Source organism: Lacicoccus alkaliphilus DSM 16010 (assembly GCF_900142805.1).
Classification (GTDB): Bacteria; Bacillota; Bacilli; order Staphylococcales; family Salinicoccaceae; genus Lacicoccus; species Lacicoccus alkaliphilus.
This window is the reverse complement of sequence record NZ_FRCF01000007.1, coordinates 1-57,671: the sequence shown is the minus strand read 5'-3', so window position 1 is coordinate 57,671 and position 57,671 is coordinate 1. Positions and strand designations below refer to the sequence as shown.

The 57,671-nt window shown below is 46.6% G+C and carries 59 protein-coding genes, 2 rRNA genes and 1 riboswitch (1 of these 62 running past the window's edge); of the genes, 12 read left to right on the top strand and 49 right to left on the bottom strand.

Annotated features, from left to right (window positions below):
- Positions 1–346, bottom strand: the beginning of a protein-coding gene (locus BUA12_RS08790; RefSeq protein ID WP_072710228.1) for a glycerophosphodiester phosphodiesterase family protein. It extends 398 nt beyond the left edge of the window; 346 of the gene's 744 nt are visible here — the first part of the coding sequence; it begins with the start codon at positions 344–346; its stop codon lies beyond the left edge, outside the window.
- Between the two features lie 159 nt (positions 347–505).
- Here BUA12_RS08790 and BUA12_RS08785 point away from each other — a divergent pair, with 159 nt between their 5' ends.
- Positions 506–976, top strand: a complete 471-nt coding sequence (locus BUA12_RS08785) for an S-ribosylhomocysteine lyase (RefSeq protein WP_072710227.1) — start codon at positions 506–508, stop codon at positions 974–976.
- Between the two features lie 136 nt (positions 977–1,112).
- Here BUA12_RS08785 and BUA12_RS08780 read toward each other — a convergent pair whose 3' ends face one another.
- Complete coding sequence (locus BUA12_RS08780) at positions 1,113–1,613, bottom strand: GNAT family N-acetyltransferase (RefSeq protein WP_072710226.1); 501 nt, start codon at positions 1,611–1,613, stop codon at positions 1,113–1,115.
- Positions 1,614–2,349: 736 nt separating this feature from the next.
- Between BUA12_RS08780 and BUA12_RS08775 the strand changes: the two genes are divergently transcribed.
- Both BUA12_RS08775 and BUA12_RS08770 read left to right on the top strand, forming a co-directional pair.
- The gene (locus BUA12_RS08775; RefSeq protein WP_072710225.1) at positions 2,350–3,246 is read left to right on the top strand and encodes a fructose bisphosphate aldolase; all 897 of its coding nucleotides are present in this window, start codon (positions 2,350–2,352) and stop codon (positions 3,244–3,246) included.
- A gap of 131 nt (positions 3,247–3,377) precedes the next feature.
- A complete protein-coding gene (locus BUA12_RS08770) occupies positions 3,378–4,145 on the top strand; it encodes an NRDE family protein (protein ID WP_072710224.1) in 768 nt (255 codons plus the stop codon).
- Between the two features lie 254 nt (positions 4,146–4,399).
- Here BUA12_RS08770 and BUA12_RS08765 read toward each other — a convergent pair whose 3' ends face one another.
- The 16 genes from BUA12_RS08765 to BUA12_RS08700 all read right to left on the bottom strand — a co-directional run bounded on the left by BUA12_RS08765 (position 4,400) and on the right by BUA12_RS08700 (position 19,464).
- Entirely contained in the window at positions 4,400–5,845 is a 1,446-nt protein-coding gene (locus tag BUA12_RS08765; RefSeq protein ID WP_072710223.1) for a phospholipase D family protein, read from the bottom strand.
- Positions 5,835–5,981 (bottom strand): hypothetical protein, encoded by a 147-nt coding sequence (locus BUA12_RS13075; RefSeq protein WP_178138255.1) that lies wholly within the window; start codon positions 5,979–5,981, stop codon positions 5,835–5,837. The genes BUA12_RS08765 and BUA12_RS13075 overlap by 11 nt, the downstream gene beginning before the upstream one ends.
- A 44-nt stretch (positions 5,982–6,025) precedes the next feature.
- Positions 6,026–6,952 (bottom strand): prenyltransferase, encoded by a 927-nt coding sequence (locus BUA12_RS08760; RefSeq protein ID WP_245772791.1) that lies wholly within the window; start codon positions 6,950–6,952, stop codon positions 6,026–6,028.
- A 179-nt stretch (positions 6,953–7,131) separates the two neighbouring features.
- Entirely contained in the window at positions 7,132–7,893 is a 762-nt protein-coding gene (locus BUA12_RS08755; protein WP_072710222.1) for a LamB/YcsF family protein, read from the bottom strand.
- A 20-nt stretch (positions 7,894–7,913) separates the two neighbouring features.
- Entirely contained in the window at positions 7,914–9,254 is a 1,341-nt protein-coding gene (locus BUA12_RS08750) for an acetyl-CoA carboxylase biotin carboxylase subunit (protein ID WP_245772790.1), read from the bottom strand.
- Between the two features lie 27 nt (positions 9,255–9,281).
- A complete protein-coding gene (locus tag BUA12_RS08745) occupies positions 9,282–9,530 on the bottom strand; it encodes an acetyl-CoA carboxylase (protein WP_072710220.1) in 249 nt (82 codons plus the stop codon).
- Between the two features lie 21 nt (positions 9,531–9,551).
- Entirely contained in the window at positions 9,552–10,523 is a 972-nt protein-coding gene (locus tag BUA12_RS08740; RefSeq protein ID WP_072710219.1) for a 5-oxoprolinase subunit C family protein, read from the bottom strand.
- Positions 10,520–11,389 (bottom strand): 5-oxoprolinase subunit B family protein, encoded by an 870-nt coding sequence (locus BUA12_RS08735; RefSeq protein WP_072710218.1) that lies wholly within the window; start codon positions 11,387–11,389, stop codon positions 10,520–10,522. Before BUA12_RS08735 ends, BUA12_RS08740 begins: the two co-directional genes overlap by 4 nt.
- A gap of 157 nt (positions 11,390–11,546) precedes the next feature.
- A complete protein-coding gene (locus BUA12_RS08730) occupies positions 11,547–12,167 on the bottom strand; it encodes a nucleotidyltransferase family protein (RefSeq protein WP_072710217.1) in 621 nt (206 codons plus the stop codon).
- Between the two features lie 11 nt (positions 12,168–12,178).
- Positions 12,179–13,006 carry an XdhC family protein gene (locus tag BUA12_RS08725; protein ID WP_178138254.1) on the bottom strand — a complete coding sequence of 276 codons (828 nt, stop codon included), beginning with the start codon at positions 13,004–13,006 and terminating at the stop codon, positions 12,179–12,181.
- 25 nt (positions 13,007–13,031) lie between these two features.
- Positions 13,032–13,352, bottom strand: coding sequence for an XdhC family protein (locus tag BUA12_RS12880; protein ID WP_178138253.1), 321 nt, complete (start codon positions 13,350–13,352; stop codon positions 13,032–13,034).
- Positions 13,353–13,416: 64 nt separating this feature from the next.
- Positions 13,417–14,274: an FAD binding domain-containing protein gene (locus BUA12_RS08720; protein ID WP_072710216.1), complete on the bottom strand. Its 858-nt coding sequence runs from the start codon at positions 14,272–14,274 to the stop codon at positions 13,417–13,419.
- Positions 14,271–16,619, bottom strand: coding sequence for a xanthine dehydrogenase family protein molybdopterin-binding subunit (locus tag BUA12_RS08715; RefSeq protein ID WP_072710215.1), 2,349 nt, complete (start codon positions 16,617–16,619; stop codon positions 14,271–14,273). The genes BUA12_RS08720 and BUA12_RS08715 overlap by 4 nt, the downstream gene beginning before the upstream one ends.
- Before the next feature lie 3 nt (positions 16,620–16,622).
- Entirely contained in the window at positions 16,623–17,126 is a 504-nt protein-coding gene (locus BUA12_RS08710) for a (2Fe-2S)-binding protein (protein WP_072710214.1), read from the bottom strand.
- A 43-nt stretch (positions 17,127–17,169) separates the two neighbouring features.
- On the bottom strand, positions 17,170–17,622 hold the full coding sequence (locus tag BUA12_RS08705) for an SRPBCC family protein (RefSeq protein ID WP_072710277.1): 453 nt from the start codon (positions 17,620–17,622) through the stop codon (positions 17,170–17,172).
- A gap of 453 nt (positions 17,623–18,075) precedes the next feature.
- Positions 18,076–19,464, bottom strand: a complete 1,389-nt coding sequence (locus tag BUA12_RS08700) for a purine-cytosine permease family protein (protein WP_072710213.1) — start codon at positions 19,462–19,464, stop codon at positions 18,076–18,078.
- 295 nt (positions 19,465–19,759) lie between these two features.
- Between BUA12_RS08700 and BUA12_RS08695 the strand changes: the two genes are divergently transcribed.
- Entirely contained in the window at positions 19,760–20,530 is a 771-nt protein-coding gene (locus BUA12_RS08695; RefSeq protein ID WP_072710212.1) for a coiled-coil domain-containing protein, read from the top strand.
- Positions 20,531–20,677: 147 nt separating this feature from the next.
- On the opposite strand, the gene groL is transcribed toward BUA12_RS08695, so the two are convergent.
- Positions 20,678–22,309, bottom strand: a complete 1,632-nt coding sequence (gene groL, locus BUA12_RS08690; RefSeq protein ID WP_072710211.1) for a chaperonin GroEL — start codon at positions 22,307–22,309, stop codon at positions 20,678–20,680.
- Between the two features lie 41 nt (positions 22,310–22,350).
- The gene (groES, locus tag BUA12_RS08685) at positions 22,351–22,635 is read right to left on the bottom strand and encodes a co-chaperone GroES (RefSeq protein ID WP_072710210.1); all 285 of its coding nucleotides are present in this window, start codon (positions 22,633–22,635) and stop codon (positions 22,351–22,353) included.
- 173 nt (positions 22,636–22,808) lie between these two features.
- Between groES and BUA12_RS08680 the strand changes: the two genes are divergently transcribed.
- The gene (locus BUA12_RS08680) at positions 22,809–23,603 is read left to right on the top strand and encodes a CPBP family intramembrane glutamic endopeptidase (RefSeq protein ID WP_245772789.1); all 795 of its coding nucleotides are present in this window, start codon (positions 22,809–22,811) and stop codon (positions 23,601–23,603) included.
- A gap of 112 nt (positions 23,604–23,715) precedes the next feature.
- Here the strand turns inward: BUA12_RS08680 and fdxA are convergent, their stop codons facing one another.
- From fdxA to BUA12_RS08645, 7 genes are all read right to left on the bottom strand, one after another.
- Positions 23,716–23,949 (bottom strand): 4Fe-4S ferredoxin, encoded by a 234-nt coding sequence (gene fdxA / locus BUA12_RS08675; protein WP_072710209.1) that lies wholly within the window; start codon positions 23,947–23,949, stop codon positions 23,716–23,718.
- Between the two features lie 76 nt (positions 23,950–24,025).
- Positions 24,026–25,042, bottom strand: coding sequence for an amidohydrolase family protein (locus BUA12_RS08670; protein WP_072710208.1), 1,017 nt, complete (start codon positions 25,040–25,042; stop codon positions 24,026–24,028).
- Positions 25,043–25,109: 67 nt separating this feature from the next.
- On the bottom strand, positions 25,110–26,120 hold the full coding sequence (locus tag BUA12_RS08665) for a VOC family protein (protein ID WP_084670073.1): 1,011 nt from the start codon (positions 26,118–26,120) through the stop codon (positions 25,110–25,112).
- A gap of 56 nt (positions 26,121–26,176) precedes the next feature.
- The gene (locus tag BUA12_RS08660) at positions 26,177–27,205 is read right to left on the bottom strand and encodes an NAD(P)/FAD-dependent oxidoreductase (protein WP_072710207.1); all 1,029 of its coding nucleotides are present in this window, start codon (positions 27,203–27,205) and stop codon (positions 26,177–26,179) included.
- Between the two features lie 35 nt (positions 27,206–27,240).
- Entirely contained in the window at positions 27,241–27,729 is a 489-nt protein-coding gene (locus BUA12_RS08655) for an aromatic-ring-hydroxylating dioxygenase subunit beta (protein ID WP_072710206.1), read from the bottom strand.
- Positions 27,726–29,003, bottom strand: a complete 1,278-nt coding sequence (locus BUA12_RS08650; RefSeq protein ID WP_072710205.1) for an aromatic ring-hydroxylating oxygenase subunit alpha — start codon at positions 29,001–29,003, stop codon at positions 27,726–27,728. The genes BUA12_RS08655 and BUA12_RS08650 overlap by 4 nt, the downstream gene beginning before the upstream one ends.
- A 28-nt stretch (positions 29,004–29,031) precedes the next feature.
- Complete coding sequence (locus BUA12_RS08645) at positions 29,032–29,817, bottom strand: SDR family NAD(P)-dependent oxidoreductase (RefSeq protein ID WP_084670071.1); 786 nt, start codon at positions 29,815–29,817, stop codon at positions 29,032–29,034.
- A gap of 459 nt (positions 29,818–30,276) precedes the next feature.
- On the opposite strand from BUA12_RS08645, the gene BUA12_RS08640 reads away from it, so the two are divergent.
- The gene (locus BUA12_RS08640) at positions 30,277–31,167 is read left to right on the top strand and encodes a LysR family transcriptional regulator (RefSeq protein ID WP_072710204.1); all 891 of its coding nucleotides are present in this window, start codon (positions 30,277–30,279) and stop codon (positions 31,165–31,167) included.
- A 55-nt stretch (positions 31,168–31,222) separates the two neighbouring features.
- Here BUA12_RS08640 and BUA12_RS08635 read toward each other — a convergent pair whose 3' ends face one another.
- Genes BUA12_RS08635 through BUA12_RS08620 form a run of 4 tightly spaced genes read right to left on the bottom strand, consistent with a single transcriptional unit; the run spans position 31,223 to position 34,514 of the window.
- Positions 31,223–31,414, bottom strand: coding sequence for a 4-oxalocrotonate tautomerase (locus tag BUA12_RS08635; RefSeq protein ID WP_072710203.1), 192 nt, complete (start codon positions 31,412–31,414; stop codon positions 31,223–31,225).
- Positions 31,415–31,447: 33 nt separating this feature from the next.
- Positions 31,448–32,236, bottom strand: coding sequence for a 2-keto-4-pentenoate hydratase (locus tag BUA12_RS08630; RefSeq protein ID WP_072710202.1), 789 nt, complete (start codon positions 32,234–32,236; stop codon positions 31,448–31,450).
- A 2-nt stretch (positions 32,237–32,238) separates the two neighbouring features.
- Entirely contained in the window at positions 32,239–33,045 is an 807-nt protein-coding gene (locus BUA12_RS08625; RefSeq protein WP_072710201.1) for a 2-keto-4-pentenoate hydratase, read from the bottom strand.
- A gap of 11 nt (positions 33,046–33,056) precedes the next feature.
- Positions 33,057–34,514 (bottom strand): aldehyde dehydrogenase, encoded by a 1,458-nt coding sequence (locus tag BUA12_RS08620; RefSeq protein WP_072710200.1) that lies wholly within the window; start codon positions 34,512–34,514, stop codon positions 33,057–33,059.
- 291 nt (positions 34,515–34,805) lie between these two features.
- On the opposite strand from BUA12_RS08620, the gene BUA12_RS08615 reads away from it, so the two are divergent.
- On the top strand, positions 34,806–35,594 hold the full coding sequence (locus BUA12_RS08615) for an IclR family transcriptional regulator (RefSeq protein WP_072710199.1): 789 nt from the start codon (positions 34,806–34,808) through the stop codon (positions 35,592–35,594).
- Between the two features lie 73 nt (positions 35,595–35,667).
- On the opposite strand, the gene BUA12_RS13245 is transcribed toward BUA12_RS08615, so the two are convergent.
- The 3 genes from BUA12_RS13245 to BUA12_RS08600 are packed head-to-tail and all read right to left on the bottom strand — an operon-like array spanning position 35,668 to position 38,619.
- Positions 35,668–36,540 carry a TPM domain-containing protein gene (locus BUA12_RS13245; protein WP_072710198.1) on the bottom strand — a complete coding sequence of 291 codons (873 nt, stop codon included), beginning with the start codon at positions 36,538–36,540 and terminating at the stop codon, positions 35,668–35,670.
- Entirely contained in the window at positions 36,540–37,133 is a 594-nt protein-coding gene (locus BUA12_RS08605; protein ID WP_072710197.1) for a LemA family protein, read from the bottom strand. Before BUA12_RS08605 ends, BUA12_RS13245 begins: the two co-directional genes overlap by 1 nt.
- 58 nt (positions 37,134–37,191) lie before the next feature.
- Entirely contained in the window at positions 37,192–38,619 is a 1,428-nt protein-coding gene (locus BUA12_RS08600; protein ID WP_415735786.1) for a phosphate--AMP phosphotransferase, read from the bottom strand.
- A gap of 143 nt (positions 38,620–38,762) precedes the next feature.
- Here BUA12_RS08600 and BUA12_RS08595 point away from each other — a divergent pair, with 143 nt between their 5' ends.
- Positions 38,763–40,460: a M3 family oligoendopeptidase gene (locus BUA12_RS08595; protein ID WP_072710195.1), complete on the top strand. Its 1,698-nt coding sequence runs from the start codon at positions 38,763–38,765 to the stop codon at positions 40,458–40,460.
- Positions 40,461–40,611: 151 nt separating this feature from the next.
- Here the strand turns inward: BUA12_RS08595 and BUA12_RS08590 are convergent, their stop codons facing one another.
- The 6 genes from BUA12_RS08590 to BUA12_RS08565 all read right to left on the bottom strand — a co-directional run bounded on the left by BUA12_RS08590 (position 40,612) and on the right by BUA12_RS08565 (position 46,228).
- Positions 40,612–41,862, bottom strand: coding sequence for an LPXTG cell wall anchor domain-containing protein (locus BUA12_RS08590; protein WP_072710194.1), 1,251 nt, complete (start codon positions 41,860–41,862; stop codon positions 40,612–40,614).
- A 202-nt stretch (positions 41,863–42,064) separates the two neighbouring features.
- Positions 42,065–42,901: a MurR/RpiR family transcriptional regulator gene (locus tag BUA12_RS08585; protein WP_072710193.1), complete on the bottom strand. Its 837-nt coding sequence runs from the start codon at positions 42,899–42,901 to the stop codon at positions 42,065–42,067.
- 123 nt (positions 42,902–43,024) lie between these two features.
- Complete coding sequence (locus tag BUA12_RS08580) at positions 43,025–44,524, bottom strand: GH32 C-terminal domain-containing protein (RefSeq protein WP_072710192.1); 1,500 nt, start codon at positions 44,522–44,524, stop codon at positions 43,025–43,027.
- An 11-nt stretch (positions 44,525–44,535) separates the two neighbouring features.
- Positions 44,536–45,297, bottom strand: a complete 762-nt coding sequence (gene tatC / locus BUA12_RS08575; RefSeq protein WP_072710191.1) for a twin-arginine translocase subunit TatC — start codon at positions 45,295–45,297, stop codon at positions 44,536–44,538.
- A 47-nt stretch (positions 45,298–45,344) separates the two neighbouring features.
- On the bottom strand, positions 45,345–45,548 hold the full coding sequence (locus tag BUA12_RS08570) for a twin-arginine translocase TatA/TatE family subunit (protein ID WP_072710273.1): 204 nt from the start codon (positions 45,546–45,548) through the stop codon (positions 45,345–45,347).
- 44 nt (positions 45,549–45,592) lie between these two features.
- Complete coding sequence (locus tag BUA12_RS08565; RefSeq protein ID WP_072710272.1) at positions 45,593–46,228, bottom strand: redox-sensing transcriptional repressor Rex; 636 nt, start codon at positions 46,226–46,228, stop codon at positions 45,593–45,595.
- 132 nt (positions 46,229–46,360) lie between these two features.
- On the opposite strand from BUA12_RS08565, the gene BUA12_RS08560 reads away from it, so the two are divergent.
- The 3 genes from BUA12_RS08560 (at position 46,361) to BUA12_RS08550 (ending at position 49,573) form a co-directional block, all read left to right on the top strand.
- The gene (locus BUA12_RS08560) at positions 46,361–48,280 is read left to right on the top strand and encodes an ABC-F family ATP-binding cassette domain-containing protein (RefSeq protein ID WP_072710190.1); all 1,920 of its coding nucleotides are present in this window, start codon (positions 46,361–46,363) and stop codon (positions 48,278–48,280) included.
- Between the two features lie 397 nt (positions 48,281–48,677).
- The gene (locus tag BUA12_RS08555; protein ID WP_072710189.1) at positions 48,678–48,917 is read left to right on the top strand and encodes a hypothetical protein; all 240 of its coding nucleotides are present in this window, start codon (positions 48,678–48,680) and stop codon (positions 48,915–48,917) included.
- A gap of 86 nt (positions 48,918–49,003) precedes the next feature.
- Positions 49,004–49,573, top strand: a complete 570-nt coding sequence (locus BUA12_RS08550) for a GNAT family N-acetyltransferase (RefSeq protein WP_072710188.1) — start codon at positions 49,004–49,006, stop codon at positions 49,571–49,573.
- Between the two features lie 19 nt (positions 49,574–49,592).
- Here the strand turns inward: BUA12_RS08550 and BUA12_RS08545 are convergent, their stop codons facing one another.
- From BUA12_RS08545 to BUA12_RS08515, 7 genes are all read right to left on the bottom strand, one after another.
- Entirely contained in the window at positions 49,593–50,975 is a 1,383-nt protein-coding gene (locus BUA12_RS08545) for an LLM class flavin-dependent oxidoreductase (RefSeq protein WP_072710187.1), read from the bottom strand.
- 100 nt (positions 50,976–51,075) lie between these two features.
- A riboswitch (SAM riboswitch) is annotated at positions 51,076–51,186 on the bottom strand.
- 142 nt (positions 51,187–51,328) lie between these two features.
- On the bottom strand, positions 51,329–52,348 hold the full coding sequence (gene tsaD, locus BUA12_RS08540) for a tRNA (adenosine(37)-N6)-threonylcarbamoyltransferase complex transferase subunit TsaD (protein WP_072710186.1): 1,020 nt from the start codon (positions 52,346–52,348) through the stop codon (positions 51,329–51,331).
- On the bottom strand, positions 52,341–52,799 hold the full coding sequence (gene rimI / locus BUA12_RS08535) for a ribosomal protein S18-alanine N-acetyltransferase (RefSeq protein WP_245772788.1): 459 nt from the start codon (positions 52,797–52,799) through the stop codon (positions 52,341–52,343). The genes tsaD and rimI overlap by 8 nt, the downstream gene beginning before the upstream one ends.
- Positions 52,778–53,416: a tRNA (adenosine(37)-N6)-threonylcarbamoyltransferase complex dimerization subunit type 1 TsaB gene (tsaB, locus tag BUA12_RS08530; protein WP_072710185.1), complete on the bottom strand. Its 639-nt coding sequence runs from the start codon at positions 53,414–53,416 to the stop codon at positions 52,778–52,780. Before tsaB ends, rimI begins: the two co-directional genes overlap by 22 nt.
- On the bottom strand, positions 53,397–53,822 hold the full coding sequence (gene tsaE, locus BUA12_RS08525; RefSeq protein WP_245772792.1) for a tRNA (adenosine(37)-N6)-threonylcarbamoyltransferase complex ATPase subunit type 1 TsaE: 426 nt from the start codon (positions 53,820–53,822) through the stop codon (positions 53,397–53,399). Before tsaE ends, tsaB begins: the two co-directional genes overlap by 20 nt.
- A 155-nt stretch (positions 53,823–53,977) precedes the next feature.
- Positions 53,978–54,703 carry an HAD-IIB family hydrolase gene (locus BUA12_RS08520; protein ID WP_072710183.1) on the bottom strand — a complete coding sequence of 242 codons (726 nt, stop codon included), beginning with the start codon at positions 54,701–54,703 and terminating at the stop codon, positions 53,978–53,980.
- Positions 54,666–55,886: a glycosyltransferase gene (locus BUA12_RS08515; protein ID WP_072710182.1), complete on the bottom strand. Its 1,221-nt coding sequence runs from the start codon at positions 55,884–55,886 to the stop codon at positions 54,666–54,668. Before BUA12_RS08515 ends, BUA12_RS08520 begins: the two co-directional genes overlap by 38 nt.
- A gap of 181 nt (positions 55,887–56,067) precedes the next feature.
- Between BUA12_RS08515 and BUA12_RS08510 the strand changes: the two genes are divergently transcribed.
- Complete coding sequence (locus tag BUA12_RS08510; protein WP_072710181.1) at positions 56,068–57,246, top strand: CDP-glycerol glycerophosphotransferase family protein; 1,179 nt, start codon at positions 56,068–56,070, stop codon at positions 57,244–57,246.
- Between the two features lie 137 nt (positions 57,247–57,383).
- On the opposite strand, the gene rrf is transcribed toward BUA12_RS08510, so the two are convergent.
- Together rrf and BUA12_RS08500 are read right to left on the bottom strand one after the other, a co-directional pair.
- A 5S ribosomal RNA gene (gene rrf, locus BUA12_RS08505) occupies positions 57,384–57,498 on the bottom strand.
- An 81-nt stretch (positions 57,499–57,579) separates the two neighbouring features.
- Positions 57,580–57,671, bottom strand: a 23S ribosomal RNA gene (locus BUA12_RS08500); the annotation flags it as partial.

The window sequence follows — 57,671 nt, the reverse complement described above, 5'->3', positions numbered from 1 at the left end:
CGTTGAGGACTGTGTTTTCCTTGGCGAAAAGCGCGAGGACTTCAAATAATTCAGGAACCCTCTCCCTATGCCATGTATGGTTATACTTGGACATATTCCTGAATTTTATGCCGGTCTTCACTTTTTTCAGGTCAAAAATTTTCCAGTCTTTGATGATGCCTCGGTCGGTCGTCGTACGATCCAGGCTTTCATCATGCATGACGACCAATTTTTTATCATTCGACATATGGACATCAAACTCGATGCCGTCCGCCCCCATTTCGACGGCTTTGGTGAAGCCGAGCATAGTGTTTTCGGGATAATGGCCCTTGGCGCCCCGATGGCCGATTATTTTAGTCTTTGACATCATTTCATCCTCCAGTTTTGTGGAACCACGTGAGTTTTCATTCATCCATTATAGGCTATAATATAATAAAAGGCACTTCGTGACCACTCTTCATACGTTGTATTATTCAGATTTTTCATATATCATTATTTTAACAAATCTTTTAAGGGAGTGAGTATCATGCCCAAGATGAACGTGGAAAGCTTCAACCTGGATCACAGGAAAGTGGTGGCACCCTATATCAGACTTGCAAGTAAAAGCGAAGGCACACACGGTGATGTGATTTATAAATATGATCTGCGCTTCTGCCAGCCCAACAAAGAGCATATGGAAATGCCGGGCCTCCACTCCATCGAACACCTGATGGCCGAAAATATCCGCAACCATCATCCTGATGTCGTGGACCTGAGCCCGATGGGATGCCAGACCGGGTTCTATCTGTCCGTATTGAATGACAATGACTATAATAACATCCAAGATGTCATGGAAAAGACATTGAACGATGTACTGGAGGCCGACGAAGTGCCTGCCTGCAACGAAGTGCAGTGCGGCTGGGCGGCAAGCCACAGTCTCGAAGGTGCAAAAGACATCGCTGGTAAGATGCTTGCCGGCCGCGACCAGTGGGATGAAGTGTTCGGCGCAATCCGATGATCATTAGAGTTGAAAGCTGCCGGTGCGGAGGTCATCTCCCGCCGGTGTTTTTTTATGGACGTATTAAAGTATGGGCATCGGACTGACCGGCTCTCATTTGGCCGATAGAACCATTATCCATGAAGTCAGTCTGCCGCTATCGTCCGAGCGCCTTCATCATCCTTAATGATCTCTGGACTTCCCCGGTGCCGGCCCGTGTCTCTTTCATACTTTGGAATTCAAAACCTTTCGCTTCATAAAATGGCAGCCCGAGGGCGTTCCCTTCCTGCACGGAAGCCCACTGCTCTTTTGCACCCTTCTTCCTGAAATGCGCCGTGAAGGTATTGAGCAGCTGCCCGCCGATGCCCATATAGCGGAAATCCCGGTCCACATAAAATACGAATATTTCATTTATGCGGGCACCTGTCATACCTCCGCCAATCACTCCGGCCACTTCCCCGTCGACTTCTGCGACATATGAATAGTGCCCTTTTTTAATATCCTGCTCCACTTTCTTGAGAGAATACCAGAAGTCCACAGTCTCCTGTTTATAAGTATCCGATAATCTGTCATCCACCGTATCCAGCCAACCGGCCCTGCATATTTCTGCAACCCTCTCTGCGTCTTCCACAGTCACCCTTCTGATTGTTGAGCCCATATGATCACCCGTTATTTGTAATAAACTCTCCCGATGAGCGATAGAGCACCCCCAGCGCTCACAAAATTCTCCGAACGAGCGATAGAGCACCCCTCGCGCTCACATAACTTTCCCAATGAGCAGCAGAGCACCCCCAGCGCTCACATAATTCTCCGAATGAGCGATAGAACACCTCCAGCGCTCACATAATTCTCCCAATGAGCGACAGAACACCTCCAGCGCTCACAAAATTCTCCGAACGAGCGATAGAGCACCCCCAGCGCTCACATAATTCTCCGAACGAGCGATAGAGCACCCCTCGCGCTCACATAACTTTCCCGGTGAGCGACAGGACGCCATACTGTGTCCAATCCCCTACAGGAGCACTTAATTCTTATAATACTATACCGCAATCTGTCTCCGGTCGCGCAAGTCCTGTGTCCAATCATCCGGATGACCTTTGAAAATAAGAAGAAAAGTTCATTAAAATTATCGTATTTCGGGTAAATTAAATGGAGGAGGGATGGATCATGAAGATTAAAATCCCGGGCGCAATACAAAAAAAGTCCGGATAAAACCATTATGGCATTTCTCGATGATAATCCTTACGCCGAAATCCTCGACATCTAATTCGAAATGGGCACCTCATTTGCGGTACTCATCTTCTATGAAGACTGAGACTGTATAAATCATTGCATGAATGGTGTTTATTTAGCATAATGATAAGTGAAGAGTAAAAATTTTAGGAGTGATTTTAGTGAATCAGGAACAGTTCAACAGAATGAAAAATGATGACGGGTTCATCGCAGCACTTGATCAGAGTGGCGGCAGTACCCCGAAAGCACTGAAAGCCTACGGGGTGGATGAAGACCAGTATTCAAGCGAAGAGGAAATGTTTGATTTGGTACATGAGATGCGCTCCCGCATCATCACTTCACCTTCTTTCAATAAAGAGCGGATACTTGGGGCGATTCTTTTCGAACAGACGATGGACCGTGAAATCGAAGGTAAATACACAGGTGAATATCTTGCCGAGAAAGGCATCGTCCCATTCGTCAAAGTGGACAAGGGCCTTGCCGATGAAGAGAACGGTGCCCAGGTGATGAAACCGATGCCTGACCTCGACGATCTGCTGGGGCGTGCGGTTGAACGCGGCATGTTCGGTACTAAAATGCGTTCCAACATCCTGGAAGCGAATGAATCAGGCATCAAAGCCGTGGTCGACCAGCAATTTGAAGTCGGCAAACGCATCATCCAGTCAGGCCTTGTACCGATCATCGAACCTGAAGTCAGCATCCATGCTGACGACAAGGAAGAAATCGAGAGCATCCTTAAAGATGAAATCATGAATCACCTGAATGAACTGAACGAAGATGAGCATGTGATGCTTAAACTCACCATTCCTACAAAAGCGAACTTCTACAAGGAACTGATCGATCATCCTCAGGTCGTGAGAGTCGTCGCACTTTCCGGCGGTTACACACGCCGTCAGGCGAACGATAAGCTGAAGGAAAACGAAGGTCTGATCGCGAGCTTCTCAAGAGCACTTGCTTCCGACCTGAAAGCGGACTTGTCGGATGACGAGTTCAACACTTCCCTGAATGATGCTGTCGAAGATATATTCGACGCTTCCGTCCACAAGACTTTCAAATAAAGACCGAAGATATATCCAGCGAACGGATGGGATCAAACCCATCCGTTTTTTCATGCAGTAAACACCATATTGGAGCCACTATCTATTTTCCATTATAATGATAGTAACTTATAATCGATAGGAATGATTCCATGTGTTTGATTAATTTCCAGCTGAACAGCCACAGCAGATATAAACTGGTCATGGCGGCGAACAGGGACGAAGAATACAGCCGTCCGACGGAAGCGGCACACTTCTGGGAAGAGCACCCGGATCTGCTGGCCGGTCGCGACCTCCGCGGCATGGGCACGTGGCTCGGCATCACCCGGGACGGGAGGATTTCCGCCCTCACCAACGTGAGGAACACCAAAGAACTGCTCTCCACCCACGGCAAGTCCCGCGGGCACCTCGTACGCGGGTATCTGACGGGTGATGCGCATCCAAAAGAATATTTGAAGAAGATTGCAGAGGAAGGCGGCGACTATGCCGGCTTCAATCTGCTCGCGGGCACCCCCGACGAATTATATTATGTCAATAATTACCGAAATGAAGTCACCCGTGTCGAAGACGGCATCCACGGCCTGTCGAACCATCATCTGGACACACCATGGCCGAAAGTGGTGAAAGGCAATGAACGGTTGAAATTTGTCGTGGATGACGACGATGTGGATATTGAAGCACTCTTCAAACTGCTGCGGGATGATGAGACTGCCGCAGTGGACTCATTGCCGGATACCGGCTTGTCGAAAGAGATAGAGAAAAACTTATCTCCGCTCTTCATCAATATGGACAAATACGGTACAAGGTGTTCGACCGTCATTCTGATCGACCGGTCGGATAATGTGACGTTTGTGGAACGTACGTATGTAAAGGGTGAAGCCACCGGTGATGTCCGGTATGACTTCGCATTGGAATCTTAAAAAAGGCATTTTTATACCACGCATGCAATCCGTTGTAAATTCGGGAGCCATGCGTGGTTAAATTTTAGATTTCATCTTCAATTTTCTGGTCGATCCGATCAATTATATCAGTCCGATTAAGGATAATACTGCTGCTATGACTACAATGAGACCGATGATATATATAATGCTTCTCATTTTATACGCCTCCTATAATGGTTTGCTTCATCTTTCATAGTATCTTTTACCCTTAGTTCCCCGGGGTAAACATAATTTTAGAAAGTGGATGTCCCCAGATTTTCCTGTATCCTGTACAGAATGTTCTTCCACCATATGTCTTCACTGTGCACGTCATAGTCCGAAGTGTAGGTCCCCTCTTCGTTATCCCAGATGCGTTCATAGTATTCCATGATTTCCGTCATGAGTTCCGTATCTTCACCACCCGAGACGACCAGATTCGTCTCAAGGTTGTAGTCGTCGAGGTTCCGTCTTGTAAAGTTCGTGGTCCCGGCCGTCACGGTGACTTCCCCATCCGTCTCCGCCATCATGAATTTCGCATGGTACTGTTCCCCGTGAGATTCATACCAGCGGATCTCTGGTGGATTCTCGTGATCCATCAGTTCTGCAGCGACGGGTTTATTCGGAATACCTATCTTTTCATTACCGAAGGCATCCTGGTTCACATCCAGCACCATCTGCACTTCAACACCACGGTCCAGGGCATCTTTCAAGGCCTGGATCACATCCCTGTCGGATATATAGAAAATGCCTGTGCGGATTGCGTCCCCCGCCCCGGTCCCTTCAATCATCTCAAGCATCTGCACCTTGATCCTGCTTTCGGTGACGAGCTGCACTTCATATTCTCCTGTCTCATCACCCGTGTCGATATCAAACCCGTCGAACACCTCAGTATCCACGCCGGCCATATCGAGGACGGCACGCTCACTCACCATGAGATCCTCAAGGACCGGGCCGCCCACTTTGAATGCGGTATTGGAATGATAGAAACTCGCATCATGCGGATTTGCCGAAGTGATGATGGCGGCACTCTCATGCATGATGGTCTTCCTGTGGTTCGCCTTGAAATTCAACATGCTGAAGTAAGATCTGAGGTTCACTTCCGGACCTTCCGGTCTCAGGACATTCGGCAGCCATCCTGCCCGGGAATCACCGAACCACTGCAGATAAGACCTGTAGAAGCTCGAGTACAACGGGTTGGAATCCCGCAGAGGATCGAGGTCCGTCTGATGCACCTGTATGCCGGCCCGCTTCATATCTTCAATATGAGGTGGCAGGTAAGTCCGGTAAAATGTATTGATCGGATCCGTGATGAAAATGATTTCCATATCCGGATTCTGCGCCTTCTTATGGATCAGCGCATCCGATAATTCCCGGGACAGCTGCGGGAAGTCAAGTTCGGGATCCCCGTGGTCATAGTCATCATTGAATAAAAACATATCGATCAGGAGAAAATCCTCCGCTTCATCGATCATCTGAAAGATTTCATCGAATATCTCCTGTTCATGCGTTTCCTCCCCCTCCTCATCCGCATATGTCAGATCATATAGGAATTCCACCGAATCCGTCGTATAGGTATCGCTCTCATAGGAAATGTTTTCGGGTGTGTCCCTGAAATGGACCAACACCCCGACAGTCAGCGGGATGAAGATGAAGAACAGAATCAGCACGCCGATGATCATAAGAAACCTTTTATTTTTCATCAATATTCAACCGACCTCCCCACATCACTTTTGAGCCTGCGATCAAGTCAGGCCTATGCCGATGCTCATTCCTGATCATCACCATAAAAATTAAAACCACTGCCAGGAAACGTCTCTTCAAATGATTTTCTGCCATATCTGAAACCCCCGCGCTTTAGTTTCGTCAAGCACCAACTGGATTTAAATGAGGAAACCCAGCATGAGGGCAGTCAGAGCAGCAAGGATCAACATCTTTTTTTCAGTTTCAGTCACTGCTTCTACATCACTCTTATCCGTGTCAAACAACATCAGTATGGTGACGATGATGAGAATGAGGGTGAGCAGCCCTGCAAGCGGACGCATGGATGTCATTATGACGGCGAGCACCCCGATGATGACGAGATACAGGACGGCCGGCCAGTGGGCCGCACGCCTGCCCCATCTGTTGGCGTAATACAGTACCGTCGTGTTTTTGACGGGCCTTGCCTTCTGATCGGCATCCATATCCGGGATATGATGGACCATGACCCAGGCCATGCACCAGATTGCATTGATCGAAGCGTTGAACCACGCCCAGACCGGGATTGAATCCAGCATGATCCATGGGGCGGCAAGCCCTAAAGCGAGCATCGACGGGAAAAGGCTCAGCCACTCGCCGAGCAGCGGCTTATAAGCGAAACTGAACGGTCGCATCGAGTAGGAATACGCCCCCCACATTCCGAGTATGGTGAGTATGCCGAGCACGGTGTAGCCGAATATGAAGAACAGCACTGCCGCCACGGCCATGATGGCAGCGAGTATGACGCCGAAAAACTTCAATTGGGCATAAGTGAAGACTTTATCCTGAATCACCCTGCTCCCCCCGGAAAGCATGCCCGGACTGTGGGCGTCAGTGCCTGACTTGAAGTCGGCAAGGTCGTTGATGATGTGTGTGAGCAGACCGTGCGTCAGAAAAGAACCGAGCAACAGAATGCCTATAAGTATGAAGATGTTGATATTATTTAACTCCGGATAGAATAAAATGAGCGGAATGGATGTTGAGAGTATCGTTACAAAACTTGAGAAGGCGACAGCCAGTATACGCGACAGCATGCCGAACCCTTTTAAAAACTGCGTTTTCTCCTGCACTTGTCTTTAACCCCTTTGCATTCAAATGAAAAACATGACTTTTGGAATATTAAGTCTTTAAGTGAGTATAACAAAAAAAGGACAGGATGACGCGTGATCATCATTATATTTCCACCTTTATACCGGACAGAAAAAAGAACACGTGACCGTGTTCTTCTCCTTAGTCAAACTTATACACTTCAAATCAGCTGCTTCACGGGAACAACTTCCACCCCGGCCTGATTGAGTGCGGAAACTACGGATTTCGCCAGCTTCGGCGCATCCGGATTGTCACCGTGTATGCAGATCGTCTCCACTTCTATTGAAGCATCCTGATCATCATAAGTGACGACCTTCTGCTCTTTGACCATACGCACGACACGTTCCGCCATCCGATCAAAATCATCGAGATTGCCGCTTTTACGGGTGAGCACGAGGCTGCCATCAGCGGTATGTTCACGATCGGCATACCCTTCTTTAGCCACCGGGATACCCATCTTTACCGCTTCATCCAGCATCACCGAATTATTCACCGCGAAGATGATGGTATTCTTATCAATCTCTTCGATCGCTTCAAGAATCGCCCTTGCCACTTCACGGTCTTCCATGGCCTGCATGTACATCGCCCCATGGGGCTTGCAGTGCTGTATGCCGACATCATTTGCCCTGGCGAATTCCCTCAGGGCGCCCATTTGGTAAGTGATGAAGTCCTTCATTTCTGAAGCTGTGCAGTCCATACGCCTCCGGCCGAATCCGACCAGGTCCGGGAGGCCGGGATGTGCACCGATTGCCACACCATATTTCTTTGCGAGCGCCACGGTTTCCCGCATCACATGCGGATCTCCGCTATGGAAGCCGCAGGCGATATTGGCGGATGTGATATATTTCATCATTTCCTCATCATTGCCTTGGACATGCAGGCCAAAGCTTTCACCCATATCACAATTAAGATCTATCTTCATTCAATCCACCACCTAGAAAATTATTTGTTGAACTCATCCAAAAAGTTTGTAGTGTATTGTCCGGATGTGAACTGGTCCGCAGTCATGATGTCTTTCAATAATGGAAGGTTAGTAATGATGCCTTCAACCTCCAATTTCTCCAAAGCTTTCTTCATCTTGTCGATCGCTTCTTCACGGCCTTCACCATGGATGATGATCTTACCTATCATTGCGTCATAAAAAGGTGTGACTTTGGAGCCTTCAACCACACCGAAGTCGTACCTGCCAAGATCTTCCGCAAGACGCAGCTTAGTAATCGTGCCCGGTGATGGAAAATAAGTCTTCGGGTCTTCTGCATACAATCTCGCTTCGATTGCATGGCCGGACTGCACAACTTCCTCCTGAGTCAGGGGCAGCGTTTCACCGGCGGCGATCCTGATCTGCCACTCAACCAGGTCGAGTCCGGTGATTTCCTCGGTGACAGGGTGCTCGACCTGCAAACGCGTATTCATTTCAAGGAAATAAAAATCTCCAGATTGATCAAAGATGAATTCCATCGTGCCGAGATTCTTGTACCCGAGATGTTCGACACCTTTGACTGCCGCTTCAAGAAGCTTCTTCCTGACTTCATCGCTCAGGAACGGTGAAGGTGATTCCTCGATCACTTTCTGATGGCGCCTCTGGACGGAACACTCCCGCTCAAACAAATGGATCACGTTGCCTTTTGAATCTGCTGCGATCTGCACTTCAATATGGCGCGGTTCATATATCCACTGCTCCAAAAACAATTTATCATCCGAAAAGAAGTTTTCAGCCTGCTTCTTAGTCGTTTTGAAAGCCGCCGTGAGTTCTTCTTTGTCATGCACCTTCTTCATCCCTATTCCGCCACCGCCTGCGCTGGCTTTGAGCATCAATGGAAATTCCAGCTCTCCGGCGACCTCCAAGGCGTCTTCCAGGGAGTCCAGGTTCTTGTCCGAGCCCGGTACGACCGGTATCCCGGCTGCTTTCATCATTTGCCGGGATTTGAGCTTGCTGCCCATGATCTCCATTACATCTTTGCCGGGTCCGATGAATGTTATTCCTGCATCTTCACAGAGCTCTACAAATATCGAGCTTTCAGATAAGAATCCGTAGCCCGGATGAATGGCGTCCACGTTCAGCTCTTTTGCTGTGCTGATGATTTTATCTATGTTCAGATAGCTTTTTTTTGCCTGCGCTTCCCCCACACAGACTGCTTCTTTCGCTTCCTTGACAAACGGCGCGTCAACATCCGCCTCAGAGTAGACTGCCACCGTATTTATCCCCATGAGATGACATGTCCTGATGATCCTCAATGCGATTTCACCGCGGTTTGCTATTAATATTTTATTGAATAATGCCAACATTTCCACCCCATGAACTTAATGCGTCTATTTTTGATTGATCACTGCAATTTCCTGGCCTGCTTCAAGCATACCTTCGTCTTCAACTTTGAATGCATCGATCACACCGGAAGCTTCCGCCTTCAATTCGTGGAAGCTTTTCATGACTTCCACCAATCCGATGATGTCGCCTTCTTTGACTTCATCCCCTTCATTGACGTATACATCTTCGTCCGGGGACGGCCTGCGGTAAAAAACACCTGGTATCGGCGCCATGACTTTTATACTGTTGCTCATCATCATTTCCTCCTTGATTGCTTACGCTAATTGTTTTCTGATTTCATCCAATTTATCTTTCATTTCTTTTCTGGCCTTCAACGACTCTTCAATATCAACGGCGACAAACTTCACTTTTTCTCCGGATTTCACCTGGGCCATCCTATCGAGGTCCGTACTGATGATCGTTGCCACAGTGACATAACCACCGCCTGTAACAGCGTCGTTCAACAGTGCAATCGGCTCGATGCCCCCCGGAATCTGAATTGAACCGATCGGGTAACCCTGGTCCGTCACATTGGAAGGGTCACTCCCTGCGCCAAATGGCTGCTCCCTTTCCACAAAATCCATCTTTGCACCTTTGAAACGGTAACCGACACGGTTGGCGTCCGGTGTCACCTGCCACTCCGTACTGAGGAATTCATCCTTGCTCTCTTCAGTCAGACGGTAACTGCAGAGTCCCATGACAACCCTGATATCATGTTCTTTTGAGTATTTCGGAATCAAATCCTCATCGATCTTCCTACCTGCCTTGACGTTCACATTTTTGTCGGAGGCAATCTTCAATTCGTCATCTTCTTTCAGGGCACGCCCTTCCAGCCCTCCGATGCCAATCAATGTATAAGTCGAACGCGAGCCCATAATCTCAGGCACGTCGATACCGCCCTGAACAGCCAAATAGGCCCGTGCACCACTTTTGACGAAGTCAAACGATAAAACGTCTCCGGCTTTGACAGATAACGTTTCCCACATACCTGCCGGCTCATCATTGATTTTCGGAGGGATTTCCCCGCCTGTGATGGCGATGAGCGTGTCCGCTTCAAATTTCAACTTTGGACCCATGTAGGTTATTTCAAGACCTGCCGCATCTTCATCATTCCCTACGAGCAGGTTGGATACTTTCAGCGCATAAGTGTCCATGGCTCCGGAAGGGGGCATGCCCACTTCATAGTGGCCGATCCTTCCCAAATCCTGGACGGTTGTCTGGAGTCCCGGTTGAATCACTTTGATCATTTGTACAACCTCCTAATCACATCTTCTGAAAAAGCGTCGGGGTCTTCCAGAACATCCTGAGGTTTATATGAAAAGTCTTTGATTAAATATTCAAATTGTCCTGCTTCGACCTTTTCCCTGATTTCATCATATTCTTCGCGGGTGATGCTCCTGTATCTGAAGATGTCTCCCTGTCTCGGGAACGTGATTTCATCTTTGAAGTCCTTATTCTTCTGTTCATTTTCAAAAATAGGTGCAGCAGCGGTACCGAATAACTGATATCCGCCCGCCCCTTCGACTGGATAGATCACAGCAAAAGCGCCTCCGAACCCGAAAGCCCGCTCAGGTGTGAAAGTACGGGGCCGGACATATTTCGGCACCTCGATCTGCCGGTCCTGCGGCACCATCTGATAGCACCATGGCAATCCGGGCACGAAACCGATCATTGAGACCAGGTAAGGTGCATCCGTCATCGCCTTGATCAATTCCTCTTTGGAATCATAGCCGTTGATCCTTGCTGCATAGTCCAAATCGGTACTTTCAGGATCCTGATGATTATCCCGGAACCTCATCAGTACTTCATGAGTCCACGGATCATCAAAGAATATCGGTACATCGACGATCCTGGACTGTATCGTCATCTCTTTCCAGGAGACTTCTTCCTCCAGCTGTTTCAATAACTCTATAAGCTCATCCGGATGGATGTCTTCCGGCATAAACCGGATCATGTATGAAGCATTGCCCGGACAGATGTCCACAATTCCGGTCAGATCCCGCTTCCTCAATTCCTCCGTGATCGCCTTGGCCTTGAAATTGGCCTGCAAAGTCATTTCCTCCGACAGCTCAACGAAAATGAATTCATCTCCACCATACTCGTATCGGGTCATGTTGCCCCACCTCTCCTTTAAAAATCAATCCCCGTTAAAACGCTTACAAATCCTTTAAGTAATCAAGTGCTTTTTATAATACCAAACCTCATTCAAAATTATCAGTATTCTGACAATATAAAAAGTACCACATTAATTTTTTTTAGGTACCAGATTTTCACGTCCGTACTTTTTCTTCTGCAATCTTATAGTCTTCTGGAGTATCGATATCAAAATTCACTCCATCATCGCCGGTTTCAATCAATTGCATGACGGCAAAGAGATGTGCCATTGATTTGAAACCGGCGTCACCATCGAGCTGTTCCACCAGCTGCTCACTGATATTGCCGATGAACACCGGATGACCGACTTGACCAAGATGCACCGGGCGGACGATGAATGGCTGCGTTTGGGTTCTGCAAAGCGCCATGCCTGAGAACTTCACCATCTCCACTGTTTCTTTTTGGATGAATGGCAGGTCTCCAAGCATGACCATTGCATGGCGGTAATCATCCTTCGAATGCATCAATGCTTTTTTGAGGGATGTGCCCTGGCCGAAACCATAGTGTTCATTGACGAGCCAATGATGCCTTTCCTCAGTGATGTCAATTTTAGATTTGATCTTCGCCGCTTCATGGCCGACAACAGTGTAGACCTCCGTAAACTCATTGTCCAGGGCTTGCCGGATGGCATGTTCAAGCAGCGGTTTTCCATCCAGCGGCAACAATTGTTTCAACTCTCCCATCCTGCTGGATGTCCCTCCCGCAAGTATCACGGCACAAATCTTTTCCGCATCCATCTGCGTCACCTTCAATTCCTGACAGGTATTCCGTTTTGGGATGGATACTTGTGTATACTGTGCTTATCATGCAGGAACCCGCCCCTGTGGCCTTTACTCAAAGCAATGATTTCTGAGAGGATGCTGATTGCGATTTCTTCAGATGACTCCGCGCCTATATCCAACCCGATCGGATTGTGCATCCTGGAAAGTTCAGCCACCGAGAAAGATACACCTTCTTCATGTAGCTGTGCCATCATCTTTTCCCTTCTTGACCGGGGCCCCAGGACACCGACGTAAGGCGCACCCGACCGTAAGGCAAATGCCAGGCTTTTGCTGTCTTTTTCCATGTGATGATTCATCACGATGACAAATGTGTTCTTAGTGATCGTGACATGTTTCCGATAATGATCAGGCTGGACGATGATGCGCTCTGTTCCGGGAAAGTTGTCTTCACAATTGAATGCTTCCCGGGCATCCACCACAGTCGTGTCGAAACCGAGTGAGACACTGTACTTCGCCACAGGCACTGCATCGTGTCCCGCCCCGAAAATCATCACATGGACCGGCGGATGATGTATATCTATGAACACGCTTGCCACGCCCCCCTCTTTCAGAGCAATCTTGACAGTCTCGCCTTTGGCATTCTTATTTCCAAGCTTCTCCGCAATTCTGGACCTGATTCCTTCCGTTAGCGCAGGGTCCTCAATGGTGTTTACCGACGCACCATCCTCATTTAAAAATACACGGGCCGGTTCAAAGCTTTGTGCATCCTCCCCGTGCAGCACTGTGGCCAGTCCGCACGCTTCATTTCGTTGTATTGATTCCAACCAGGAGTCATATGCTGTATCGTTATGCATTGCTTCTCCTCCCCACTTCATGAATTTAACTTACCCTCTCGATGTAAACCATCACCTTCCCGGGACATCCAAGTCCGAGCCCCCATACATAATCTTCATCGAGATCATAAAATTTTGTGAATGGTTTACCTGATTTGATGACGGCTTTCGCTTCTTCCGCAACATCAGATTCCAGGCAGCCGCCGGAAATCAATCCTATATTCCTCTCCGTCTCGTCCACGAACATCTTCGCACCTTCCCGGCGGTAACTCGACCCGATCACTTTTATGACGGTCGCAACTGCCGCTCTCTTCCCGGATTCTTTTGCTTCAGCAATTGCCTCATAAACTTTCAGGTTTTCTTTCAATAAAATCACCCCCGTCTCTTTAATGGTGATCCGCCCCCTTAGAAGGCCCACAGTTTGTCCATCATCATTTCAACACTTCATGCAATGCGCGTCTGACGTACACATTTGTGATATGTGCCCTGTATTCGGGTGAAGCGAATAAGTCGGACCCCATCTCGGCACCTTCAGTGGCCAGTGCAGCCGCTTCCTCGATCAGTGCCTTGCTTGGTTTTTTGCCCATCAGATGCTCTTCGACAGGTCGCGCACGATATGACACATCGCTGACCCCTGTAATTCCAATTCTGATGTAATCGATTGCACCGCCACTGTCTGTACCTGCGATTGCCGCTACCCCGACCAGGGGGTAACCTGTCGCCGGATGGGTGTACTTCAAGTATGTTTGGGCCACGTGTTCCGGAGGGATTTCAAAACTCACTTCCGTCACTAGCGCATTTTCCGGCATCATCGTGATCAATGGTCCGAGGGCAAACCCATCCACAGGCATCATCTCGGTGCCATCTTCACCCTCCACCTTCAGTTCTGCATCCAACGCCAGTGCAATTGCCGGATAATCCGCAACGGGGTCACCATGAACGATGTTGCCGCCTATCGTGCCATAGTTGCGCACCTGGAGGTCTCCCGTTTCACTTGCCGTTTTAGCCAGTGAGGGGATATTTTCAATGATTGTTTCATTTCTGGAAATTTCAAAATGCGTCTTCAACGCCCCTACAATCAGGCGGCCGTCTTCAACACGTACCTCTTTCAGCCCCGGGATACGGGTGATGTCCACTAGCGTCCCCGGGGTGGTGATACGGAATTTCAACAGCGGTACCAGGCTGTGCCCGCCTGCCAGAATCTTCCCTTCGCCGTTCGCCTCCTGCAACATTGATATCGCTTCTTCAATAGACTGCGCACTGACATATTTAAATTGAGAAGGTATCATGATTTTGCCCCTCCTTTCTGAATCGCCTTCCAAACTTTTTCAGGCTTCAACGGTAACTCTATACTTATGACACCAAGGGGTGCCAATGCATCCATCACTGCATTTGCCGCAGCTGCAATTGAACCTGTCGTTCCTGATTCCGCAACACCCTTCGTACCCAGCTGGTTTACAGGGGAGAGCGTTTCAGTGAATTCCATTTCAATTTTCGGGAAAAAGTTTGCTTTGGGCATGGTATAATCCATGAATGATCCTGATTGCAACTGACCTTTTTCATCATATTGCACACCTTCCCATAAGGCCTGGCCGACCCCCTGCGCGATGCCTCCGAGTATCTGACCTTCAGCTACCGTGGGGTTGACGATCTTCCCTGAATCGTCCACCGCGATATAACGCAGTATTTTAATTCCACCCGTTTCAACATCCACTTCCACCACGGCGATATGGGTCCCGAAAGGATATGTGAAGTTGGATGGGTCGAAGAATGTCTTCTCCTCCAAACCAGGTTCCATGCCTTCCGGCATATTCCACGCGAAGTTCGCAGCTTTCGCAATTTCCTTGAATGTTTTCCGTCTTCCCGCCTCTCCTCTGACCGAGTAGATACCTTCTGAAAAATCAATACTTTCCACATCGGCTTCAAGAAGATGTGCTGCGAGCAAACGCCCTTTTTCCACGACTTTGTCAGTAGCCAGTGCTACTGCGTTACCGCCTACTGCCAGGGATCTGGATCCATATGTCCCCCACCCCATCGACACTGCGCGTGTATCGTTGAATACAAAATTGATATCTTCGTAAGGGATGCCCAGTTTATCTTTAACAATCTGACTGAACGTCGTATCATGCCCCTGCCCATGCGGAGAGGTCCCTGTATAGACCGTCACTGTCCCTCCCGGATGGACACGGACCGTGGAATTCTCCCATATGCCGCCCTGGAAACCTATCCCGCCGGCGACGGCTGAAGGACCGAACCCGGACAGCTCGACATAAGATGAGAGGCCGATTCCAATATACCGGCCCTGCGCCCTTAATTCTTTTTGCTTCTCCCGCAGCTCCTGATAGCCGGCATTTTCGACAGCCTTATCCAAAGCTTTGACGTAATCCCCGCTGTCATAAATCAGACCCTGGGCATTGGTGAAGGGAAATTCTTCTTTGGACGCGAAATTGATCCGCCTGACTTCGACTGGATCCATATTGATCTTCCTCGCAAAATCTTCGACCGCCCTCTCGAGCATGAATGTCACTTCAGGCTTACCTGCGCCCCTGTATGAGTCGACAGACATCGTATTTGTATACATGCCGTATGTGGTGCACTGGGCTTTCTCTATTTTATATGGACCTGATAACATCAGACCAAAATCAATCGTTGGGTTGCCCGGTCCGAAGGTTGCAAGGTAGGCGCCTATATTTGCATGGTTAACAGCACGTAATGCCGTGATTTTCCCATCTTTTGTACCCGCAAGTTCCAAATCGACCATCATATCACGGCCGGCATTTGCAGACTGGAAATGCTCATTCCTCGTTTCCACCCATTTTACAGGCCTCTTCAAATCCATCGCTGCATAGGAGACGAGCGCTTCATCGGGATATACCCCTATTTTGCCGCCGAAGCCGCCGCCCATGTCTGCAACTTTCACATGGAACTTATGTTCCGGAAAATTCAGGACTTCCGATAACACCATTCTATGGATATGCGGGTTCTGTGAGCCGACATAAAGCTTAAGATCTCCACTCCCCGGGTTATACTGGGCCAACGAGTTCCTCGTCTCCATCGGGCTCGGTGCAACCCTCTGCGTGTTATAAGTGCCTTTTATGAGCACTTCGGCATTTTCGAGATCTTCATCGGTGACTTCCCCGGCCACATATTTGAATGCCACGTTATCAGGCACCTCTTCATAAATTTGATGTGCGCCCTCTTTACGCGCCTCTTTCTGATTGGCGACAGAGGGGAGCACTTCGTACTCCACTTCGATCATTTCCACAGCATCTCTCGCTGTATACTTGCTTTCAGCAATCACCATCGCCACACCATCACCCACATAGCGGGCAGTGTCAATCGCGAGAGGATACTGTTTCGTTTCAATCAGATTCATGCCCGGTACTTTCCATGATGTCGGGACCGGATTTATTTTCCCTTCGAGATCCTTTCCTGTATAGACTGCAACTACGCCCGGGTGGGCCAGCGCCTTCTCTTTATCAATACTGACTATTTTCGCATGCGGATGTGGACTGCGTAAGATGCTGGCATGCAGCAGTCCTGGAATCTTAATGTCATCCAGATACACGCCGTTGCCTGTAATCAACTTGGGATCTTCTTTCCTTTTGATTCTTTGACCGACCATCTTTTCCATGGATCAGACCTCCCCTTTGACTGCATTATCTTCATTCATCATTTTTGCAGCACTTCTGACGGCATTGACGATAAACTCATAACCGGTGCATCGGCATATGATGCCGTCCAGGCCTTCCCTGATTTCTTCATCTGTTGGATCTGGATTCTGAGTGAGGAAATCGATGCTCGCCATCATTGCCCCCGGCGTACAATAACCGCACTGAAGACCGTGCTCGTCCCAGAAAGCCTGCTGGATCGGATGCAGTTTTTCGGTTGTGCCGATCCCTTCCACCGTAATGACATCAGATCCATCTGCACGCACTGCCAGCAGTGTGCACGACTTCGTCGATCTGCCGTTGACCAGTATCGTACAATTCCCGCACTGGCTCGTATCACAGCCAATATGGGAGCCTGTGACATTCAGTACATCCCGGATGAAATGGACGAGTAACATCCTCGGTTCCACATCGGCACTTCTTTTCTCCCCGTTAAGCGTAATGGTCACATTGACTAATTCATTATTCATGGACACACCCCTAAAATTTTAATGAATAAACTTTAAATCCGTCTTACTGACCTGCTGCCTGTTTCGCCTGTTTTTCGATATCTTTGAAAAACTGACCGAGCACAACTTTTGCCACGCCGCCGACCATCCGCTGACCGACCGTGGCCATGAGTCCGGTTGATCCGACTTCCGCAATGCACGATAATTCAGTGCCTTCATCCGCCTCATCCAGAATCATGTTGGCATCCGCTTCAATTTCCCCCGGCTTCCCTTTGGCTTTAACCAGTAACCTGTAAGAATCCGGCTCCTTTTTATCGACCTGCTGCACATCTGCAGTGAACTCACCTTGAATGGCACCCATGTTGATCTTCATTACTGCCTTATATTCTTCATCTCCGACTTCTTCAAAAGTTTCGCAGTTCGGCAGTGCCGCCTGGAGCGCCTCGGGATCCTGAATGACATCCCACACCTCCTGTTTCGACAAATCCTTGAATGTATACTTATGTTTGATTTCCAATTCCATGCCCCTTTCTTTGTTGTACTCTCACGAATACGGCTCCTACAATGATAAAGCGCTTTCATTAAAAGCGAGGATTATGCTATTCCAGCTATGTTGATTCCTCCTTCATACACATACAATGTAATGATATACAGAATGTGTATTTCCCTTTAAACTATGCACAATTTTCAAAAAACTATGAAGTACCAGATTAAAATTTTTTTAGGTACCAGTTTCTAAAAAGAAGGACCCAAATAAAGAAGCCGGACCTCATATTGAAGTCCGGCTTCCCTTTGTTTCCTTCACCTCTATAAACTACTGATCAACACCTTTGATTTCCAATCATGATATGAATAAATAGATTAGGTATCGTAATAGGAATGCAAAAGCACATATGATGGTCATTTCATATCGATGTCAAATCATGTTCCTGTCACAATAAAAGTTACAGATGAAAGAATTTATATTGATTCAGGCAATATGGTCCTTTTGCGGTATGTCATGAGTCTCATTCCTGATATAGAAGTGGCCCTTTGTTGCGAGCGCCACTGCGACTGTAAGTATTGCCGCGAGAACTGATGCAAAGAATGCTGCAGTGCTCTCCAGGAACTCGCCCATGAAGCCGAGTGCAGCAATCGTTCCGAGAAGGCTCGAAACGACCAGTGCAGTGACCCCGACCGGGTTCCACCTGAAGAGGTTGGACTGCCTGGCTTCATAATAACCGGGGCCGATCCTGAGCAGCTTTTTCACAACCAGCGCATCGGTCACCAGAATCGATGCCCACGCCAGGAGGAAGACCCCCTGGAAGGTCAGTGCCGTATCAAGATGGTCGACGATGCCGCCGAGCATCAATACGATCGCCACCACGCCGCTCGCGACCACCCAGAAGCGGCGGCCCGGTTTGAATTTCACAACGTTTTCAAAGAAGTTCGAGAGTGACAGCGAACTGCTGTATATATTCGTCACATTGATCCTGAGCTGGGTGATCAGTGTGAACAATGCTCCGCCGAGGGCCAGTAAATGGACGATATAGACGCCCGGATTGGGTTCATTCAATAACACACCGAACCAGATGCCGAGTCCGCCCATGACCCCGTAGCAGAAGATCTGGGGGATGAAGCCGATCGCCACCGTCGCTTTAATGTCCTTCGGCTTTAAGAATCTGGCGTAATCCGAAGGAATCAGCGCAGTCAGCCCCATGATGCCGTGGTGGATTCCGATGCATAACAGCAGCGCCGTGCCGCCCACCTGAACACCTTCTGGCATATAAGTAAAGACGTTCCCACTGTAGGCAGGAGTCACAAAAAATGCCATGACGATTGCAGCCGCCAGAAAGACGAAAAATAAAGGCAGGGACCATTTCTGCAGCTTATCCAGCTGCTTGATCCCAAACCAGTTAAGCGGTATCACCACTGTCCCAAAAATCAGGATGTATACCCACATCGGGATGGAAGGGAAAAATGCGTGGAGTGCATAGACCAATATCATGCCTTCAAAAGCACAGTACATAATAAAGTTCGATGCATAAATAAGTGATGTGAGTGATGCACCAATATAGCCGAACCCGCCGCCTCTGGAAAGCAGGTTGACATTCAAACCACTTTTAGCAGATAAGTATGAAATATATGTACTAAGAATTCCTGCCACAACAATGGCATACAACGAGGAAATGATTGCATTTACCGCCCCGAACTGCAGTGCCATGACACTTCCAAGCTGAAAGTAGAATATTGCTGTCGCAATTCCAAATGTGATATTTGTTATACTCAGCCAGCTCATATTTCTTTTACTTCTCGGGACCCTCGATAAAGAATAATCGTCGCCTTGTCCCGGCTCTTCTATAAGATCTGTTGAATTGATGTAAATCTACTCCCTGTTATAATAATTTCTATTTTAATGACCTCATTATATGTGAGTGGATTCACAGCTCCTTAACGACACGTTTTCAACTATAGCAATAAGCCCGGAATTAATCAAACTGAATTGTGAAATATTCACAATGACTGCCATGAACAAGTAAAGCCAGCTCCCTATGGCACATAAAAGTTCATCCTGGATTTTTCATATCCATTTAAGTAATTATTTACCAGGTAATATAGTACAATGGAAGTTACACACTATATACATTTTAAGCATTACAAAGGAGATGATGGTATTGAAGAGATACCTTTTGACAGGCGGCGTGGCAGCCGTTATGCTGCTGGGGGCCTGCGGTGATGGAGAAACTGAAGAACCTGCAACAGTTGAAGACGAAAGTCCTGAAACCACGGAAGATGAGACAGCAACCGATCACTCGGAAGAGGTGGAAGAGTTAAGAGCAGAAAATGAGTCATTGCAGGAAAGAGTTGCGGAGTTGGAGGAAGAGAACGACGCGCTCACGGAAATAGTTGAGAGCACAGAGGAAGAACCTGAAAAAGAGGTTGAAGAAGAGGAGATCACCGAAGAATCAACCTCCACAGGAGAAGGCACACGTTCCAATCCCCTGCAGATCGGCGACACTGCTCAATTGGAAGCAAGAATCAATGGAGATGATTTTGACGAAAGATTTGAAGCATCGGTTGACCTGACCGTCAATGAAATAATCATAGGAGAGGAAGCATACAATATGCTGGTGGAAGAAAATCCATACAATGATCCAGCTCCTGAAGGCTATCAATGGGCGCTTATCCATGCGACCTCAGAACTTGTAGAATCTGAGACGGAGGACTATGCCTATTATGTCATGGATAGGTTCGAAATCGTCGAAGAAGACGGTTCATCAGCCCCGCGTGAAAGTGCAGTCACACCTGATTCTTATGGGGGAGATCATATTTATTCAGGGGGAACGAGCTCAGGCTACGTTTCGGCTTTAGTGCCGGCAGAAGGTGCTTTCCTGATCAAATACGATGCCTACCCTGACAGCGATGTATTTTTTGAAGTGGATTAAACCTGCCTTAGAGACCCCCGCTCCCGTCACTTCAAGTGCAACACTATCAGATTGTATATTTTAATCATATTTTATTAAAAATAAAAACTTCCATATGGTCATGTGACCATATGGAAGTTTTTCGATCATCATCGTTTGTGATTGTGATTACATCATGCCCGGCATTCCGCCGCCCATGCCGCCGCCCATATCAGGGCCGCCGCCATTCTCATCAGGGATGTCTGCCACCACTGCTTCAGTCGTCAGGAACATTGAAGCGACTGAGCCTGCGTTCTGCAACGCTGAACGTGTCACTTTCGTCGGATCGACGATTCCCGCTTCGACCATGTTCACCCACTCGTCTGTTGCAGCGTTGAAGCCGTAGCCCACTTCCTGGGATTTCAGTTTCTCGACGATCACTGAAGCTTCAAGGCCGGCGTTTTCAACAATTTGGCGCAATGGTGCTTCGAGTGCTTTCAACACGATGTTGATACCTGTCTGAACGTCACCGGATGCTTCCAGTTCAGCCACTTTTTCATGTACTGCAACCAGTGCCGTACCACCGCCGGATACGATACCTTCTTCGACTGCCGCACGTGTGGAGTTCAGTGCATCTTCGATGCGCAGTTTGCGCTCTTTCATTTCAGTTTCAGTCGCAGCACCGACTTTGATCACTGCAACACCGCCTGAAAGCTTGGCGAGTCTTTCCTGAAGCTTCTCTTTATCAAAGCTTGAAGTCGTCTCTTCAATCTGGGATCTGATCTGTCCGATACGTGCTTCAATGTTGTTCGTTTCGCCTGCACCTTCGACGATTGTCGTATCATCTTTCGATACGCTGACTCTTGAAGCATTACCAAGCATGTCGATCGTCGTATCCTTCAATTCAAGCCCGAGGTCTTCCGTGACGACCTGCCCGCCTGTGAGCACCGCGATATCTTCAAGCATCGCTTTACGGCGGTCACCGAAACCTGGCGCTTTTACAGCGATTGCCGTGAATGTGCCGCGCAGTTTATTGAGGACGATATTCGCCATCGCGTCGCCTTCCACATCATCTGCGATGATCAGGATCGGACGTGACTGTTGAACGACCTGTTCCAGTAATGGCAGTATATCCTGGAAATTTGAAATCTTCTTATCCGTGATGAGGATATAAGGATTTTCGAGGTCTGCGACCATCTTCTCTGAATCCGTCACCATGTAAGGTGAAGTGTAACCACGGTCGAACTGCATACCTTCGACAACTTCAAGTTCAGTTTTGAATCCGCGTGATTCCTCTATTGTGATGACACCGTCTTTACCCACTTTTTCCATGGCTTCGGAGATGTATTCACCTACGACAGGATCATCTGCAGAAATCGCACCTACTTGTGAGATGGACTCTTTATCCTGTACAGGGCGGGAAATGTTTTTAAGTTCCTCCACTGCCGCTTCGACAGCCTTATTGATGCCTGTACGGATGCCTACAGGGTTCGCACCGCTCGTGACGTTCTTCAGGCCTTCCTGGATCATGGCCTGGGCAAGTACTGTAGCTGTCGTCGTACCGTCACCGGCAATTTCGTTCGTCTGATTTGCCACTTCGGCAACCAGCTTCGCACCCATGTTTTCATAAGGATCTTCCAGTTCGATTTCTTTGGCGATCGTCACACCGTCATTTGTGATCAAAGGGGATGTGAACTGTTTATCCAAAACAACATTACGACCTTTCGGTCCCAAAGTCACTTTTACTGCATTTGCAAGTTTATCCACACCGTCCAGCATCGACTGACGTGCGTCTTCTGAAAATTTGATTTCCTTTGCCATTATTCTGCCTCCTAATGATTTGAGTTTTAATATTTTATCTTTTACTCAACGATTGCTAGAATTTCATTATCAGTTAAAATTAAATAATCCCTGTCTTCATGTTTCAATTCAGTACCGGCGAATTTTGAATAGACGACTTTGTCACCGACATTCACTTCCACTTCCACACGCGTACCGTTATCTAAAATTTTTCCTGTCCCGACGGCAACCACAGTACCTTCCTGGGGCTTCTCTTTTGCCGAGTCTGTTAAGATGATACCGCTTTTCGTTGTTTCCTCTTCTTGAGTCAAATCAATGATTACACGATTTCCTAAAGGTTTTAACACTTAAATGTCCTCCTTATATCATCATTCTATTTATAATTTTAGCACTCTCATGGATATAGTGCTAACAATTAATATGATAATCAAAGAAGGTCAAAAATGCAAGTGATTTCTATCACTTTAAGTTAAGATATATTTCATGTAAACTAATCCTATTGTCATTTGGAGGTAATCCCTTGAAAAATTTGTTCAGAAAACGTCAATTCAACAGTGCTTTGATATTACTTATATTCATCGGCGTACAGCTCGCAGTCCTCCCCGTCGGAATCATCATGGGGCTGACCGCTCCCGAGATGTCTCCTGATGAACTGCTCACTTCGATCATTCCATACCAGTTTGCAGCATTCCTCATCGGGACCGTGCTGGTCATACTTCTCGGAGGCATGCACCACAATAAAAATGCCATCGAACGGGGTCAGCAGGCGGACATCCCGGTGACCATCGTATGGACCATCGGCGGTGTGGTGCTCGCATATGCTTCCCAGGTGATTGCAGGCCTTGTCAATGTCTATGTATTCGGGAACCCGCTGGAAAGCCAGAATACGAATGAAATCATGGGCATGATAGAAACCATGCCACTGATGATTCTGATCGTGGTGATACTCGGACCGATCATTGAAGAATATGTTTTCAGACGGGCGATATTCGCCGAAGTTTACACATTGTTCCCGATGCATAATAAATGGTATAAGGTGCTTGGTTTCTTAGTGGCGGGGCTCGTCAGCGGCCTGATATTCGCAGTCGCACACCTTGACTTCACCCATATCCTGATCTACCTTGCAATGAGTTATACCTTCAGTTTCCTCTATGTGATGAGCGGACGGCTCCTCGTCCCTGTTCTTGTCCATATGATCATGAATGGTCTTGTCGTCGGCCTGAATGTACTCCTCGGTGATTACATTGATGAACTGCAGCAGCTGGAAGAGACAATGGCGGTTGTCATTGCAGTGATCAGGCACATTCATCTTTAATTCAAGCATATAAAAAAGACTGGAGTGATCCAGTCTTTTTTCGTTGTTAAAATCCACGTCCGGCACCCCCGCCGCCGTCATATATTCCAGTCAGTCCGATTCCCGATTTCACCTAATCGAAAAAGCTTTCGGCCTTTTCCAGAAATACTTCCTGAGCCGGTTCCAGGTCATTTTCCTCCACGATTGCATTCACCGGACAGGCAGCGACACATGCGCCGCAATCAATGCATGAGTCCGGGTTGATGAAAAATTGGTCTTCCCCCGCTTCTATGCAATCCACAGGGCAGATACTTACACATTCACCTGATTTTTCCGCGATACACGGTTGAGTTATAACATATGCCATGTTTATCCTCCTCCTATTAATGGATCTCTTTCGATACTATTTACCTATTCATCATTCCATTCATTGTTTATTCGACTTATAAAAATTGTTCGATGTCCAGATTTAAAAACTCCAATGCATTGAGGCCGTGAATCTGCCTCTTTTCTGTATCGTTCAATATGGACAACCGATCCACGACTTTTCCGGACGGCGCCTCACGTAAAAGAAATGGATAATCTGAACCGGCTATGATCTGCTCAACACCGAATCGGTCAATCATGAATTGCAGGTTGTTTTCGTCATATACCAATGAATCATAATAAAGGAGTTTCGCATAATGGCTTGGCGGCTTCTCCGTCTTTCTGATTTGCGGCCAGACCTCCCACCCCTTATCCATTCTCGGCAGCAGATATGGCAGGGATCCGCCTCCATGGGCGAAACATATTTTCAGATCAGTATATGTGTCCAGCATTCCACTCATGATGATGCTTCCGGCTGCCAATGCGGTTTCCGAAGGCATGCCCACCATGTACATGAAGTTATGGCGGGGAAGTCTTTCTCTTCCAAGCGTTTCCCATGGATGAACAAACAAGGGCACTTGTTGTTCGTTCGCAGCTTCAAAAAATGGCTCCAGAGATTCATCATCCAGATTATTACCGTTCACATTACTTCCTATTTGAAGACCTTTCAGCCCCAGTTCATCCACTGCCCTTTCCATTTCTTTGATAGCCGCCGCGCTGTCCTGTAAAGGCACCGTGCCGAGCCCGATGAACCTTTTCGGGTGTTCCCTGACAAGCGAGGCGATGAAATCATTTTGGAACCTGGCCAGCTCCATTCCTGCCTCAGGGTCCGACCAATAGCTGAATGTCACCGGGATCGGTGATAACACCTGAATATCGATACCTTCTTCATCCATATCCTTCAATCTTGCTTCTGCATCCCAGGCATGGTTGGTCACTTCCCTGAATTTCTTGCCTTTGACCATGATGTTGGCGCCGCAGTCACATGTTTTTTCTAAGACGGGCCACCGGTCATCGCCGTATTTTTCTGCCAGGTTCAAAAAATCCTCTGATATGATATGCGTATGAAAATCGATTTTTAAATTTCTTTGCACAAATGAACTCTCCCAGCTTTTTCCTTATTTAAAGGGAAGAAGGACCGGTATATCAGTCTGTACCTGATCACTCTCCCAGTTTCGTTCCATATGTGAAATAGCTTTCCGGTGGCTTGCTGCCCCACATTTCCAGACCCAGCTCACCCAGCTCCGAATTCCATTCGATCGGTTTCCAGTCCGGCGCAAACATCAACAACCCGCCGGTCCATATTTCCACACGGTGTCCGGAAGGCTCAAAAACATAGATGAACTGTGCACCGCTCGTGCCGTGCTTTCCAGGACCCCATTCAATTTTGATGCCGTTTTCCGCCATGATATTTGCAGCGCGTACCAGTTCATCCGGAGAATCCAGATAATATGCCAGGTGATGGAACGAAGTGCCATCCTGATTCGAATTACGCATAAAGGCGATTTCATGCGCAATATTTGTTCTGCTCAACCAGGAACCCAGACGGACGTCCTCTTTATTTTGGACATAGTAGCGGTGATGGATGCCCAGCAGTTCCGTCCACCATCCCTGTTCTTCCTCAACATCATCAACCATGAGGTTGACATGGTCAAAACGACGCGGAGAGACACCTTTCATCTGGTACTTGCTTGGATGACTCGGTAATCTTGAAGCCACTGTCTCATCATCGGTTTCAAATTTATCCTTTTCCCAATACAATTCAACTGGTATACCGGTAGGAGACTTAAAATGGATTGCATCACCCAGGGCTCTTTTCTGTCCGCTTTCTATCCATTGGTGATCCACGTCCATCTTCTTCAGCTGATCTTCAAAAAGTTTCAGCGACTCTTCCGTACTCACTCTCCAGCCCATTCGGTTCACCTGTGATTCTTCCGATGATTTCAGCACAAGCGTATAATCATCAAAATCCTGCCATGCCCTCAAATAAGCACGGTCTTCTTCTTTCTTCGTCAATACGAGTCCCATCACCTCTGTAAAGAACTCCAATGATGCTTCAAACTTATCCACGCTGATTTCCACATGTCCGAGGTGGGCGACTGTCCTCAGATAATTATCCAGCCTCTCTTGTGCAGATGTTTCAATTTCCAATTCTTCTTTGACCTTTGACATTGTACTACCTCCTCATTTAATTGTTGCCTTAGTCCTTTGCTGCAAGGTATACCTTTCTATTTGGTCGCTACTTTCACTTTGTCTTCATTTTCTTTCCTGCTCATTATGGATGTGCTGTGGGCACCATGCAGGGAAGCGTTGGGATCCATATGAACGATTGCATTGCTTACGGCAATCGGTGCTTCTCCAAAGCCTGTGGCCATTAATTTGACTTTCCCTTCATAGGTCGATATATCTCCGATCGCATAGATGCCCGGAATATTCGTTTCAGCTTTCGAGTTCACCTGAATCGCACTGTTTATTATTTCAAGCCCCCAATTGTTAATGGGCCCCAAATTCGATATGAACCCGTAGTTGACGATGTAATCATCAGCCTGCAAGTCTACAAGCTGGTCTTCTTTTGTGTGTTTGATCGTGATGTTTTCGATCTTATTTTCTCCCTCTATTTCAACAGGAGCATACGGGGTCAGTATATTCACCGAAGATTCCTTAAGCAGCTTCACAGTATAGTCATGAGCTCTGAAGCGCGCTCTGCGATGGACGATGGAGACACTTGAAGCGATATCTTCCAACATCAAAGCCCAGTCCACGGCTGAATCTCCGCCTCCAAAAACGGCGACATTCCTATCTTTGAAATCATTCAGATTCTCTATGCTATAATGAAGATTCTTGCCTTTGAATTGATCTTCATTTTCCAATTTCATGGTCCTCGGTTTAAATGCGCCGTTGCCGGCGGTTATGATGATGGTTTTGGAATAATGGGTCTGTCTGTTTGTTTTTATCGTGAAAAGATCGTCTTCCTTCGTCACCTCGAGCACTTCTTCATCCAGGCAGATATCGTTATCGAACTGGCTCATTTGTTCTGTTAATCGATCGACCAGCTCGCCTCCTGTTATCTTTGGGAAACCAGCGACATCATAAACATATTTATCAGGGTACAGCGCTGAGAGCTGACCGCCCAATTGCGGTAAACTCTCAATGATTTTCACGCTTGCCTGACGCATGCCTGCATAAAAAGCCGTAAACAGACCTGCCGGACCTCCCCCTACGATGGTGATATCCGATATTTCTTTTTCATCGATCATTGCTTCGACCACCTTTCATCTCATGGTATGGGATTTTATAGGATCAAACTGATTTTTCCATGCGGTCTTAAACTGTCCAGATGCAGGACAACCTTTTTACTTTTAATCGCGAACCCGCCGTCCCGGCGGATGATCTCATAAAAGTGTTTTCCAATAAAGGTATCCATCACCTCTCTCTTCGTCCTGTGTATTGTAAAGTTGCACTCTGCAGTGATTACATCCGATTCCAGGTTGCTTACGAGGATATTATTATAGTTATGCACCGTGGTGGAATGCGGGTATTCAACATGCGCCTCTTTCTTCAACAGCCTCTCTGCACGCTCCTGCAGCCGTGAACGAGTATCATGCGCAAAAAATAAATATTCCTTTGGATCAGCATCCGGCTCACCGAGCGGAGGTATATCATATGTGCCGTCATCAGTGAACAATACAGCCCATTCCTTCAATCTCCACTCATCTAAAATTTTTGCCTCTGTATAAAGAAAATCAACGATTTCCTGACGGGTTATGGTGGTCACTGTCATTTTTGAACGACCTCCTTCTTCAGGGATTCCTGGATTTTCATGTTATATTGTCTCCAGAAATTCCTCATTTGAACTTCATCCGTTGCCATTGCATTTCCGGCACCTCTGACCATTCCTTTGGAAATATCATTCCACTCGACTTCTTCATTGTTGTTATATGCTTCCTGGCACAACTCCAATGCTTCATTGTCATCCGGTGTCGCAAAACCGCCCGGCCCTAAAAATTCCAGGAAGTTATCATTTCTCGCCATGCGGTGAGATCCTTTTTCCCCCTTGGGAGCCAATGAATACCCCAGCACTTCCATATAACCCGGGGATGTGGGATAGAACGTTCTTGCCGTCACTGCCATGATGTCGTTGATCACCAGGTTCGGGAAGATCAGAATGTTGCGGTTATAGTGTGTGATGCGTTCTGCACGTTCTGTGCCAAACCGTTCAGTAAGGTCTTCTTTCATTTGTTCCATATCTCTTTTCAGATCTTCATCCCAGATCGGGGTCCATTGTGCAACAGGTCTCCCCCAAGGTGCCACATATTCGATGACTGCATGGCCGTTATCCAGCTCGACACCTTCTCCTTCCAGCTTCACCTTCTTCAAATCGGGATCCTGATCTTGTTTGATATCAAAATACGTCTTATGTGTCGGCATGCCGTGGTATAAATCGACACTGTTTTCGGCCAGCAGCTTCCAATTGGCTCTTACGCTGTATTCCTGAACGCCGCCCAGCGCTTCCAGGCCATGTTCCGACTGATCCGCTACCAGGTCAATATATTCTTTCGCATTCCCTAAATACTCTTCTAGGGAAACCGCTTCCTGATCATAGTTTACAAAAACAAAGCCGCGATAGTTTTCAACCCGTTTAACCGCTTTCATATTTTTCGTGCCTTCATCATTGAACCCTTCAGGGAAGCCATCCATGCCCGGCATACCTACCAGCTCACCATCATTTTTAAAGCTCCACGCATGGTAGAAACAGCGGAAAACCCTTGAATTCCCTTCACTTTCCCTGGCTACCAAAGCGCCACGGTGTGGACAGGTATTGAACAGCGCCCGTATTTCCCCGTCGTGACTCCGGATGAACAATAGATTGCGTCCCCCCACCTTTTTACGTTTATAATCTCCAAGTTCCGGTATTTCTGTTTCATGACCGATGAATAACCAGCACTTATTAAAAATTTCAGCCCGTTCCCTTGCCAATATTTCTCTTTCCGTAAACACTTTCCTGTTAACGAGGAATTCACTGTCTTCTACATTATCCTGTATGATATTATCCATGTCATAACCTCCATTTATTCATGTTAATCTAAAGCATATTACTTCCACCGTTGACGCTGATGACCTGACCTGTAATGAAACGTGCGCCGTCTGTTGACAGATACCATACAGCATCTGCAACTTCTTCCATTGAGGCGGCTCTGCCTTTCGGAATGATGTCGATATATTTATCCGTCAGTCCCGCATCTCTTTCTTTGATCTTATCCAGCAGTTCACCTTCGACTGCAGGCGGCGCCACTGTATTCACCGTGATGTCCTGATCCGCAAACTCCCTGGCCAATCCTGTGGTCATCGCATGTACGCCGCCCTTTGCAGCATTGTAGGCTGCGTGATCCCAGAGACCGTTCCGCACCGAATCAGCACCGACATTTATGATCCGCCCGTATCCTGCCTCCACCATGTGGGGGAGGACTTTATAGCTCGACCAGATGGTGGTCCATAGATTTCTGTCGATCGTCGTCTTCAATGTATCGGGTGTCTGTTTGAGGAAAGGTAAGATGACACCCCCTCCTGCATTATTGACCAGGATGTCAATTTTGCCTGAGGCCTTTATTGTACGTTCAACCATGTCCTCAACATTCTCTTCGTCGGAAAGGTCTCCCGCATAATAACTTATCTTTGAATTTGTCAGCTCTTGCATTTCTTCCGCAGCTTTTTTCGTGCGTTCCTCGTCAGTGCCGCTCAGAACCACCTCGGCACCGGATTGAGCGAGCTTCAATGCTATTGAGTTGCCGATGCCTCTGGCCGATCCGGTGACAACCGCAACTTTCCCTTTTAATGATTCACTCATCAATTCATTTTCCAACTTAGGCATTCTCCCTCCAGTGATCGTTTGTAAGCACTTACAATTCTTTCTGAATGAAAATCCTCTTGCAGTGAATTAATTCAACAAAGAAGATTTTCTTTAATAAACCTGATTTATTGATACTTTTAATTATAAGAGTGACGCTCCACCCTTACAAATCAGATTTTTCTTTATTTTCTAATTATTTTAAAAGAATAGTCTATCGACTTAACCCCGTCATATTGCAAAAAAAGAAGGGATGTTCCAAATCTACCGAAAGTCTGGTCCTGAACCAAAAATTTCTTCGACGATAAAGCCTTTCATATCAGCAATTAATGTACATTATAAAACCGATGTAACAACTGGTTCGCATATACGGAACAGGATAGCTCGATTATTGCATGATTTGACAGAGTATCTCCTTTAACAATAGAATGATACTGTGTAAACGTTTTCCAAAACGATGACATACATCTCAGGGGGCACACTATGAACGAAATACAATTACAGACCTTCCTCACCATAGTTGAACATAAAAGCTATTCAAAAGCTGCAGAGGTCCTTAATGTGACGCAGCCAACCATTACATCCCGCATAAAAGCTTTGGAGGATATTTTGCAGTGTGAACTTTTTAAGAGAGTCGGACACGACATCTTCCTGACCAAAGAAGGTAATATGCTGATTGAATATGCAAATAAAATTTTAATCTATATTAAACACTCGAAAGAAATCCCGAATATACTCAAGTCTCCGGTTATAAAAGTCGGCTTTTCCCCGGGATATGACTATTCTTTCATCATCGAACTCCTAAAAACCGTTAAATCGATTGGAGGAATGGATATTAAAGTGACGGAAGGCCATGATTCGGTGAGTTTAAATGAAAATATCCTGTCCGGGGAGATGGATATTGTATTTACAAGAGAGGTGCTGGCGGACAGCCGCGAGGTGGTTTCGGAATATCTATTTGATAATAATCTCATACTCGTACTGCCGGCGGATCATCATCTCTGCAGTAAGCAATCCCTCAGCATTGAAGATTTAAATAACGAGACGATTATAAGCTTCAGAAGAAATTCCGTATTATGGCAGTTAATTGATAAAGAACTGATCGGAGCAAATAATTTAACACGTATTGATGTCGAAAATAATGAAATGCTTTTGAAGGCTGTCGCCAATGATTTGGGCATCGGCATCATACCTGAACTTGGGATTGATAAAAGACATGAACCCGGTATAGAGGTCCGGGAAATAAGCAACCTCTATAACCTTCAGAATAGTGTGTACGTTCAATACCGCAAAAATATTCAAATGGAGAACATTGCCAAAAAAATAATCTACTCGATTATTCAGCATAAATATTCAGTTTCTCATGCCGAGTGACTTCGGCTATAAACAAAAGAGCGGCAGGGGATCCCCTGCCGCTCTTCGTATTCATTCACCTTCCCAGTTTTTTTGCACTGGTCCCGCCGATGGCCCAATGAGTTTTCGGCACTTCCTCGACAGTCACCCGCACATTTTCTTTCGGTGCTTCAATTGACTCACTGACTGCATCTGTCACGCGCTTCATAAGTGCTTCCACTTTTTCTTCGGATCTGCCTTCCATTATTTTTATATTGATAAGTGGCAAACGTCTCTCCTCCTCCGTATATGCAAGTCACGCTCATTCTTTCACGAAAAATGATACATCCCCCAACCCGCCATATTTTGCGCTGACAAAATCCCCGGGAGATAAGCGTACTGCGGCCGTGATGCCGCCTGAAAGGATAGGCTGACCCGCTTTCACCTTCTCCCCTTTTTTGCTCAGCATATTGGCAAGTCTCGCAATCGATTTGGCCGGATGATCCAGAACTGCTGCGCCAGCCCCCAATGACTGGACTTCTCCGTTTATGGATAAGGTCACCCCGACCACATCCAATTCCAGTTCTTCGGGTTTTCTTAAGTAGGTTCCGAACACCGCCCCGGCTGCTGACGTATTATCTGCAATGACATCCGGCAGCGTGAAGTTGAAATTTTCATACCGGCTGTCGATGATCTCGATGGCCGGGAAAACATGTTCAGTAGCACGCAGCACATCCAGTGTGGTGACGCCCGGCCCTTCCAGATCTTTTCCTAAAATAAATCCGATTTCAGGTTCTACTTTTGGATGTATATAGTCGGATATGGAAATCGAATCACCTTCTTCTACGATCATATTATCGAACACATAACCATATATTGGATCATCCACATCCATTTGTTTCATTTTGGCCTCGCTGGTAATCCCCATCTTTGGCCCGATAATTTGGTGGCCATCTTCCAACTTTTGACGGATCAGTTCTTCCTGGACAAGATATGCCTCGTCAATGGAAAGTGATGGATGTAGATCTGCAGTGATTTTCAATATTTCCTTCTTATCTTTTTCCGCATTGTGCACATACTCTGCCAGCGCTTTGATTTTATTTTTATCCATGTTCATCGCTCCTCATATTCATCGAATGACACCCGTACTTCTTCAAGACCGGCAAACTTTGCATAAAAGTGATCCCCGGGCCCCGCTTCTACAGCAGAAGACAGCGCTCCCGAGAGGATGACTTCGCCGGCTTTTAATGTTATTCCGTATCTTGAGAGTTTATTGGCCAGCCATGCCACACATCTTGCTGGATCTCCCAAAGCAGCAGCACCAACCCCGGTATTTTGTAAAATGCCATTTTTGTAGAGAGCCATTCCCATCTGCTTCAGGTCGATATCTTCAATTTTCGTCGGGATTTCACCGAGCAGATACAATCCGGAGGAAGCATTATCTGCAACCGTATCAGCCAGGGTGATTTTCCAGTCCTTTATCCTGCTGTCTATGATTTCAAGCGCCGGTACAACCGCATCAGTAGCTTTCAATACATCTAATGCAGTGACACCCGGCCCTTCCAGATCCCTTTTCAAAATAAAAGCTATTTCCCCTTCCACTTTCGGCTGCAGCACACGGTCCAATGAAATCGTGCCGCCATTTTTCACCTGCATACCATCTAACAGATGTCCGTAATCAGGTTCATCCACACCCAACGCCTCCTGCATCACTTTGGATGTTAAACCAATCTTCTTGCCCGTGATCCGCTGTCCACTTTGCACATTTCGTTCTATCGTATGCAGTTGTATCTTATAAGCTTCCTCGACGGAGATGTCAGGATCCAGCTCTGTAATCGGCCGGACCCCTTCCTTTTTACTCCTGGCCTCATTCAAGTGGTTTGCATGGTCTGCTGTATTTGTCGTGTAATCAGTCTTCATTTAAAACCCTCCTACATTTTGAGAGTGATGTTCGTTAATTCGGAGTAGAAATCAAAACTGTGGGACCCGCCTTCACGTCCAAGGCCACTGCGTTTCATTCCACCGAATGGTGTGCGCAGATCACGCAGGAACCATGTATTGACCCAGACGATTCCGGCTTCTATTTTTCCACTGAAACCGGTGGCACGCTTCACATTACTGGTCCATACGCTTGCACTCAGGCCATAATGTGTGTCGTTGACCTGCTCCAGTACTTCTTCTTCCGTATCAAATGGAATGACAGTCACGACCGGCCCAAAAATTTCTTCTCGTACACATCTTGAATCTTTGCCCAACCCTGTAATGATTGTTGGTTCCACAAAAAAGCCCTTATCGAATCCTTCAGCTGCTTTACCGCCTGTCAGGAATGTTCCGCCTTCTTCTTTTGCGATGTCCAGGTAGCCGAGCACCTTACGATAATGTTCTTCACTGACCAACGCGCCCACTTTCGTGTCGGCATCGAACGGGTCGCCAACTACGAGCGCTTTCGTCTTTTCTGCAAAACGATCCAGAAATTCATCATACATTGGACGTTCCACATAAATCCTCGAACCGCACAGACATACTTCACCTTGATTGATGAAACTGGAACGCACCGTGGTTTCAATTGCATCTTCGATATCAGCATCTGCAAAAATGATATTAGGATTCTTGCCGCCAAGCTCGAAGGACAATTTCTTCAATGTCGGTGCTGCAGCCTTCATTATTTCAGTGCCCGTGATCGTTTCACCGGTGAACGCGATGGCATCCACATCTTCATGGGAAGAAAGTGCCGCTCCTGTTTCACCAAACCCGTGCACCATGTTCACCACACCATCGGGTACACCGGCCTCCTTGCAGATTTCTCCCAGTACAGTTGCCGTCATCGGTGTCACTTCTGAAGGTTTCATCACAGCTGTATTACCCGCCGCCAGAGCCGGGGCCAATTTCCATGTCATAAGGAACAATGGCAAGTTCCATGGATTGATCAGCCCGACGACCCCGACCGGACGACGCTTGGCATAATGGATAGCTAGATCATCCTGCTCATAAGCTTCTGTGCCAACCGTTGTCATATAATCAGCAAAGAAATAAAAGTTGTTCGCTGCACGATCGATATCCACTTTCTGGGACAACCATAAAGGCTTGCCTGTGTCGAGGGATTCGAGTTCCGCCAGTTCATCTTTTCTCTCCAGGATCAGGTCACCGATTTTACGGATGATGTTGGAACGCTCTTTCAAAGGCATGTTTTTCCATTCCCCGTTCAATGCCTTCCTCGCAGCACTTACTGCCTGGTCAACTTCTTGTTTCCCTCCTATCGCAATATTACCCAACACTGTTTCTGTTGCAGGATTCACATTTTCAAATGTTTTTGCATTCGACGATTGTACATATTCCCCATTGATGAAATGTGAACAGTCCATAACCTTTTGTTTTGTTTCAGTTTGCATAAATAAAGACCTCCTAATATTTGATAACGCATACATTAACTCAAGACTTCTAATCTCAAATGGAGTATGGGGACTCCCCCACTGCCTCCTCAATCTATATTCATTATAAATTTGGCGCAAAACCTTTAAAAGGTCGGAGTTCCTCTATATGGAACAATTCTAAATATTATGATAAAATTTTTAGAATACTATTTAGAAAGCGCTCCTAATGAAGTACAATCAGAATATATCAAGAAATCATAAATTTTTACCTGTTCTTCTATGTAAAACAAATATTAAAGAGGTGATTCCATGGCAAAGAGTAAACCCGAACCACAAGTTCTTTCTTCTGTTTCAAATGCCTTAAGGATCTTAAAGAGTTTTTCTGCGATTGAACCGACAAAAAGGGTCGGTGAACTGGCTGAATCATTAGGGTTGGCAAAAAGTACAGTCAGCCGATTGATGTCGACCCTTGCCCACGAAGGATTTGTCATCAAAGACAAAGACTCACAATCCTATCGGTTGGGCGTCTCGGTACTCACGCTTGCAGGGATTGTCACCAATGATTTGGACATTCATAAAGAAGCGTCCCCGGTTCTGCACAAACTGGTGAATGATACAGGCGAGACCACCCATCTCGCAGTCATGGACGGCTTGGATACCATTTATATCCATAAGGAGGAATGCTACCATCCAGTTCGCATCCTTACGCATCTTGGAAGAAGGAACCCCTCATACTGTACGAGCTCCGGCAAGGTGCTGCTCGCGTTCAGTGACGAGCAGGTGGTTGAAGATGTGATCAGCCAGGGGTTGGTTTCACACACCAGGAACAGCATCACCGACCCCGACCGCCTTCGCAGTGAACTGGAAATTGTCCGTGAAAAAAATTATGCGGTCAGCACCGAGGAATTGACCGAAGGAACGAGATCGGTCGCCGCCCCCATACGCGACTATACAGGGAGGGTGGTGAGCGCTGTCACCGTCGTTGGGCCCATACAGCGTATGAAAGAATATAAAATTAGAGACATCGCAGCAAAAGTCATCGCAGCGGGGGAGGAAGCTTCCGAACGCCTCGGGTATGATGAACGGTTTTTCAAGTAGAATATCAGTCGGCTTTTAATATTTAAAAATAAGAAAAGAGACTGGAACCCTCCAGTCTCTCTTCCCTCGTGTATCAAAAGCCACGTCCGGCACCGCCGCCGCCGCCGGAGCCGCCGCCGAAACCTCCAAAGCCGCCTCCGCCGCCAAAGCCGCCGCCGGAACCGAAGCCCCCGCCTGATGGCGGGAACAGCACGACAGGTCCACCGCGCCTTGACCGTCTGTTCCTGCCGCCTGGACCACCCGGACCGCCACGGCCTGAGTTATTGAAGAACAGCTTATATATCAGGTAAATTGCACCCATTGTAATGAAAAGTCTCAAGATCATGCCGGAAAGGCTCATTTCACCGCCCGCATCATCTTCAGGTGTCTCCCGCGTGAACTCTCCATCGACAAAGCCGTATGCATCGAGCGATTCCTGGTAGATTGCGTTGTAAAGGCTGACGAGCCCTTCTTCGTAATAGGCATCCGCAGTCTCTTCATCACCGGCATCCGCTGCATTCTGAAAACTTTCCATGGCGGTGTTGTCGATGATCCTGCCGATTTTTGCATCATTCAGGTAACCTTCGACGCCGTAACCGACCTGGATGTCGATGCCCCGGTTGTTGAACTCGTTGCCATTGTCCAGGTTGAGGAAGATCACGATGCCGTTATCATGCTCCGCTTTGCCGACACCGTATTCCCTGAGTACCCTGAGCGCATAGTCCTGTCTGTGCTCCTGGCCGATGGTCGGCATCGTCATCAGCAGAAGCTCGGCGCCGGTGCCCTCTTCAAGATGTTCACCGAGTGCATTCAATTCTTCAACCGTTTGGGAGTTGAGGATATCTGCATGATCCTGTATGAAATAATTATTTGTATCGAGCTCAGGCAATTCCTCCCGGGCCAGCACATCCTGGCTGAGCAGTACGGCAAGGATCAGAGTGGCAACGATCGGCAAAAAACGTTTCATCACTCATCACCGGAATCGTCCCCGCCTGAATCGAAGTTCACTTCAGGCACCTCTTCAGCAGATTCGTCCGCTTCAAAATATGGTTTTTCCTCAAAGCCGAAAATGCCGGCGATCATGTTGCCGGGGAAGGTCCTTACATTTCTGTTGAACGCCTGGACGGTGGAATTGTAATCCTGCCTGGCGACGGCAATCCTGTTTTCTGCACCGGCCAGCTCGTCACGGAGACCCGTAAACTGTTCACTCGCCTGCAGGTCCGGGTAATCTTCGGTGACTGCGATCAACCTCGACAGAGCAGACCGCATCTCCGTATCCGCTTCCGAGACTTCCTCCATGTCATCCGCATTTGTTATATTGCTTCTCGCCTCTGCGATATCCGTGAATATTTCCTGCTCCAGATCTGCATACTCCTGCACGGTGTTCACCAGGTTCGGTATCAGGTCACCACGCCTTTGAAGCTGGGTGGCGATGTTGGATTCCGCCTGGAGTACATCCTCATCCAGGTTGACCAGTGTGTTATATCTTGGGACGACCAGGATGGCGAATATGATGATTAAAACGGCAATGGCCCCGAGGGGGAATAAAAGTTTCCTCATATCTACTTCCTCTTTCTTTTAAGATCTTTTCATATGAAGTATACATGAAAAAGGCGTATCACTCATTATTCAAGACTTTTTCATACGTCGAAATGATTCTTTTCAACACTTCGATACGCGCATATCTTTTATCGTTTCCGGGGATGATGTGCCACGGCGCGTAATCGGTATCCGTCTTTTTGATCATATCTTCACTCGCCTCCAGATACTGCTCCCATTTTTCACGGTTCCTCCAGTCTTCGCTTGTGATCTTCCATTGTTTCTCAATATTCTCTTCACGCTTTTCAAAACGTTTAAGCTGTTCATCCTTATCCAGTGACAGGAAGAATTTCAAAATGATTGCACCTGAATTATACAGGGATCTTTCAAAATCGTTGATTTCCTCATAAGCCTGGGACCATTCTTTCTGGCTGGCGAATCCTTCGACCCGCTCCACCAGCACCCTGCCGTACCAGCTCCGGTCAAAAAAGCCGATATGGCCGCTGCGCGGTATGCTTGTTGCAAAACGCCATAAGTAATGATGTGCAAGTTCCATATCCGTCGGCGCACTGACTGCATTGACCGTATACCCTGTGGGGTCCAGCCGCTCACGGGTCCTTTTGATGTTCCCGCCCTTCCCTGCTGCATCCATCCCTTCATAGACCAGCACCAGGGGGATTTTATGCCGGTACAGCTGGAATTGGATTTCACGCATCCTGAGCTGCAGGTCAGGCAACATCTCTTTATACTCGGGCTTTTTCAGTGATTCCTCCTCAAAATCGAATGTGAATAATTCCGTCTCGAAGTACCGCGTGAAGTCACTGACGATCCTCTGAACAGGCGTAGTATCCTCTTTTTCAATCCTTTTTTCGAGCTTTTCGATGATGGTTGAAAATAATGTATTGATGGCATCATTCTTATGCTCGAAATCAATCTCTGTCCATGGGATGAGCTGGTCTTTTCCGATGAAATCCTGCATTTCTTCCTCATAGTTGTATAACTCGAGGTTTTCCTCAAATTCCTCTGCCTTCCATTTAAGGATTGGGTTTTCCTTCAGCTTTTCCAGATGCCTCTGTCTGACTTCTTCGGAAGTGTTCACATAAAATTTCAGGATTTCGTAGCCATTGTTATGGAGCATCTTCTCGAAGTTCTCCATATCATTACAGATGTCTTTGTAATCCACTGCGATATTCTCTGTTATGCCCGCTTCCTTATACTCTATATACTGGGCATACCAGCTTCTGAAATGAATATTGATGTCCCCTTCCTTCGGCAGATGATTCCAAAATCGCTGCATGAAAGGATATCGCAGGTCAATTTCCCTTGCCGGTCTTGTGGCTACAAAGTCCGTGTATTTGGAGTCGAGGGCCATATAGAGCGCATTTGATAACCTGGATTTGCCCGATGCAGGCGGCCCTTCTATTATAATCATGACCGGGATGTCCATCTCATGGGTCTTCCTCGTCATTTCACCCAACTGGTATTCTAATTCGTCATCGATTTCCATAATTACCCCTCCTGTCATTCCATCTTCGTCCCTTTATTCTACCCCAAAACAACACTTTTAATGAAAGCCCTGCCGTTAAATTTTAGATTGTCAGTGTCCTGATATGATAAAATATGCATGACTAACGATAAGGGGGAAATTAAATGGTCACGAAGTTCCATGACTATGAGTATGAAAGGCCCGATTTACAGCAGATATCCAAAGAGGTATCCGAATTGATTGAAACGTTCGAGGCAGCTGAAAATGCGAAAGAGCAAAGCAAGGTCGTCGATGAACTCAATAGGATTTTCAACCGTCTTGATACGATGGAGACCCTTGCAAACATTCGTGCCTCAATAAATACAAAAGATGAATTTTATGATGCAGAAAGAAACTTCTTTGATGAATACGGGCCGGTCATAACTGAAATCAACAATAAATACTATAAGGCAATATTGAACAGCGATTTCCGGTTCGAACTGGAAGATTTATATGGCAGACAGCTTTTCGCTCTTGCGGAAAATGAGCTGAAAGGCTATGATCCTTCAATCAAGGAGCTGGTCCAGGAAGAAAACCGCCTGTCCACCCGGTACTCCAAGCTCCTGGCATCTGCTGAAATAGAATTTGACGGAAAAGTGCTGAACTTATCCGAGTTCGGTCCATATATGGAAGATCCGGACCGCAACACCCGTAAAGATGCATCGCTCGCCGTCCAGGGATTCATGGGGGATAAACTGGATGAAATCGATGACATTTATGACAGGCTTGTCAAGACGAGGGATAAGATCGCAAAGGCACTCGGCTACAGCGATTTCGTCGAACTGGGATATGTCAGGATGAACAGAATCGATTACGACCGTGACATGGTCGAGAAGTTCAGAAATCAGGTGGCGGAATATGTGGTTCCCGTCGTCACAAAGTTGAAAGAGCGCCAGCGCAGACGCATCGGCTTATCAGAGCTGAAATCCTATGATGAATCCTTCGATTTCATCACTGGAAACGCCGCACCAAAAGGTGACGCCAAAAAAATTATGAAAAACGGTGCGAAAATGTATGAGGCACTCTCACCTGAAACAGATGAGTTCTACACATTCATGAGCGAACGAGAATTATTTGATGTCGAGGCCAAGAAAGGCAAGGAAGGCGGTGGCTACTGCACGTTCATCCCCGAGTATGATTCGCCGTTCATCTTCTCGAACTTCAACGGCACCCTCGGTGATGTGACCGTTCTGACACATGAAGCAGGTCATGCGTTCCAGACATATATGTCACGTTTTGATGTTCCTGAATATCAGTTCCCGACATTGGAATCTGCAGAAATCCATTCAATGAGCATGGAATACTTCACCTATCCGTGGATGGCTCTTTTCTTTGAAGAAGATACGGATAAATTCAAGTTTTCCCATATGGCGGACAATCTGTCGTTTCTTCCTTACGGTGTGGCCATTGATGAATTTCAGCATATCGTCTATGAAAACCCGGAGATGACCCCGGAAGAACGCCGCAGCGAATGGAAGAAGCTTGAAGAAAAATATTTGCCGCACAGGGACTATGATGGTATTGAACCCCTCACGAGCGGCGCGTTCTGGCACCGTCAGGGCCACCTCTTCGGGGCCCCGTTCTACTACATCGACTACACCCTGGCACAGGTTTGTGCCCTTCAGTTCTGGCAACGTGCAAATGAAGACTTCGAAGAGGCATGGAAAGATTATGTGGCGCTGTGCAAACTTGGCGGCTCACTGCCGTTCAATGCTCTGGTCGATGTCGCCAAACTCAGGTCTCCATTCGAAGAAGGCAGCCTGAAAGATGTCATTGCAGAAGCCGACCGTTATCTGGAAGCCATAGAAGACACCAAGCTTTAATATCATCTGAATGATAGGATAAAATCCACTCAAAGGGTTTTATCCTTTTTTTGTGTCGGGCCACCGCATTTCAACGGTGGTGTCTACTCTTCAGGAATCAAAAAACGGACATCATCCAATATGGAATATGTCCGTTTGCTGTTTGAATTTTTTACTGTTGCCTCGGTTTTTTGGTCACGAAGAACAGGATTACTCCGGATATGATCAACATGACACTGTATAAAAAGTTATAGTTGTTTGCCTCACCCGTATTCGGCAAAATCTCCCGATCCGATGAGGTGATGCCCGCTGTTTCATTTTTAATCTCTTCCTCGAGCACCACTTCGTCCTCTTCGTGCATTTCAACTTCTTCGAGGATTTTGGAACCCATTATGCGGTTGACTCTTTTATCGAGAAGCGCGAGGGATTCATCCGAGCGGCCGGGGCTCAGATCGAGACCTTCCAAAATATCCCCGTAATTGTAACGGTGGAGTTTTTTACCGGCCACACCTGTACGGACATCTTCTGACACTTCTACCTCAACATCTGCGCCGGCATGCTCCTGAACGTTCCGGCTGCCATCATCTGAAGACTGTGCTTCTGACGAACCTCCGTAAACTTCATGGTTTCCATCCGGCTCAATTTCCACTGCCGGCTGCTCCGGCTGCACTTCTGTCTGCTGATCAGAACCAGGAGCCTCCTCCTGCACTGAAGGATCTTCATTCGCTGCGTCAGGTGTTTCAGGTTCCACGGGCACAAGAGGGGAATCCGCTTCTTGTGATGGCCGTCCCTCCTCATTGTCAGGCGCCTGACCGGCATCGTCTCCACCATCATAGGCATCTTCACCTTCCGGCATCGATCCTTCACCGGTTTCATTTCCTTCTTCTTCCTGGATCACGTCATCATCTACAGGAGGCGAGGCGTCACCAGCCTCTTCCTCACGCCCGTTGACATCGCCATCAGAATCATTGACCGACGAATCTCCTTCATTCACCCCATCGTTTTCAGGTGCTTCATTCACAGGTTCATCTGATGCAGTTTCCTCTGATGAATTTTCGTCTGATGCTGGTACATCTGGTGCAGATTCATCCTGAGTGGTGTCTTCCTGAAGCGTTTCTGCCTCCGCTTCCCCGACATGGTCGGCAGGCGTCAATACGGCTTCTGTTTCACGGGGTTGCTCTTCAACATCCTCATCCGTTCCACCACTTTCCTCCGCCGGCAGGCTTTCACCTTCACCCACACCCCCGGTGGTCACTTCATTATCATCGTCCGGGCCCCCGTCTGCATCATATTCCATATCATGTTCCTGTACATTTCCATCTATATCTTCGCCGTCATCAGCAAAAGTTATACTTGCAGGATTAAAAATTGTTGATGTAATGAGTATGGATATCACTGTGATCTTCAAATGCTTTTTGTCCAAAATTTTCCCTCCATACCTTTAAACATGTATATACTGTTCCAACAGTTAAAACAAGTATATAAAATTTGTATACTTGTATCTACATATTTTCAGATATGTAACACACCTTTAATACTATTCCCGTTATGTTTCAATCTCATTTCAATCGATGTCTTCTGTAATATTAAAAAAGAGAGTGGAATGAATCCGCCCTCTCCCGCCATCAATGTGTGGCATCATATGTTTTCATAATGGTATCGTAAGCCGAACTCCCGAGCTCTTTGCATACATAGAAGAATAAAACGTCGCATATCACCAGTTGTGCGATCCTGCTTGTCATATTCATGTACTGTATATTCGTCTCCTCCTCGGTGATTTCAATCGCAAGGTCCGAATGTCTTTTTGCTATCGACGCATGGTTCTGTGTCAGGATGACAACTTTGATGCCCAGTGCTTTCGCTTTCTTGACGACTTCTATGACTTCTGTCGTCTTGCCGGACAATGTAATGACGAAGAGGACATCACTCTCCGTTGCATTGGACAGCCGCGTCAAGCACAAATATTTATCGGCGGTGAAGAACGCGTTGACATTCACACGGTGCAGCTTCTGTTCTATGTCGTGGCCGACATTCGCGGAGTCCCCGACGCCGAAGATGAATGTGTTCTTTGCTTCGAGAATGAGGTGTGCCGCTTCTTCCATTACATCACGGCTGACGATTTTTTCGGTATTATACAACGCCTGGATCGTATTTTTAAATACTTTGTCGAATATATCTTTATGGTCGTCTTCCTCCAAATCAATCACTCTGGATATCTTCTCTTTTTCCAGCGTATGTAATTCTTTGGCCAGTTCGACTTTCAGCTCTTTGATGCCTGCCAGTCCGACCCGCTTTGCAAACCGGACGATTGCCGCATCGCTCGTATTACTGTTGGAAGCAATGTCCTTTACCGGCATATTGATGATTTGCCGTGGATTTTCAAGGATGAAATTTGCAATTCTCTGTTCCACCGGCGTCATATATTCCTGTCTTTTATTGATCTGGCTCAGTACCGAAAACATATTTTTTCCTCCAAACTTTTTCAATCCGTTCAAATAAGAAAATATTGATGCAATTATAACATGATTTGAGTAAGTTCATTATATATTTAACATAAAATTACTGAATTTTACATATCCATGAAACTAATGCTGATAGATTATTTCCTTATTTTTTAAAGGTTTCAAGTCATAACGGGTCAGATTGACGAAGCACTGGCCGGTCTGGGTGGAGAACTCCACACCGACTGCATCCTTTTCGGGGAAGATCCTTGCCGACATCACCGCCGCACCGTCATTGATGAAGATTTCCAGACTCGAAATGTCCATGAATATCTGCAGCTTATAGAGCGGTTCTTCCAGACGCACCGAACGGTCAAAGTCCTCCACACCTTCCGGCTGCTCACCGCTGAAGGAAGTGTCGAGTGTGAACAGCTGCGCTTCCGTATTATAAATCAGCCGGGTTTCATCCCTTTTCCCCACCCGCAGATGGAGATAGATTTCAGAGGCCTCATATTCTTTGAATTCCACTATCAGTTCGTAGGCATCTCCGTAAAAATCCCGCATACGCTTATTATAATGTTTGAAGTAACCGAGTGCGGTCATTTCATTATATCTTAAGTTTTCGAGCGCCGGATGCGGCGTCTGATTCAACTTATCATCAGTGAATGTCAGGACACGGGGCAGGCTCAGGCAGTGTCTGACATGAAATTTTTCCTCGGGGTAGGAGGTGGTCGGCATGCCGAGGGTTCCGATGATCACCTGACGCTGTGCTTTATCGGTGAATGTCTGGGGTGCGTAAAAGTCAAACCCGTGATCGAATTCCCTGAACTTTCCGTGGGTCATCCCCGCATTTTCAAAGTCCAAAAGGCCGGTCAGGTAGCCTGCCTGGAAGTTGTTCCTGAAGAGATCACCATAACGGTCGATGCCCTGGGGGCAGAACACGAGCACATCCCGGCCGTCCACTGTAAAATGATCGGGGTATTCCCATAACCAGCCGAACTCATCAAAGTCAGTCTGGAGATCGCCGAGATGTTCGAATGTGGATAACTCATCCGCACCGTAGACTGCGAGACGGCCCCGGCCATCTTTTGATTCTGCACCGATGAGAAGATAATATTTATCCCGGATCCTCACCATTGCGCTATCTTTGCTCTGCTTATAAAGATCTTCAAATCCTTCAATCAGCGGGACGGTGTGTTTATTCAACTTATCATCCCCGTCCATGTCAGCTGCAAGCAATTTGTATCTGTACCGGCCCCGGGCGCGTGACCGCCCCATATAGAAGATATGGTTTGTGCCATTGATTTGCAGGACGGATCCGGCTGACAGGCCTTCGCTGTCGAAAAGCGCATCCGGCTTCATTTTTACACCTGCATTATTAAAGTCGGCAAAGTCATCCGAAGTCACATGGTACCAGTACTGTTCATCCCCACCGAGGAGAGGCAGCCATGTATAGAACAAATGATATATCTCCTGTTCATCATCATAGAATGCGGCAGCGGGTGCTGCCAATGCGCCAAAAACACTCTGCACATGAAATTTCTGCCGCCACGGACTGCTTTTAACATGTTCAATATACGAATTTAAATCGTCGTGACTCAATCTTTCCAACGCTTTCAATTGAATATCGTCATGCCTGTCCACCCGTTTTCCCCCTAATCGTCGTTCAAAGATTCTTCCAGTGCCTTCTCTTCCGCCTTCAAATATCTTTTATATCCATATTTTGATATGACTATGCTGAGTTCATAAAGTAAGATCATCGGTATCGTCAAAAGTATATGGGTCATGAAGTCAGGCGGAGCGATGATTGCAGCAATGATGAAGAGTATGAAGTACGCATATTTCCTGTTCTTTTTCAGAAGCATCGGTGTAATGAGGCCGAGCTGTGTCAAAAACAATACGAGGATCGGCATCTGGAATATGGCACCGAACGGCAGCACCGTACGGAATAAGAAGCCGAAATACTGGTTGATTCCTATAGTGGTCTCAATACCCATCTGTTCTGAGAGGTCGAAAGTGAAGCGGACCACATAGGGCACTACGATGAAGTAGCTGAATGCCATACCGATCAGCATCAGTATCATCACTATCGGAATGTAGCTCAGTGTCATTTTCTGTTCATTGCTGTAAAGCCCCGGGGAAATGAATGCCCAAAGCTGGTACAGGATTACAGGAAGAATGACCACAAAGGCGATGATCACGATGACCATCAAATATATTTTAAGCGGATCAGCGATCTGGAACGCATGCATTTGTATATTAGCCGTCCAAGGTGCATTCTGCATCTGATAAATTAAAGGTTGGGATAAAAAAAAGCCGACAATCAATGCAGCAACAAAAAAGTACATCACAATAAGCAGACGCTTCCTCAGCTCATCCAAATGTTCCATGATATCTTTCTTTTCTTCATTGTGCATGGGTAAAGTCACCTCTTAAAAAAAGGTGGCTTTCGCCACCACCTTTTTTACGAATTCGATTCAATTTTTTTTGTGTCCTTCTTCTTTTCTTCTTCTTCTTCGTCGTCATCCGCAAGCCCTCTCGTCGCATCCTTGAACTCCTTCAATGTGGATCCGACTGCGCGTCCGAACTGCGGTAATTTTTTAGGTCCGAATATGATCAATGCTACAACGGCAATGACGATCAAACTCACCGGACCGACAGCCATCATCAGGGTTGATGGTAATAAAAATGTCAACATACTGTATTCCCCTCCTATAGATTTTTCATATAAAAGAATAATGCCTGTAATTCCACTCCCAAGTCAATGTTATGTACATAGATGTTCTTATCCAGATCCAATCTGGTCGGTGTAAAATTCAAGATGCCTTTAACACCTGCATCGACGAGCCGTTCAGCCATCTCCTGACTCGCTGAGACAGGTAATGTTAAAATCGCGACTTCCACCTTCTCTTTTTTGATGATGTCTTCAAGTTCACTTTCATGATGGACGACCACATCGTTGATCTTCCTGCCGATCAATTCTTCATTGCTGTCAAGGCCGGCCACGACATTCATCTTATCACTCAGATTATTAAATTTATAATTCAGTAATGCACTGCCCAGGTTGCCTACACCAACAAGCACGATGTTCTTCTTGTCCGTCCCCTGGATGTGTTCCATGAAAAAGTTCAACAGACTTTTCACATTATAGCCGTATCCTTTGCGTCCAAGCTCCCCGAAATATGAGAAGTCCCTGCGGATTGTGGCTGAGTCAATATCCAAAGCTTCACTTATTTCCCTTGATGAAACCCTGTCAGTAGCTGCTTCTTCAGCCTGTTTGAAATATCGGTAATAAAGTGGTAGCCGCTTCATGGTGGCGTTTGGAATTCTCTTCTTTGTATTCACAATCAATTACACCTGCCTGTTGTGCTAATGTAATCCATTATATCACACACCCTGAAGTCTTACATCTAATGTAAATGAATTTTCATCGTTTTTTTTCACATAGTATTGTAAACTGTAGGAAAGTGAGGGAATTTTATGATTGTAATGCAATTAGCCAATTTAAAAAAATCTTTCGGCACCGATCTGATCTTCGATAAAGTCACCCTCGAGATCAAATCAGGTGAAAATATAGGCATCGTCGGTAAAAATGGTGCCGGTAAAACAACTTTGATGAAAATCATGGCCGGTGAAACAAGCTATGACGGCGGGAATATCAGCACGCCGAAATGGGCATCCATCGGCTATCTCACCCAGCAGATGACACTGGAGTCCAGGCTGACGGTACGGGAGGAAATGATGCGGCCGTTCAAAGACCTTCTTAAGGTGAAAGAAGAGATGGAGGCGGTCACCCGCTGGCTTGGCAGCCATGAATATTCTCATTCCGATTACCAGGATCACGTGGATAAACTCGAAAGACTTCAAAATACGTTTGAAAACTCAGATGGCTATAATATCGAGGCCAGCATCAAAATGGTCCTGACCGGCCTGAATTTTGATACCGGGGACCTCGACCGCCCGGTCGATGAATTTTCGGGCGGTCAGAAAACAAGACTGTCTCTTGCCCAGATGCTCCTCCGTAAACCTGATGTGCTGCTGCTCGACGAACCGACGAACCACCTGGATGTGGAGACCGTGGAATGGCTCGAACATTATTTGAAAAGCTTTCAGGGTGCGGTCGTCATCATCAGTCACGACAGGTACTTCTTGGACAAGACCGTTGATAAGATTTTTGAAGTGGAGCTTGGAAGAGGCACACTCTACCACTCGAATTATTCGAAGTATGTCGTGGAAAAGGAAAAGCATCACCGGCTTCAGATGAAGCAGTATGAACGCCAGCAGAAAGAGATATCGAAACTCGAAACCTTCGTGGAAAAGAATATTGCCCGCGCCTCCACCAGCGGGATGGCGAAGGACAGACGAAAAAAGCTTGAAATGATGGAGAAAATCAATGCACCGAAGCAGGATTATAAAAATGCCAACTTCTCTTTTGCAATCCGGCGGGAAAGCGGCAATGATGTTTTCCGGGTCAATGACCTCTCCATCGGTTATGATGAGGTGCTGAACAGCAGGATCAGCTTCAGTGTCGAAAAAGGTGACAGATTGGCAATCCTCGGCCCAAACGGCATCGGCAAATCAACACTTGTAAAAACCATCGCGAAGCGGATGCCTAAAATCAACGGGGAAATCATATATGGTACAAATGTCTCCATCGGCTATTATGACCAGAAACAGGCCGAGTTCACTTCGGATAAAAATGTCCTGGAAGAATTGTGGAATGAATATCCGGAAATGAATGAAAGTGATGTCCGGAAAATTTTGGGTCGATTTTTATTCACACAGGATGAAGTGCTGAAAAGTGTGAATGATTTGAGTGGCGGCGAAAAAGCGAGGATCCAGCTGGCTAAGCTGATGCTGGAGAAGAACAATGTCCTGATACTCGATGAGCCGACAAACCACCTGGACATCGACAGCAAGGAAGTGCTTGAAGATGCACTTGATAACTTTGAAGGCACGATCATATTCGTGTCGCATGACAGATACTTCATCAACCGCATTGCCGACCGCATCATGGAAGTCGGGAAGGAAGATGTCTTCCTGGTCAACGGAAACTACGATTACTTCCTTCATAAAAAAGAAGAACAACGGCAGACGGCGGTGCTTCCCGAACCGGCAGAACAAGAAAATGCACCTGAGGATGAGCTGAGTTATGAAGCACAGAAGAAACGCCGTAATGAAAGCAGCAGATTGAAAAAGCAGGTCAAGAAATATGAAGAAGAGATCGCCCGGCTGGAAACCGAGATCGGGGAACTGGAAAATCGTCTTCTGGACCCTGAAGTCTTTAACGACTACACGAAATCTGCGGAACTGAATGAAGAGCTGATCAAAAAGAATGAGGCGCTTGAACATGCGATGGATGCATGGGCGGAAAGCGAAGAGCTCTTGACGGAATCTTAAATTAAGCATCCGGTCTCGGACCGGATGCTTCTTTTTTACGGCATGTTCGGTGTATAAGGTGACTAGTCAGAATTATAGATCATCACAGATTTATACACATATTGGAAGTGTTGACACCGCTATTTCAAGGAGTTATCCACAAAATCCACATAAACGCACAAAGTTATCCACAATACTATCCACAACTGTGTGTAACTTATTCAACAGGTCTTTTTCACTTTCCCACATTTTATCCACAGGTTGTGGATAAAACAGATGTTCCCTGTTGACAAGGATGAATGACGGTCTGTATAGAAAAGTTGAATGTATGTTCGACTTGTGACCTCCCGTATATTGTTTAACCGACCTGAAAAAATGGTAAAGATAATTATATAAAGGATCAAAGGAGCGTGTGATGATGACTGAAGAACATAAGGATCAGACAGAAAAGATGAAAGAAGAAGCCAGAAAACAGGCTGAAGAAGGTCAGGATAGAAAAGCCCAGATGAAAGAGAAAGCGCAAGCCCCGCAGGGTGACTTCAAAGATGATGACTCGAAAGCCTGGGCGAAACAGGATGAAACACAGGGCAGCAGGAAAGCTGAAGAAGCAGAGATCCAGCAGGAAAAAGGGAACAACCAGTTCAACCAGTACAGATAAAATTTAAATAACAAAAAGAAGGCCTGAGGCCTTCTTTTTGTTATTATTGAGATATGTGGATCAAGCTGGAGATGTGGAGGGACCCAATGGACACTTACAAAGTATTACTTGCCAAACATGACAGACTGGAGACGCCCCGGCTGTGCCTCAGGCCCGTCACCCTGAAGGACACCGTTGATATGCATGAGTATGCCTCGGATGAAGAAACGACCTACTACGTATTTGACCGCCACGAATCCTACAGGGACACAGAAAAGGCGATTGTCGGATATTTCCTTGAGCAGCCGCTCGGCAAGTATGGCATAGAGCTGAAAGATTCCGGAAAAATGATAGGGACGATTGAACTGAGAAGGAAAACCGAAGATTCAAGGGGAATCATCGGCTATACACTGAATAAAGATTTCCATGGTAATGGCTATATGACCGAGGCCGGGAAAGCGATACTGAAATTGGGATTTGAATCCCTCAGCCTCGACTGCATCGCAGCGATGTTCGATGAGCGGAACACCGCTTCCGGCAAAGTGCTTGAACGCCTCGGTATGCAGAAGGAAGGCGTGCTGAGACACGTACATAAATGGAAGCAGGGTGAGTACTTCAACGATGTATATTATTCGATATTGAAAACCGAGTATGAAGAACAGCAGTCCCTTAAATGAGGACTGCTGTTCTTGTCACTTAAATATGCACTTTATCGGTCAGCCTGACTTTTCTTGCGTGATGACTGTCCGGGATTCTGACTTTCCCTTTTCCAAAGAGGTTCTCCCTTAAAGTCGATGCCTCATATTCGGTCCTGTAGCTTCCCCGTTCCTGAAGCACCGGAATGACATGATCTATGAAATCTTCGAACGTTGAAGGACTCGCTGCCTGTATGATGTTGAATCCATCTGCATCCCCTTCATTCGCCATGGCTTCCAGCTCATCCGCAACCTGCCCGGGTGTGCCGATCACCTTGGTTGCACCGATGCCGAGGCCGTGATGCAGTATCGCTTCCCTCACCGTCCATTTCCTCGTGGTGCTTGCTGCGTATTTCCGAAGGAAGCCGTGGGAAGCTTCAGTAGTTACATTTTCAACATATTGATCCGGCTCATATTTGGAAAAATCAATACCCGTATGGCCTGAAAGCATTGCTGCTGTCCCCTCGTAACTGACGTAAGTCAGCAGTTCTTCATACTTCTCCTGGGCCTCTTTTTCAGTGCGTCCGACAATCGGGACGATGCCCGGGAATATCTTTATATCTTCAGCGTTTCTGCCATTCTTCACTGCCCGAGCCCTGACATCTGAAGTGAACGCCTTCAACTCTTCCAGGTTGCTCGCAAGCGTCGTGAACAGCGCTTCTGCATGCTTCGCCGCAAATGCCTTGCCTTTCTCGGAAGCACCCGCCTGGAAGAGCACCGGAGTGCGCTGGGATGAAGGCTCGACCAGTTGCACGCCGGGAACATTGAAGAATTCCCCTTCATGGTTGATCGGATGTACTTTTTCAGGATCCGCATAGACGCCGGTCTCCTTATTCGCTTCCACAGCCTCCTCCTCCCAGCTGTGTTCCCATAATTTGTACACGACATCCATATATTCATCCGCCCGGTCATATCTTGTATCGTGTTTGATTTGACCTTCCATTCCAAGATTGACCGCCTCGCTGTTCAAGTAGGAGGTGACGATGTTCCAGGCCACACGGCCTTTGGTCAGATGGTCCAACGTTGAAAAATCACGTGCCAGTTTATAAGGTTCCGTGTAAGTCGCTGAATAGGTGGCTGCAAAGCCGATGTGCTTTGTGACAGCTGCCATTGCCGAAATCGGAAGCAATGGGTTGTGCAGGGGCACCTGTACTGCATTTTTGATGGCGGCATCAGGTTCCCCTCCGTAAACATCATAAATACCCAGCACATCCGCCAAAAACATCGCATCAAATTTCCCTTTTTCAAGAAGTTGCGCAAGATCCGTCCAATAATCCAGGTCGCCGTGGCGGTGTCCCTGATCTTTCGGATGACGCCACAGTCCCGGTGAGTGCGGTGCAACGGAGTTTAGAGTGAAACCGTTCAGACGAATTTGTTTTTTCATAAATAACCTCTCCCTTTAACGTTGGTCAACTTAATCCTTATCTTATAAGTAGGAATTAAAAGCCTCTTCCTGAGGAAGAGGCTTTGATGAAAGCTGCTCTTCCTCATCTTTCAAGCATATCGCTTGTTGGAATGGGCACCTTTCAACTTGTTGATAGTGAGGTTGCCGCAGGATCTAAGGACCAATTTCCTCCCCTGACTCTAGATAAGGAATATATTCATTTTTAAGTTATATAACATACTAACAACGTATGAATTTTCTGTCAAATAATAATTTTTAGAAAAGTGATTTTCTTGGATGTTTATAATAAAAAAACCTGGTCTTCAATCCGACCAGGGGTGATGAGGCTGTCCTTAATAGGTATATTCCTCTATATCTATGAAATTTCTCCCGTTCAAGTCGAGCCCTGAAAAATGGCCTTTCAAATACAGGTGATGTGCAGCTGCACCGATCATTGCGGCGTTGTCTGTGCAGAATTTAAGCGCCGGGATGTGCAGGGTGATGCCATGCATTCTGGCCAGCTGATCGAACCTCGCTCTCAGACCGCTGTTTGCAGCCACACCGCCTGCGATGATAAGATGCTTCACTTGATACTCTTCGACGGCCTGCATCGTCTTATTCGTGAGGACGTCCACTACACTGTGCTGGAAGGAGGCTGCAACATCTTTCGGATCGACTTCCAGACCTTTTTGCTTATTGTTGTGAAGTGAGTTGATCACAGCGGACTTCAAGCCGCTGAAGCTGAAGTCGTAACTGCCTCCCAGATAAGCTCTCGGGAAATCGAATGTATCCTCACCCTCTTTGCCCAGCCGGTCGATATGAGGACCGCCGGGGTAAGGGAGCCCGATGACACGGGCGACTTTATCATAGGCCTCCCCCACTGCATCATCACGCGTTTCCCCTATGACTTCAAAATTCAAATGGTCCTTCATATAGATCAGTTCGGTATGACCGCCCGAGACGATCAGAGCCATCAGGGGGAAAGTCAATTCTTCCTCCAGCTGATTAGCATAAATATGGCCGGCGATATGATGTACAGGGATCAGGGGGAGGTCGTGTGAGAAGCTGAATGCTTTGGCTGCATTGATACCCACCAGCAGCGCCCCGATCAGCCCCGGACCTTCCGTTACGGCCACAGCACTCAATTGGTCCGGTCTCAGCGAAGCTTCTGCCAATGCCTGCTCAATCACCCTTGTGATCGTTTCCACGTGGTGTCTTGAGGCGACCTCGGGCACCACGCCGCCGAACCGCTTATGACTCTCTATCTGACTGACGACGACATTCGACAACAGCTCGCTGCCGTTTCGCACGATACTGCATGCCGTCTCATCACAACTCGTCTCAATGCTTAAAATGGTTATATCTTCACTCATTCAATTTCACCCACATGACATGTGCATCCTCTCCGGGTCCGTAATAATCTTTCCGGATCCCCCCGTAGGAGAACCCTTCTTTTTCGTAAAGGCTTTTCGCGGAATCATTATCGACGTTCACTTCCAGGGAGAGTGTCGTTGTGGATTCCGCCGAGTACTCTTTAATAAACTTCAGTAATTTATGACCGAGCCCGTGGCCCCGCTGGTCTTCCCTGATGGCGATCGTCGTGATCTGGCTCTGGTCAATTATCATCCACAGACCGCAGTATCCAATGATTTCAGAGTCTTTCTCCATGACGAAGTAATGGGCGAATTTATTTGCGGCGATTTCTCTCAGAAAAGCTTCTTTCGTCCATGAGGATTTGGTGAATGCTGCCGTTTCAATCATATGGACAGCATCGATGTCCTCTATCCCCATCGGCCTGATTGTTACTGATTCTTTTCCATCCAATTTTTCTCGGCCTCCGATATTCTTAAATACTCCGGCACCGCTTCATGTGCGTCCACAGGCACCAAAGCGCCTTTATAATTCACGACATCACCGACACGGCTCATCACATGAGTGACTTCCGCTTCAAAATTCCTTTTTAATGCAGTGTTCATAATTATTTTCGCGCCATGTTTTTTAACTTCCTCATTAAATGCTGCAAAATCCATATGTGCCGGGTCCTTTATTACATTGAAGGAATGGCCATCCAGCTCGTAGATTGCGCCATATACGTTGCCCCTGCGTGCATCAATCACAGGAGCTGCTACTCCGCGGTAATTTGCCGCCATCACGAAAAGACTGGAAACAGTATATAAAGGGAGGTTCAATGCCACAGCGAGGGTTTTTGCCACCGTTACCCCGATTCGCACGCCGGTGTAGGAGCCGGGTCCATTTGAGACGATGATCTGCTCCAACTCATTCTTCCTCACCTTGACCATCTTCAACAAATCAGCAACATACGGCATCAGTGTTTCTGAATGTGTTCTTTTTATATTAATATTAATTTCACCCAATATGATCTCATCAGTGATGGCAATCGATAATACTTGATCAGATGTATCAATAAGTAAACTCTTCATAAATTTCTTTTACCACTCTTTCATTTTTACTCCCCATACCTTCAAGCGTAACGATCCTCTGATCATTCACTCTTTTAATCTCTACAGTGATGTGTTCCTCCGGTAAAAACTCTTCTATATATGTGTACCATTCTATGATGACTACAGCGTCGTCATTGAAATACTCGTCAAACCCCAAATCTTCATCACTATCTTCCAACCGATAACAATCCATATGATGAATGGGCAACTGCCCTTTGTAAGATTTGATGATATTGAATGTAGGGGATGTGATATGCCGTTTCACTCCAAGTTTTCCCCCCAGGAATTGAGCAAATGTCGTTTTCCCTGCGCCTAAGTCACCTGATAAAAGGAGCATGATATTTGGATATACTTTTTCACCGAATAACCCGGCTAACCGCTCCATATCATTTAAAGAAGATACAATAATTTCTTTTTTCATCATTACGACTCCTATCCACAACTTCCTCAACCATTATACCAAAAATTAAAAAATACATATCAAAAAGAGACCCATTTGGTCTCTTTACATATTACATTTGATTTCCAATGATTACAAAACTATTTGCCTGTTCCATAGAAATGCTGCCATGCCTCAAGTATGCCTTGTGCATAAGGATAACTTGCCCGGAAGAGCGTGTCATCCGCCTCTATCCCTGAAAGCTCAGCGCGTGCATTCGAAACGATTACAGCCGGGTAACCTGCCTGCAGCATGTCCAAGTCGTTGCCCGAATCTCCCGCCACTAGAATATTCGCTTCCTTTTCTACATACTTGGTGATTGAAAACTTCAGTGCTTCGCCCTTTCCTCCGCCCTGCGGTAAAATATCCACATCCCTGTTCGAGCTGAAAATAAACGTATGGGCTATGTGCCTTTTTATAAGTTGTGTTTCCAGCGCTCTAGCAGGAAGAAGCCCCTTTGAATGAAAAGAGACACGCCTTTTATGAGGTAAATTCTGGCACATAAGCCCGGGAATATTCTTTGCAGCTTTAATGATTTCATCCGGATACCATTCAGCAGACATCTTCTTCCCCCACTCTTCATCTTCTGAAAAATCAGGTCCCGAATAGATGACCGTCCCTACGTCAGTAATGAGTAAATCCGGAATCGGCAGTGATTCTTCGTAGATGAGTTTGGCTGCAGAAGCCCGGTGCCGCCCTGTAATATATGCAAGTGATATAGGCTCTTCAAGAGTTTCGTAATGGGATAACAGGTTCCTCAACCCCTCTTCATCTCCTGCAAAAGTACCGTCAAGATCCGTCGCTAATAAATGAGGAATTTTCTTCATCATCAACCACCTCATATAAGTCGAGCATCAATTCCGCAATCGTCGACCAGGTGAACAACAACGTCGCACGTTTCATTGCTTCATGCCCCAGAGTTTCAGCAAAGTGGCGCTCTCCTGCCAATGTATGCATTGCGCTTTTGAGTGCTTTTGAGTCTTTGGGCGGTACGAGTATCCCGGTTTGTCCGTCTTGTACCACATCCTGCAAGCCGCCGACTCCAGAAGCGATGACCGGTGTACCGCACCTTTGCGCCTCGGCAGCCACCATGCCAAACGATTCATAATAGGAAGGCACGACCACTGCTGTGGCTTCAGAAAACAATGCAGCAAGTTCCTCCTGCGATTTTGGACCAACAAAAGTCACTCTGTCCTCAATACCATTGATGGCATCCCTGAGGCCGGCGGTGACGGGTAAACCTGTCGCTGCATCAATGTCTTCCTCGTCTCCTCCTGCAAGAACCAATTCGCCTTCCTGCCCCTCTTTCACAAAATCCTGAAAAGCTTTTAAGAGAGTAAACAGCCCTTTAGTCTCTTCAAAGCGTCCGGCGTAAACAAAGTGTGGTTTTGCGGGCGGTTTTTGAAGCGATGTTTCTTCAAATGACTTCGCAACTCCAATAGGAATCACAGAGACATCCGTTTTCGGACCTGCAAATTTTATGATGGTTTCTTTTTCAGTTGGTGTCGTCGCTATGACGCGATCTGCTTTTCTGAGAATCCTTTTTTCAGCCCTCAGGCGTCTTTCTTCCCGTACTCCTGTGGCTGCCGCTTTTACGGTACCAAGTGAATGGGAGGTATGGACGGACGGTATGCCGAATTCTTCCTTCACAGCAAGACCAAGAAGACCGGACATCCAGTAATGACTATGGATAATGTCATACTCTTTTAAATTGAGTATAATTTTCATTTCCTTATAAATATCATCAAGGAAATTCACCATTTCTTCCTTTGGAACAAAACCTTTCCTGCCTGCTGCGATACGAATTACGCGACCTGACTTGCCGTACCTTTCTATTTGAGGCGCAGTTTCATCGCTCCAATGAGTGACCACATCCACCAGCATCCCTCTATCACAGAGGTGATGCATCAGTTGTTTGACATAGTTGTTCTGCCCACCCGCCTGTTCCCCGCCCAATTCAGCAAGTGGGTCACCATGATCTGAAATGAACAATATTTTCCGTACAGTCAAATGATTCTCCCCCTTCTATATTTAGATTCATTACGCACTTATGTTAAAATAATCTTAATATTCAGTAACATATAAATACCCCGAATGCATATATTTAAACAAAACATAGTGAAAAACTATGAAAAGTGTATAAGCTTGGGGGATAGACGAATCATGATGAATTTAAAGGAGGAGATAACTTATGAGATTGAAAAATTCTAAATGGTACGAGTCTCCCTCGATCATTCTTAAAATGTCAGTTGCACGATTTGTTGCTGCTATACTACCGGGAAATAAGAAACCAATAGTACTTGTCGGGGGAAATCTGGGAGAAAAATACGAAGACAATGCATCAGTTTTCCATACATACCTTGTCGAAAAACGCCAGGATGTAAAGACATATTGGATGTATGACAAGAATTTCAACTACGTCCAATCAGAAAATATTCCAAATGCTGTGGCTCTTGGCAGCTTTAAGAATTATTTGTTGTTTTTCAGAGCCGACTATACATTCCATGGCCACTCCATCCTTTATGACATTGCACCGGATGTTGATAAATATATCCACCTCAATAAAAAAACAGTGATGACACATGTCAGTCATGGAATTGAAGGCTTTAAGAAAATTTTAATACAGCCTGAAGATAAGCCTCTTCTTCATCGCACTGACTTTTTTAATTGTGCTTCAAAATACGAACGCGATATCAAATTAAACGGTTGGAAAGTTCCTGATGAAAAATTAATCACTACAGGCATGGCGCGTTTTGACCGTTTACAACCTGACAATCCTTCAAAAGAGGTCAGCAACATACTTCTGATGATGACATGGAGGGAATGGTTAATTGATCTTACCGAGGAAGAGTTTTTGGAAAGTGATTACTTCCGATGCATGGTGGATCTGTTGAATGATCCTGAATTGAGGAAGCTTATTGTATCTTATCATCTTAATATAAAAGTTGTATTGCACCCTTTTATGAAAACTTATGAAGAGTATTTCAAACCATTACAAAGTGGAGATCACATCTCAGTCATCACTTTTGATGAAGCTATCATCAAAGATGAAGTGATTGATGCTGATATGCTGTTGACTGATTATACAAGTGTATCCTGGGATTTCTTGTATCAAAATAAGCCGATCATTTTTTATATGTTTGATCAGGATATATTAGAAGAAAAACGCGGTACTTACCTCGACCTGGATGAGGATTTATATGGATATAAAGCCGGTAATACAGAGGCAGTAATCAATTCATTAGAACGTATCGTGACAGGTGAAAATAAAAACCCCTGGTATGAAAAGGCGGAGTATTATTTCGACTATTTTGATCAGGACAACTGCCGTCGTTTAGCAGATGAAGTCATTGGCCCTCCTCCAAAATGAGCATACCCACATTCAGTTTTCCTGTTTTGCACACTAAGCCGGTCAGTCTGTAATGATCACCTGACAGTTGGAGAATGACTTATAAAAAGAAAAAGACAATAAAAAAAGACCCGATCACTGGGATCGGGTCTAAGTCTGCCTGGCGGCGTCCTACTCTAACGGGACGTCAGTCCAACTACCATCGGCGCTGGAGAGCTTAACGGCTGTGTTCGGCATGGGAACAGGTGTGGCCTCTCCGCCATTGCCACCAGACAATTTGAATGCAATGTACATTCAAAACCATATAGAAGCCAAGCAACATCGTGTAAAAAACCCTCTACACGGTACAAATCTTTGAATAAGTCATCGATCGATTAGTATTCGTCCGCTGCATGTGTCGCCACACTTACACGCCGAACCTATCCACCTCATCGTCTCTGAGGGAT

Bases quoted from the DNA above. Each gene is read 5' to 3' on its own strand.
- BUA12_RS08600 (WP_415735786.1), bottom strand. From the start codon at position 38,619: ATGGAAATCGATGACGAATTAGAATACCAGTTGGGTGAAATGACGAGG.
- BUA12_RS08780 (WP_072710226.1), bottom strand. From the start codon at position 1,613: ATGGGCTCAACAATCAGAAGGGTGACTGTGGAAGACGCAGAGAGGGTT.
- tsaE (WP_245772792.1), bottom strand. From the start codon at position 53,822: ATGGAGCGGTTAGCCGGGTTATTCGGTGAAAAAGTATATCCAAATATC.
- tatC (WP_072710191.1), bottom strand. From the start codon at position 45,297: ATGCACAATGAAGAAAAGAAAGATATCATGGAACATTTGGATGAGCTG.
- BUA12_RS08650 (WP_072710205.1), bottom strand. From the start codon at position 29,003: ATGGATAATATCATACAGGATAATGTAGAAGACAGTGAATTCCTCGTT.
- BUA12_RS08555 (WP_072710189.1), top strand. From the start codon at position 48,678: ATGACTGAAGAACATAAGGATCAGACAGAAAAGATGAAAGAAGAAGCC.
- BUA12_RS08745 (WP_072710220.1), bottom strand. From the start codon at position 9,530: ATGAGCAACAGTATAAAAGTCATGGCGCCGATACCAGGTGTTTTTTAC.
- BUA12_RS08630 (WP_072710202.1), bottom strand. From the start codon at position 32,236: ATGGATAAAAATAAAATCAAAGCGCTGGCAGAGTATGTGCACAATGCG.
- BUA12_RS08605 (WP_072710197.1), bottom strand. From the start codon at position 37,133: ATGAGGAAACTTTTATTCCCCCTCGGGGCCATTGCCGTTTTAATCATC.
- BUA12_RS08520 (WP_072710183.1), bottom strand. From the start codon at position 54,703: ATGAAGAAAATTCCTCATTTATTAGCGACGGATCTTGACGGTACTTTT.
- BUA12_RS08755 (WP_072710222.1), bottom strand. From the start codon at position 7,893: ATGAAGATAGATCTTAATTGTGATATGGGTGAAAGCTTTGGCCTGCAT.
- BUA12_RS08660 (WP_072710207.1), bottom strand. From the start codon at position 27,205: ATGATCGATGAAAAAGAAATATCGGATATCACCATCGTAGGGGGAGGT.
- fdxA (WP_072710209.1), bottom strand. From the start codon at position 23,949: ATGGCATATGTTATAACTCAACCGTGTATCGCGGAAAAATCAGGTGAA.
- BUA12_RS08725 (WP_178138254.1), bottom strand. From the start codon at position 13,006: ATGCATAACGATACAGCATATGACTCCTGGTTGGAATCAATACAACGA.
- BUA12_RS08655 (WP_072710206.1), bottom strand. From the start codon at position 27,729: ATGACAGTGACCACCATAACCCGTCAGGAAATCGTTGATTTTCTTTAT.
- BUA12_RS08715 (WP_072710215.1), bottom strand. From the start codon at position 16,619: ATGGAAAAGATGGTCGGTCAAAGAATCAAAAGGAAAGAAGATCCCAAG.
- tsaB (WP_072710185.1), bottom strand. From the start codon at position 53,416: ATGAAGAGTTTACTTATTGATACATCTGATCAAGTATTATCGATTGCC.
- BUA12_RS08510 (WP_072710181.1), top strand. From the start codon at position 56,068: ATGAGATTGAAAAATTCTAAATGGTACGAGTCTCCCTCGATCATTCTT.
- BUA12_RS08570 (WP_072710273.1), bottom strand. From the start codon at position 45,548: ATGATGGCTGTCGGTCCGGTGAGTTTGATCGTCATTGCCGTTGTAGCA.
- BUA12_RS08730 (WP_072710217.1), bottom strand. From the start codon at position 12,167: ATGGATGCGGAAAAGATTTGTGCCGTGATACTTGCGGGAGGGACATCC.
- BUA12_RS08785 (WP_072710227.1), top strand. From the start codon at position 506: ATGCCCAAGATGAACGTGGAAAGCTTCAACCTGGATCACAGGAAAGTG.
- BUA12_RS08545 (WP_072710187.1), bottom strand. From the start codon at position 50,975: ATGAAAAAACAAATTCGTCTGAACGGTTTCACTCTAAACTCCGTTGCA.
- BUA12_RS08620 (WP_072710200.1), bottom strand. From the start codon at position 34,514: ATGCAAACTGAAACAAAACAAAAGGTTATGGACTGTTCACATTTCATC.
- BUA12_RS13245 (WP_072710198.1), bottom strand. From the start codon at position 36,540: ATGAAACGTTTTTTGCCGATCGTTGCCACTCTGATCCTTGCCGTACTG.
- BUA12_RS13075 (WP_178138255.1), bottom strand. From the start codon at position 5,981: ATGGCAGAAAATCATTTGAAGAGACGTTTCCTGGCAGTGGTTTTAATT.
- BUA12_RS08585 (WP_072710193.1), bottom strand. From the start codon at position 42,901: ATGTTTTCGGTACTGAGCCAGATCAATAAAAGACAGGAATATATGACG.
- BUA12_RS08735 (WP_072710218.1), bottom strand. From the start codon at position 11,389: ATGACCCGATACGAGTATGGTGGAGATGAATTCATTTTCGTTGAGCTG.
- BUA12_RS08615 (WP_072710199.1), top strand. From the start codon at position 34,806: ATGGCAAAGAGTAAACCCGAACCACAAGTTCTTTCTTCTGTTTCAAAT.
- BUA12_RS08740 (WP_072710219.1), bottom strand. From the start codon at position 10,523: ATGATCAAAGTGATTCAACCGGGACTCCAGACAACCGTCCAGGATTTG.
- tsaD (WP_072710186.1), bottom strand. From the start codon at position 52,348: ATGAGTGAAGATATAACCATTTTAAGCATTGAGACGAGTTGTGATGAG.
- BUA12_RS08550 (WP_072710188.1), top strand. From the start codon at position 49,004: ATGGACACTTACAAAGTATTACTTGCCAAACATGACAGACTGGAGACG.
- BUA12_RS08645 (WP_084670071.1), bottom strand. From the start codon at position 29,817: ATGCCTAAGTTGGAAAATGAATTGATGAGTGAATCATTAAAAGGGAAA.
- BUA12_RS08770 (WP_072710224.1), top strand. From the start codon at position 3,378: ATGTGTTTGATTAATTTCCAGCTGAACAGCCACAGCAGATATAAACTG.
- BUA12_RS08625 (WP_072710201.1), bottom strand. From the start codon at position 33,045: ATGAAGACTGATTACACGACAAATACAGCAGACCATGCAAACCACTTG.
- groL (WP_072710211.1), bottom strand. From the start codon at position 22,309: ATGGCAAAGGAAATCAAATTTTCAGAAGACGCACGTCAGTCGATGCTG.
- BUA12_RS08665 (WP_084670073.1), bottom strand. From the start codon at position 26,120: ATGTCAAAGGTCAAAGAAGAATTGGAAATTGAAACATCTGCACAAGAG.
- BUA12_RS08710 (WP_072710214.1), bottom strand. From the start codon at position 17,126: ATGAATAATGAATTAGTCAATGTGACCATTACGCTTAACGGGGAGAAA.
- BUA12_RS08560 (WP_072710190.1), top strand. From the start codon at position 46,361: ATGATTGTAATGCAATTAGCCAATTTAAAAAAATCTTTCGGCACCGAT.
- BUA12_RS08765 (WP_072710223.1), bottom strand. From the start codon at position 5,845: ATGAAAAATAAAAGGTTTCTTATGATCATCGGCGTGCTGATTCTGTTC.
- BUA12_RS08720 (WP_072710216.1), bottom strand. From the start codon at position 14,274: ATGATACCTTCTCAATTTAAATATGTCAGTGCGCAGTCTATTGAAGAA.
- BUA12_RS08595 (WP_072710195.1), top strand. From the start codon at position 38,763: ATGGTCACGAAGTTCCATGACTATGAGTATGAAAGGCCCGATTTACAG.
- BUA12_RS08640 (WP_072710204.1), top strand. From the start codon at position 30,277: ATGAACGAAATACAATTACAGACCTTCCTCACCATAGTTGAACATAAA.